Raw genomic sequence first — 57,671 nt, 5'->3', positions numbered from 1 at the left:
GTTCACCAGCAACGCCAGTTAAAAAGCTCCCTAATGCTGAAATAATCGCCCCACCAACAAAAAGAACTAAAATTAACGTCACCAATGAACTACTTAAATGAATATGACTGAAATTTTTTCCTGTAAAAGAGTTAATTAAATTTCCTGCATACTTCGGGGTCAGTAAATTAAAGACAACACCAATGATTGAAAAAAACAAACCAGACGCCATCCATTTAAACTGTGGGCGCGAAAGTTTGATTAAATGCCACAACCCAGAAACTTTTGCTTTGGGTTGTCCTTGAATATTTTGGTATGTCTTTACATGCCCGTTGCGATCAAATTCTGCCATTATACTGTATTTCTCCTAATACATAAATTTTAGCAATGATAACAATAGTTAATGGTTATGAAAACCAATTATTATCGTGTCGATTAAAGCCGTGTTTTGCCATATGTTCACGTTGCTGTTGCATGGCTTTAGTAAAGCGCTCATTTTGTTTGAGGTGCGCTTGTTGCATATGATTAAACATCATGCGTTCGTGTCCTTTGAAATTATCACTAATACTTTTAATAAAAGTCTCCGAAGCAACATGTTCATTTAAACGCTTCAAATATTCACCAAATGCCTGCCGCTCATCCTCACTAAAGATACCAAAAATATCAGCCTGAAAATCTTGACGAGTATTGTCTAAATGTTCAAGGTGTTGTCTGCCATCATCCGTAATTTTGACACGAACAACTCTAGCATCTTCTGAATCTTGGACACGTTCAACATATTTTGCAGTCTCAAGCTTTTTAATTAGCTGTGTCACAGATGCCGGCCGAATATCTAATATATCAGCAATGGTCCCTGCTGTCAGGTGATTCGTTGTTTCTGCTAAAATTCTTAATAATCGACGGCTATTATCTGGTTTTTGGTTTTGTCCGCCATACAGTGTGCGCGCTGCTACCCAAATCGCTGGTTGATGTACCAACCGCGTTAACTCATCAAAAATTTCTGTGTTATCCATTACTTACTCCTTAAATATTTATTTAGTTTAAATTTAAATTAACAAAATATATATTAGTCTTTTTAGTTTGTTTTGTCAACTATAAACTAAATAAATAATTTGAGCTTTGACAAACAAAAAAAAACAGCTCTCGCTGTTTTAAGGTTTATTTTGAACATACTTCCAGTAGGCATCGATAATTGCTGCTGCAATTTTACCATTAGTACCATCCAAATAATTATTCATACCGGGAATGGCCATCGCCATTGCCACAGGTTGACCTGGGACATAGGCAACAATCGATTCTGTAAATGTCTGATGGCCATTAGTTGTTGTTTCAGCAGTACCCGTTTTCGCATAAACATGTGGTGTTAATTTATGCAGTTGCGTACCGCCTGTATTATAGGCATCTGAACCATTAGCAACACGATTCATACCTTCATGGATAACTTGCCACTCATCAGAACTCAACTGAACTTGTCCCTGAACATTAGGAGAAGCTTTCCATACCGTCTTCATTTTAGTGCTATTAGGAATACTCTGCAAAACAGAATCAACCAAATGTGGCTGTATGAGGTAACCACCATTGGCAATTGTTGAAACATAACGCGCTAGTTGCAGTGTTGTGTATGTATCATATTGTCCAAACGACTCATATAAATACTTACCAATGTTTTCACCTGTGGTTGGTCCTCTATAACCAGCTGTTTCACCGCTAATGTCAATACCTGATTTAATGCCTAATCCATACTGCGCTAACCCATTTCGCAGTGTCTGAAAAGCATCGGAATTAAGGGCTAGAGGTGAACCAGCACTATATGTTTGTCCACCTATTTTCATACCTAATTGTACGAAATAGGTGTTAGATGATCGTTCCAAAGCGGTCTGTGCATCAACGGCTATTGGTGTTCCAGCCTTGTTCCAATATGACGTAATTGTTGGTGTACCTTGGATTTTGATAGCTTGATCGTACATCGTCGTGTTGGACGTTGATAAAACACCACGTTGGAAAGCTGTTGTCAAGACCGCTGGCTTCACAACCGATCCCATAACAATCGCGTGGTTAATGTTACCAGTTGGATCGGCCGTTTTCTTATTAGTACCATACTCTTGATCAACACCGGCCATAGCGTATATACCACCAGTATATGGATTCATAACAGTGGCATAAGCACCTTGAACATCACCTCCGGGTAAATTATCCTCAAGAATTTTTTGAACCGCTTTTTGGAATTCTGAATTAATAGTCAGCTTTAAGCTGTCTCCCGCCTGTCCATCATACTTGATGCTTGACGATTTCACAGTGCCATCTGTACCAGTCGTCACAACCGTTTGTGAGGCTGAACCCTTCAGCATTGATTCATAGGTCATTTCAAGACTAGAGTTTCCAACTGGCTCATTTTGAGAATAACCTTGGGCTAGCAGCGTATGCAAGCGATCATCAGGCAAACCCGTTGACTCATTAGTAACATTACCAATTAATGCCTTAAAATCATCACCTTGAGGATATTGTCGTGACCAACTAGTCCCAATTTTAATACCAGGGAATTGGCTGAGTCGTTCACCAATTTCAGCTAATTCTGTTTCTGACACATCATCTTCTTTAATAAAGGTCGTTGACAGCGCATACGCACCACTCATGCGCTGAAAAATCATCGCATCATTTTCATTAACAGAATCAATGAGATGATTTTTTTCAACATAATTAACAGATAAATCAGTTAACTGTGTTGCTGTATAAGTTTCACCCTTTTTCTTAGATTTGTTAATCTTTTTCTGGACAGCTGCTGCCTGTTTGGCATCTGCTAAATAAAAGTCAGCTTTGGATCGATCACTTAACCGAGATGTATCAACAGTCAGATATTTACCTAATTTTTCAGCCGTTTCACGCATAGTTGCAGAACTGATATTGGTTCCACGAGTGAAAGTAATAGCTGTTTGCGCTTTATTTCCGGCAATGACACGACCAGTTGAATCATAAAAGAGCCCACGTGGTACGTTGCCTTTTTCAACTGTTTCATCACTTCGATTAACTTCTGCTTTATAATCAGATCCCTGCTGAATCGTTAAAAAAGCTAACTGCACGGTAAGTGCAATCATCAGTAACAAGGAAATCCCTAACAATATATTTAATCGTGTTGGCAAATTAGCCCGCGCGTCGTTTTTATTATCACGATCCTCTAAATATGGGTTGCGTTTCATGTTTTTACCGCCAAGTTTGAATAATTACTCTATCTAGCTTACCACATTTACACATTCACTCGCTAAAATTTCCCGAGCTAATTAGCCGCGTCCAATCAAAGTCTTCAATAAACGATAGATTTTATACTTAATAGGATTGACAGGCATGGTGAAGTTGCCAACTAATTGACGGGCATACCCATTAAATGAAGTTTTGAAGCCCAATACACCATCACTACCATCAAATTTACCAGCAATGCCATAGAAATTGTAACGCTTAATCCCATGCTCAACTGCACGGTTAATCATAAGATCTTGTATTTGATATGGACCATAGTAGTCCATATATTCCTCATAAGTACCTGAATAAAGATAATTCATTTCTTGAGGTTGTTCAATGAACAAAGCACCAGCGACAACCACAACATTTTTACCCGCCATTTTCTTTTGGTCAGTTGCTTTGTCAATTCTCTTAATATGCTGTTGTTTTTGATCATCAAATTCAGCATATTGACGCTTGAATTTGTCATTATTCGGATACTTTTCTATTTTCTGATTGATTTTTGCTAATTTTTGATCTAGTTCAGAAATTTTATGTGTCTCTTCACTAATGTAATCATCAAAATTTAACTCAGCAAATAAAAAGGTTGCATCATCTTGATACTCATCATACACTGTTTGGTAAAAATTCAAATTTTTATCTTTATAATGTAATCTATTTGCTGTTTTTTGTGTCAATTCTTTAAAATCAGGTAGATCTTCACGTGATAATTGTCGTATTTTAATGCCAAATTGCGCATTTTTTTTCAGATAATACTGTGCATTTTTTGTAAACGATGCACGCACACTTTTCACGTCAGTTAATTCAGAAATGTCTTTTAAATATTCCCATTCAGGTGAGCCAGCCGTTGTAAATCCATCCACAAAGGGCACATGTGTGAAACCTAAACTTGTCATTTCCGAAATAAAACTATTGTTTTCATCACCAAGTGTTTCCCCATGATCATTTGCAAGCTTGAGTGTCACATTAGGACGAACTTCAACATAAAGCCCACCATTTTGGCGTGAAAATTTAGCAAATTCTGTCATAAAGAAATGAAATAGACTTTGGTTTTCAAAATCGAGTAATGGCCCACGGTCTATTGAGAAGATATAACCCAGTTTGACAGTTTCACGCATCACCAGTGCAGCCGCAACAACCTGTTCGTTTTCTTTAACACCTAGCAACCATATTGTGTACCCTCTTTTTTTCAAAAGATGGGCTTGTTCGATAGATTGCAAAAACGAGCCTGCTTCACTCTGCTTCTCAAAATTTGCGTAATCTGATTCAGATAATTCTGTAAATTGATATGACATTATTTTACCTCTGCCTTCTACTATACATGAGAACACAAAAAAAGTGGATAACGATTATCCACTTTTAAGCATTCATTAATGTGCGTCAATAACAATCCAACCGTTATAATAACCAACACCAGCTTCAGTGAAGTTAGGGTTGACGATAAATTCAGTATGACCACCATTCACCATGCCAGTTTCGTAGTACCAAGCATTAATAACTGTTGCACCAGCGGCAAAACCATTAGCAACAACTTCAGGTGTGTTTGAAGCTTCATGAGTACCAAACCAGTTTGAAGAAGTGGCGATTGCTTGTGCACGTGCATTAGCTTGTGCAGTTAAAGCAGCTGAGACACGAATTGGCTTCAAACCAAGCAAGGCGCGCTTAGCGTTCCATGCATTGATTGTTGCATCAGATGTCGTAACTGTTGACGTGTTACTTGTTGTATTTGAACTAGTGTTTGTAGTAGAAGCACTGTTTGATGAAGATTGATTAGTTGTTGATGATGTTGATGTGCTAGTTGAAGTTGATGTTGTTGATAACTTCAATGTTTGACCAACATAAATCAAGTTAACATTTGAAATACCATTAGCAGAAGCCAATGTAGCAACTGTTGTACCATTAGCTGCAGCAATAGAGTTCAAAGTGTCACCAGACTTAACTGTGTATGTACCACTAGTTGTTGATGTTGAAGACGTTGTTGTACTTGATGATGTCGTTGTTGATGATGTTGACGTACCATTAGTTTGTAATGTTTGACCAACAAAGATCAAGTTAACATTTGAAATGTTGTTAGCGCTTGCCAAGGCAGCAACTGTTGTACCATTGGCTGCCGCAATCTTATTAAGTGTATCACCAGCTTTAACAGTGATTGTGTTAGCAGAAACTTGTGCAGCACCTGCAACAGCAAATGCACCAGCAGCTGCTACAACTGACTTTGTAATAGTAGATTTTTTCATATTCTTGAACTCCTGAAAGAGATTTTCATAATTAGTATTTGTTATTTGTTTGGTCTTCTCGACAAGTATTAGTGTATCAAATGGCTATGTCGTGTATATTGGAGATATTTTTCACTTTGTTGTCAATAATTCTGTTTAATCACATTTATTTCATAATGAGTACTTTGATGTCGATTTTGTGTCAAAACGGTTGCATTTATGTGTCACATAATTGAACCAGCAATGCTGGGATACCAACTTTTAGATAATGTTTGGATGCGAACTTGATGTGTTCGTCGATGCACTGCAATGAAATGATTACCCCCGACATATATACCTATTTCATAAGGCTTATTTTGAGTACCCCAGAAAAGTATGTCACCCGGTGTCGCTTGTAATACGCCCAATAAGTGGTCCATTTGATCAATGAGCTTTTCAGGGTCTGTAGACCAACGACTGCCATCATTTACTGGTACTTTAGCATGAATAAGTTGTTGTGAAACAAAACGACCGCTATCGCGGTCGTTATATGTTTGGCCAACTTTGTTTAAGGCAAGTTGTAAATAATTGTTTTGCATATTAATGTGCGTTGATAACAATCCATCCATTATAGTATCCAACACCCGCTTCAGTGAAACTAGGATTGATAATGAAAGCTGTGTGACCACCATTAACCATCCCTGTTTCATAGTACCATGCGTTAATAACTGAAGCGCCAGCACCAAAACCATTAGCAACCACTTCAGGCGTGCCTGAAGAAACATGTGTACCAAACCAGTTTGATGACGTTGCAATCGCTTGTGCACGGCCTTGTGCTTGGGCTGTCAATGCAGATGAAATACGAATTGGGTTCAATCCCATCTTGGCGCGCATAGCGTTCCATGCGTTGATTGTTGCGTCTGCAGTCGCTGAGCCTGTACTTGTTGATGTTGATGTACTTGTCTGAGTAGTTTGTGCAGTAGTTGTCTGTGTCGTAGTTGTTGCCGTTGAGCCACCGTTAGCTTTGTACGCATTGTATTCAGCCATTGTCATGTAGCCATCTTTATTAGTATCAGCAGCGGCAATATAAGTAATTGCTTCTGAAGATGCAGATGAACTTGTTGCAGCTGACGTCGTTGTCGTAGCTGCAGATGAAGTGGTTGAGCCACCGTTAGCAACATAAGTATTATACTCACTCAAGCTCATGAAGCCATCGTTGTTAGTATCAGCAGCGGCAATATACTTCAAATTGCTTGTATCAACTGCTGCCGATGAAGCAGTTGACGCTGCAGAAGATGCGGCAACTGTTGCAACTGTTGCTGCAGATGAAGCAGCCGATGTCGCTGTTTTAAGTGACAGCTCTTGACCAGTTAAGATCAAGTTTTGGTTTGAAACACCATTTAACGAAGTCAAAGTTGAAACACTCACGCCTGTCTTTTCGGCGATTTTTGATAGCGTGTCACCACTTTGAACAGTATATGAACTACCATCAGAAGACAAACCAGAAACTGATTGCGTTGATGTGCTAACTTCTAGTGAAGTACCTGTTAAGATGAGGTTTTCATTACTGATGTTGTTGTTCTTAGCTAGTTCAGCAACTGTTGTGTTGTTTGCAGCAGCAATAGCTGACAACGTGTCACCAGACTTGACTTCTACTGTATTAGCAGATGCGGCCGCATGACCACCGACAACAGCGGCTGCTCCAGCTGCTGTTGCTAACAAGGTCTTCTTGATATTATTGCTCATATGTATTAACTCCTGGATAGATTCAATTCAAACATTAAATTTTTGATGTGTTATTAAGTATTTCTTAAGAACAATATCCAGTATACCTACTCGGTGTAACGCAAACATTGTATCGTTTTCTCAATCAGATAACAATGTTACAGTATTATGACAGCGCCCGTTTTAGGCTGATTTTATAAGGTTTTAAAGGGAAATTTTTTTTGATTTTTCAACAATTTTTGTCAAAAAAGACGACTAAATCATTTTTATAATGATTTAAATCGTCTTTTTTAAAATTTAAACTTCTTAAATTTCTTAATATTTTCTTTAAAATTCGAGTAATAAGCTGCCATATGTAAATCCTGCGCCAAAACCTGTTAGCAGGACACGCTTACCAGTTAAATCAACTGTTTGATTTAATTCATCAAACCCAATCGCAATGCCAGCTGAGGAGGTATTACCATTCCGGATGACGTTGGTTGAAAATTTAGCCATTGGTTCATTCAAAGCTTCTGCAATGTATTCAATTAGGCGTAGATTAGCTTGATGTGGAATGTAATAATCGATATCTTGAGGCAGTAGTTGTTTGTCACCTAGAAAATCTTTAATGTGTTGCGGAATTAGTGTTGTCACTTCATTAAATACTTCACGGCCTTCTTGTGCAAAAGCATCCGTTTTTGGATAGTTTTCCACAGAAAGTGAGGTCAGTGGTGCGATTCTACCGGAATGTACAACATTTTCATTACCAATAGTGTGCATTTCTTCCTTTGATAAGACACCATTTCCTTGGGTCGCAGTCATTACAACTGCCCCTGCACCATCACCAAAAAATACTGTACTCGTCCGATCCTTGAAATCCATCATCTTTGAGTTGACTTCAGCAGAAATAACTAAGGCATTTTTGTAGACGCCTGAGCGCAAAAATTTATCAGCCGTGCTCACACCAAAAACGAATCCAGAACAAGCAGTTGAAATATCATAAGCCCACGCATTCGTTGCTTTCAAATTGCGTTGTACCAAAGCCGCAGTTGATGGTGCCAGCCCATCAGGCGTGAACGTTGTCACAATAATCAGGTCGATTTCTTCGACTGTTAGATTAGTTTGCGCTAAAGCAAGCCGTGCAGCTTGAGTCGCTAAATCACTTGTATTTTCACCTTGCAATGACATGTGACGTGTTTTAATACCCGTATGTGCTTGAATCCACTCATCATTGGTATCCATGATTTTGGCTAAATCATCATTTGTCACAATATCACTTGGCACATAATGTGCACTGGCGAGTATTTTACTTCCAGACATGTCTTTTCACCTTCAATTCATCTCATATTATTGTAGCGGATTTTGAGAATTACGCAAATTGTTCGTTTTAATGCCAGAGCATCGTTAATATTCTCAACATCATTAATTAGCCAATTATCTGGATGGTAAGCGTTGATTCTATATAAGTTTGTTACCATATATACCACCTCATAATGGACGATTTTCAAAGTTTCGCCAAACCCCGTCATGATTTAGCTTGTAAATAATTTGGGCAATTGTTTCAGGTGACGTCACCCCTTGGTCTTCGATGAACCAGTAGCGTATCACGCCAAGCATAGCTGACACTTGATAATGGACCACAATTTTCAAATGTTTTTGTGTCACATCAAGCCCAGCACTGGCCAAATTGTCAATAATGGTGCTATATAGCCACTTCAATAATTGGTGTTCAAATGTCATATCACCATTTGATCCCAATAAGTTTGCCAAAAAACGTCGTTGTGTATATAAATAAGTCGTTAGTTTACAGACATTTTCAGAAGATATCACAATATTAGCCGTATCATCAAAGACTTTGATGTCTAATTCTACCTGTTTCAAATCTTGAAAAATTTGTCGTTCTTTTTGTTCAACTAAGTCCATTTTATCTTTAAAATGGCGGTAAAAAGTGCCACGATTAACACCTGCATATTCAGTAATATCACGAACTGTAATATCTTCTAGTTCTTTATTAACCATTAAATCAAGCAAGCTATTTAATAGCATTGTTTTGGTTTGCGTCGTTTTATGTTGATAAGCCATTTTAAAACACTTTCTCATGTTATGTTGCATTTGCGACATATCGCCTATTTTTGACGATTGATAATCACCTAATTCAAGATTACGCTAAGTATATCAAAAAAGAACACAACGTTCAATTTTAGGAGGTTTTACATGTTTAAAAAGTATAAATTCTGGCTATTAGCAGCTATTGGTGGCATCGCTTTATCGTTCATCATGGTTTTGTCACAAATACCAACAGTCCATACAACGGTCAAAAATTTACCACTAGCCATTGTTAATGGAGATCCAACCAATCCTATCAGCAAAAAAATAGTTGATCAACTCAAAAAGGTGACTAGTGTTGGTGATAAAAATCCCACTACCCTTAAATGGACAACCGTCAAGTCAACCGCAGCACTCAAACAAGATATGTCCAAACAAAAATTCTACGGCGCTATCATTATTAAACGTCATTTTGGAGAAAACATGGCGACACTAGCAACAGCAACACCCACTAAACCAAGTGTCACAACAGTCATCAATCAAGCCAAAAATCCAACTGTTAGTACTGCGGTTACGAACTTGTTCAGTCACATGACAACAACTATCAGTGGCACGATTTCAAAAAACATCATCACACAGTTTGCCTCGCACCAACAACCGATTCCGATTGTGGTTGCCAAAACAATTGCCCAACCACTAAATGTCACTAACCAAATTGTTCATCCAACTGAAAATAAAGTTAATGCAACAGCGATTTATTTTCAACCCCTTTGGCTCAGCAGTGTTATTATCAGCCTAATGCTTTTCTACGCTGCTAAAGATGGTCAACTTCGTGGTAAAAATAAATACCGTCTTGCTACCATGCAACTCATGACTGCTGCTAGTTTAGCGATTTTTATTGGTATTATGACGCCGTTGTATACAACATGGCTACTCAACTATCACTTCCAAAATTTTTGGACCATTGCGCTGTTTGCGACGATTGCTGAATTTTCATTTATTATGATAATTCTAGGAATATTGAGTTGGACGGGCTTTATTGGTTTACCACTTTTCGTTTTATTGATGTTCTTTGCCCTACCAATTCTACAATTAGCCCCAGAAATGCTATCTCACTTTTACCGCGACATCATTTATCCTTGGCTGCCAATGCGATTCTTAATTGATGGTATGCGCGGCATTATTTACTATCATGATGGTATTTGGCACACACCTACATTTAATTTGTTATGGGTGATGATGATTGGTATGTTCTTATTAATTGCTAAAGTGTTCTTATCGCAGACTCGAAATACCATCGCAAAATAAAAAAATCCATGATTATCTCGTATAATCATGGATTTTTTTTATTATTTCGCTGAGCGCAAAGACGTCAAACGTTCTTGCGTGGCGGCAAGCTTAGCTTGCCAATCAGCCAATTTTTCTCTTTCAGCAGCAACAACCGCTTCTGGGGCAGCATTAACGAATTTTTCGTTAGATAATTTGCCTTGAGCACGTTTCACTTCACCAGAGAATTTCTTAGTTTCTCCTTCAAGACGTGCTATCTCATCATCAATATCAATCAATTCAGCAAGTGGCACATATATTTCTGCGCCGGTAATCACTTGTGACATTGCCAAATCCGGTGCTTGTACATCAGCGGCAATCGTCAATGACTTAGGATGTGCAAAACGGTTAATATAATCCGCATTATCATTAAATATGCGGATCAAATTGTCATCGTTTGTCTTAATCAACAAGTCGATTGCTGTTGACATTGGTGCGTTGGCTTCTGAACGAATATTACGCACCGCAACAATCAAATCTTGCAACGACTTAAACGCTGTTTCTGCTGCGTCGTTAGTCAATTTGTCATGTACAACAGGATATCGTGTGATAGCAAAATCAGCATTCTTTCCCGCCTGATCTGGCATTTCTTGCCAAATCGCTTCTGTTACGAATGGCATAATTGGCTGCAACAAACGTAACGTCTGATCCAAAACATAAGCTAATGTTTGTTGAACAGGCGCTTTGTCACCATCGCCATTCAATGTTTCTTTGGTCATTTCGATGTACCAGTCGGCAAAATCATTCCAAATGAAGTTATATAGTGAACGACCAGCTTCGCCAAATTCAAATTTATCAAAATTACGTGTCACATCAGCAACTGTTGTGTTCAAGCGTGCCAAAATCCATTGATCGGCTAGTGTTAATTTATCCAAATCAGGCAATTGTGATGGCGTATCTTCTGCCAGATTCATGATAACGTACCGCGAAGCATTCCAAATCTTATTGATAAAGTTCCAAGCTGCATCCATCTTATCGTAAGTGAAACGCACATCTTGTCCCGGAGTTGAACCTGTTGCTAAGAACCAACGCAATGCGTCAGCACCGTACTTTTCAATAACGTCCATTGGGTCCACACCATTGCCCAATGACTTTGACATTTTGCGACCTTCACCATCACGAATAAGACCGTGAATTAAGACATTTTTAAATGGTCGCTGACCAGTGAATTCCTTACCCTGGAACATCATTCGTGCAACCCAGAAGAAGATAATATCATAACCAGTTACTAAGGTATTGGTTGGGTAATAGCGGGCAAAATCACCATCCATTTTTTCCGGCCAACCCATTGTTGAAAATGGCCAAAGTGCACTTGAAAACCAAGTATCAAGCACATCAGGATCACGTTCCCAACCATCCCCTTCAGGCGCCTCTGTCCCAACATAAATTTCTTCGTCAGCCGTGCCTTTGTTCTTATACCACGCAGGAATTTGATGTCCCCACCACAATTGACGTGAAATAACCCAATCACGAATATTTTCCATCCAATGCGTGAATGTGTCTTCAAAACGTGCTGGCACAAATTCAACTTTCTCGTCTTCATTTTGCTGCATGTCCAAAATTTGCTTTGCCAATGGTGCCATTTTGACAAACCACTGCGTAGACAAGCGTGATTCTACTGGCACGCCGGTCCGCTCTGAATGACCAACTGAGTGAACAATTGGGTCAACTTTGAGCATGTAATCACCCGCTTCAAGGTCTGCCACGATTGCTTTGCGCGCTTCAAATCGTTCCATGCCGTTATATTTGCCAGCATGCTCATTCAAATGACCATCTTCAGTCATTGTGTTAATGCGTTCCAAATCATGGCGATTACCGACTTGGAAGTCATTAGGATCATGAGCTGGTGTGATTTTTACCATACCAGTCCCAAAATCTTTTTCAACATATTCATCAGCGATAATTGGAATTTCACGACCAACGAGTGGTACCATGACTGTTTTCCCAATTAAATCTTTGTAACGTTCATCACTCGGATGTACGGCAACAGCAACATCACCAAACATTGTTTCTGGACGAGTCGTTGCAATTTCAATGTAATTCTTACCATTAAAAGTCGTACCATCGGTGAATGGATACTTAACATGATAGAAAGCACCCTCATCATCTTGATAAATTACTTCAATATCAGACAACGCAGTACGCGCTTGTGGATCCCAGTTAATGATGTATTCACCACGATAGATCAATCCCTTGTTGTACAAATCAATAAAGACTTTGTTAACTGCTTTGTTCAAACCTTCATCTAATGTGAAACGTTCACGATCAAAGTCCAATGAAAGCCCCATTTTACCCCATTGCTGTTTGATAGTGGCGGCGTATTCATTTTTCCAATCCCAAACTTGTGTTACGAACTTCTCACGACCCAAATCATAGCGTGAAATACCTTCACCGCGCAAACGCTGCTCAACCTTCGCTTGTGTTGCAATGCCGGCATGATCCATGCCAGGCAACCATAAAGTATCAAATCCTTGCATGCGCTTTTGACGAATAATCATATCTTGCAACGTCGTATCCCAAGCATGCCCTAAATGCAATTTACCTGTGACATTGGGTGGTGGAATGACGATTGAATAAGGTTCTGGCTCATTCCCCTGAATTTCTTGATTCGATTCTGGTGCAAAAAGCTTTTTGCTTTGCCAGTTATCATACCGACCAGCTTCAACAGCAGTGGGATTATATTTTGTTGACATATCAATATCGCGCATTGTTATTTCTCCTTTATATATTCAGTAAATTAGCTACTTTGTCAACTCATTTTAAAGCGTTACCACAAAAAAACGTCAACATCCTAATATAGGACGCTGACGCGTGGTACCACCTAAATTGTCGTTACGAAACGACCACTTAATTTATTTTAATGTGATGAGTTAATCCTTAGCAACCTTGGGCATTAACGTGGTTGATTTACACCATACATCAACTCTCTAAACACGCGCTTGCTTATTCCTCTAAGATATTTTTAATATTACCTTAAAATAATGCTATCGTCAAGTCACATTAATAGTGGCGCTACAAATTATTTGCGAGATCGTCTCTCAAAGAAAATGACGGTTGCAATACCTACAACAATCACCAACAGCCATGGCCACAAAATAATTTTTTTCGTTTTTGTTGGTGATGCTTTTTTAGTAGTTTTCTTACTAACAGACACATGAGGCACTACTTTGACTGGTAGTTTTTTTGATGATGAAGACGCTTGCGAGGAGGTACTCGAAGCAGATTGTGACGATGATGTTGATGAGCTGCCCGTTGATTCAGATGTCGCATTAGTTGAACTCGCTGATGACGACGACGCAGGCTCTTTATTCTCGCCAATTTTAGGAAGACTGTTCGTATCAAAAACCACACCATAACCATAATAATGGTTGTAGCGAATTGCTTGAATGTTGACGGTCATGTGACCACCCAAGCGCGTATCCAAATTGGTCGCTGTGAACTGGTACTGATAATAATCGGTATTGCCTTGCGTTGTCCTTGAAATTGCCGGCGTTTGACCATTAAAATCAGTCACAGATACAGGGAAAAGGCCCAAATCATGTGTCGTTTTGATCGTCATAATGACCACATAATGATCCCCATCAATCGCTACCGTTGCAGGCTTTTGAAAGTATTGATCAGCCACCGATGTTTCTGTTGTGCCATCCTTGACGACCCTGAAAGGCACTGAATAAGTGTCTGCAGATACTGTTTGGGTAACAATCATGAATCCTAATAGCAAACTAACGCAAGTTAACATAAACCATTGAAATCGTCGCATTAACGCAAAACCTTCTTAAACCAAATACCCAGAGCCAAGACACCTGAAACTAACGCTGCCAAAAGTGGTGCAGTTGTCGTCACGTTAGTAGCTGTGTTAGGCAATTTTGATGTACTTGATAATTGTGCTGTCAAGGGCACGTCGTGACCTAGCGTTTGTGCTGGAACATCACCTTTACTTTCATCAGTCTTCGTAACCGACTCATTGTTTTCAGCTTGTAGCACAAGATCAACCGGCTGCGTTTCACTAAATGGCACCCCCCCAATTGTTGTGGCAACACTAATCACAGTGTGTAGTGTCTTACCCAAATCCGATGCTGGTAAGACTACAACAAAACTTTGTCCACTCTTAGTGGCAGCAACACCATCGATAACCCAACTTTTTACCATATCAATTGTTGCCATATCCTTGAATTGCAACGTGACCGTTGCTTGACCATCTTTAGTGACAACTGTGGCAGTTGGTGATACCATTGATGTCATCATTGAATCATTAGTTGTGCCAGTTTTATAGAGTTTAACTGCATACTGCTTGGTGACAGATTGATCACGCTTTTTAGAATCCACTTCTTGTTCTGCTTTTGCTTTGGCAGCAGCTTCTGCTAAAGCCTTAGCAGAAGCTGCCTGTTTAGCTTTTTCCGCCGCTGCTGCCTTGACCGCGTCAGCTTTTGCTTTGGCATCCGCCTCAGCCTTAGCTTTTTCTTCGGCAGCAACTTCTTCTGGGTCACGTGCCACAAACTTCAAATCAGTCACATTAATGTCAACCGGTTGGGTTTCAGTAAATGGCACTGGGCCAATCATTGTTTCCACGTGTATGGTTGAATCGAGTGTTTTATTTAAATCTGAAACAGGTAAGACCACATTAAAATTGTTGTCCTTTTTAACCGCAGAAACACCATCAATGATCCAACTTTTTACCATATCACTAGTACTTAAGTCCTTAAATTGCAACGTAATGATGGCTTGTCCATTTTTAATCACAACATTTGCGGTTGGCAACACCATTGACGACATCATCGAATCATTGGTTGTGCCCGTTTTGTACAATTTAGCAGTTGCCGTATAACTGCCATTCTGCAAGTTGGAAGCTGCTGTAGTCGCAACAGTCGCTGAACCAGTTGTGCTTGCAGCGTTCACAACATCACTGTGCAATAACATTGCCCCTGAAACCGCTAAAGTGCCCGCCAGCACCAATACTTTATTTTTCTCCATGATATCCTCCGATAAAAATATGATACTTATCACATGATAAGTATTTTAGTGCGTAAAAAAAGCGCAGCATTTGCCACGCAAGTTTAAATTACAGACATTATTATATTCTAATTTTTAATAAACATCAAACAATTAGCTTAATAGTAACTGGTTACAAAAACATAGTTTCAATTATTGTCTTATTTTTAAGATATCACCAATTTTGTTATTTTTTTCACTATATCAAATTATACCCTTAATTAAATAGATTATATTTTACCAATAGTTCATATTTTTCCATGCTACTAGTTTTAATAGCCACCTAAAATGCTATACTAATTGTAATATTATCCATCAACTTCAAAGGAAGTCAATTTGATGCCTGTCATTTTAAAAAGAATTATTACTGATAAAACATTTTTAATCACCTTAATCCTTGCAATCTTCTCAATGGTGTTTGGTGTTGTCAAACTATCAGACATTGATGCTAATACCATTACCTCACTAGCAGCATTAATCCTACTCATTACAATTTATCAAGCGCTCAATATACTCAAATTCGTAGCAAATTACATTGTTGCAAAATGTAGCACGATCCGTTCTGTCATTTTAGTGCTTTTACTTTGCTCTTTTTTTGGGTCAATGTTTTTTACAAACGACGTTGCAATTTTGACCCTTGTGCCAATTGTTTTTAATATTGCTCAAAAAATCAATTTACCAAAAATATTAACAATCAGTTTATTAACCATATATGCCAATCTTGGCAGCGCATTAACACCTTTTGGGAACCCACAAAACATTTATTTGGTGTCTCATTACCATCTCGGAATTGGTCAATTTATGATGATGTCGTTACCTTTTGGTTTGGTGGCGTTATTATCCATGTTTGTTGTTTTATTAGTCATAAAAAATCAACCCATTGATGATGTTACTTTACCATCTGTTGAAATTAACCAACATAAAACTTGGCTATTGTTAGGCGCCACGTTAATCGTTCTTTTAGGGATTTTGTCAGTCATACCTGTTTATATGGCACTAATCGTTAGTGTTTTAGCGGCTGTCTGTTTGCAAAAGTCAGTTTTCAAACATGCTGATTACGGGATTATTTTAACTTTCGTTAATTTTTTCATTATTGTCGGCGCAATCAGTCGTATCAAATATGTGCAGACTTTATTATATCAACATACCACATCAAGCTTAGAAACGTTTTTCTCCGGTATGATAACTAGCCAATTCATCAGTAATGTGCCCGCTGCTATTCTAATCTCAAAATTCACCCAACATAGTTATGGCTTATATTTAGGTGTCACTGTCGGTGGATTAGGTACGCTCATTGCCTCACTGGCTAACCTTCTAGCTCTGCGCCAATATGCTGCTTTGTCACATCATCACAGTACGTTTGGATTCTTCAAAACTTTCTCGTTTTTAAACATTGGATTGCTATTGTTTTTCATGATTGTGGGCTATATTTTGTTATCAGTTTAAGCAGTAAAAATCGTTGCTTCAATTAGTCGTAATGCACTGTCATTATGGTTTAATGTAGCCGTAGCCCTCATTTTGCTTGATTGCCAATTCCACCACACCAGAAGGAACAATCACGATATTATCTTGTAATTCGGTAGATGAAATATTTCTTTGATCAAGTGAATTTTTGCATACCGAAATAACAACAGAAGAACTAATCAACTTGTTCAACTGCAAGTCAGATTGTTTAACAACTTGCTGAACTGCGCCACCATTAACCAAAAGTTCAATCGTACCCACAATGTCATTATTTTCGTACCATTCAACTAAATGCTTCAAATTTGAAAGGACCGTTTGCCACTTTTCTGATTCATCAATATGTACAATAACATTCATAGTCTTTTCCCTCACTTGTATAGGCTTAAATATGTCCTTATTATAGTACAAAAACTAACCACCAAAGCAGTGATCTTATGGTTTCTTAATATTTTTAAACAATGGTTTCATGATGAGAGGGGCCACAATTGTCGTAATCATGACTGTCACAATCATTTCACTTGAGAGATTTTGACTGACAATACCAGAGCTAATGCCAATCTGTATAATGACTAATGCCATTTCTCCTCGTGATACCATTCCTGCACCAATGGCAGTGGCCACAGAAGACGATAACCCTGATAGTTTTGCACCCAAAAAAGAGCCAATCAATTTGGTCAAAATAGCTAAAATGCTAAAAATAATTATCGCTACAATCTTGTCAGATGTGCTGGGCAAAGTTAGCGTAAGGCCAATTGACCCGAAGAAAATAGGATAGAAAAACCATTTTCCTGCCATTGAAGTGCCTTTTCCCAAATAGTCAGCTAGTGTATATTTTTTAATAAATAGCCCTGCGGTAAAAGCCACTAGTGGCACCAAGCCGCCCAATCCCAGTTGACCACCCAAGACAACAGAGAATACTGTCATTGCAATTAAAGCAATCACATCATCAAGAATCGCTGCTGACAAAATAATAGCGCCTAGGGACGTGGCTAATTTTCTTTGCTCAGCTAAAACAGCTAATGTGATTGAAATTGATGTTGCTGCAAAAACAACACCAGCAAACAAAGCAACCCGTAAATCATACCCTAACAAAACAAATGCCAGCGGCATCACTAGCACAGGTACCACAACACCAAATACGGCAATAGCAGAAGATGCTTTAATATGTTGCTTCATGACTTTCAAATCTGATGATAGGCCAGAATGAAACATTAGCATTGCAATGCCTATTTCTGCCAAGAGGTGGATGAGTGCCGTTGACTGCACCCAATTTAACAGACTGGTTCCCAAAATAACACCAGCCAATAGCTGCCCAACAACTTCCGAAAATCCTAATTTAACAGCTAATTTTCCTAATAAAATAGTAATAATAATCAGTACAATAATCAATAAAAATGACACGTGTTTCTCCTTTTTGCAATCAAAAAAACTTCAAAAATGGTTAGTTCCCCGACTAACCAATCTTGAAGTTTTCACCCAACCGATTGCGATTTATTTTCTCCATCATAACACGATCAATCCATATTTAGCAACCAACCTTGACTAGTACATTGTGATCTTTTTCCTGTTTAGCAGCCATGATATCACCACTAAGATAACGACAATTGCTAACGCCAAAGTTGCTATTTCAAATAGGAAAGTATACGATTGCTTTTCTATAATAATACCACCAATTAATGGGCCAATTGCACGACCCGCCGACGACCATGAGTTAACTAACCCTTGGTATCGTCCTTTAGTGCCTAATGGTGCCAAGTTATTAACTAAGGCCGGAATCGTTGGAATAGCAGTTGCTTCACCGATAGTTAACAAAATCATCGCGACAACAAAATAACCGTAATCATGAGCAAAAACAAGCGTCACAAATGATATTGTCACAAAAATCAACCCAAATATAATTTGTACAATATAGTTTTCGTAGTAGCGTGACAACCAAATAATAATCACCTGCATGACCATAATCAAGAAAGCATTTAGTGTCCACAATAACGAATATTGACTAAGCGGAATGCCTAAATCTGTCATGTATACTGAAAGATTGGAATCCCATTGCTGATACATTGTCCAGATGATCATCAGTGAAATAAAAAGCGTAAATAAAACAATCAAATTTGGCTTTGGCACGACAGCTTTGCCTTTATTTTTTTCGTCAGAATTTAATGTTTTCGTAGCGTTTGCACCAGACGAAGAATATTTTGTCCAAGCAATCAATAAAAAGATCAAATAGAGGAAAATAGCAATCATAAAGAGATAAGTTATACCAGCATCATAAACAAAACCGACCAAAGATGTTCCTATCACAACGCCCATGTTCTGAACAAAATAAAGTATTGTAAAGACACGCCGACTATCTTTGCTATCAACATTAGTTCCCATTGCATAAACCAATGTCGAGTTCCAGCCAGCACTTAATCCGTTCAAAAACAACAAAATACCAAAGGCCGGCCACCCATGAAAAAAAGCTAACAAAATAAAGCTCAATAGCGCGCCAAGAATACCATAACGTATAAGTTGTGCCGGATTAAAACGGTCAAACAATGCACCACCAACATAACTCCCAATCACACTGGCCAATGAATTGAAAAACAAAACAATCCCAATCATCGTTAATGATATCCCCAAATCGTTATGCAAATACACACTGGTTAATGGCCAAATAAAGCTCATACCGACACTACTCAAAAAAGCACCTGCTGCCAACCAAATTAACCCAATTTTTTTCATATCACCCTCCTACTTTTGACAACGATAAATAATAAAAAATGCCAATAAAAAACGGCTTAGACGCCGATTTTTGCGAAATACTTTGTGACTATCGTTTAATTTATGCATGATTGGCTCATTGTTGCTCTGCCAATCACCTTATCTCTCATTATTTCATATTGTTTGTCATAGCTGTGACCACTTTACTAATTTTTAAATACTCATTACGTTTGGTATGATATAAGAAGATATCAGATTAGAGAAATTGGCGGTGGAACAACTAAAATATTTGTTTTTGAAAGGATTTATTGTGACAGAAAAAATAATTGCCAAATATTTTGAGATGTGGGTTAAACGCGATTTTACACAACTACAACGCATTTTTTCGAGTAACATCACTTATCACGAATGCACTGGTGCTATGTATATTGGCATGATTGAATTAAAAGCATGGATCAAGGCATCATTACAAAAACAAACTGTTTTAATGTGGCAAATAAAAAACATTCAGCAAATAGATAACCAAACATTTTTCGTCGAGTGGTTTTTCAAAGCTCGAGAAACCCAGAACTACTGCTTTGATGGCGTATCAAAAATTCAATTTGATAATCATAAAATCATTGCCATTGATGAATACGCAGCAAAACACAATATCTATCGACCATATCAAAAAAATTAAGCCAATATTAAAAAAATAACCAGCACTCAATGTCAATTATTAATTATGCCAAAAATTACGTGCAATGAACCACGTTAAAAGCATTCGGGAGAGAAATTATGGATGAAAATGGTATCAATGTACCAGCAGAAGTTAAAGGTTGGAATTGGGGCGCCTTTATGTACAACATTTTTTGGGGTATTGGTAATAAAACATACTTACCACTGCTCTGCCTGATTCCAGTTTTCAACTTTGTGTGGATTTTTGTCTGCGGTTTTAAAGGCAATGAATGGGCATGGCAAAAAGGCGATTATAAGGATGTCGAGACATTCAAAGCTGTACAGGTAACTTGGAACCGTGCTGGAATCGTTCAATTTATCATTGCCATCGCAATCATGGTATTGTACTTTATGTTCTTCGCAGCTATTATTTCTTCGGTAGTAAATAGCAATAATTACTGAAAATCATGCACTCGTCGAGTGCGTACATACTTAACAAGACAAATAACACCCCTTTCAACATACGGCAATATCATCTGACCAGACTTAAAATAGCTTTGCAATCTTATTTTTATCTAACACTGATTGGCTGCAATCGATAAAGTACGGCATTTGCCAATCCTGTGTCTTTTTAGCAGTTTGATTTAAGTTAGATTCCCAACTAGGGTAAACTCTAAAAGCCATTTTACCAACGACATCATCGTGGCTTAAAATACTTTTTCTAACTAATATACTTTTGGAAAACACAAACTGACCGCTTTGCTCACCATCTGTAATATTGACAAGCAATCGCTCTGGACTATTTTCGACCGTAAATGGTTGATTTTTATTTTGACAATTTTTTTCCCAACATACAAAAAAGTAACCTTGCTTAGTAGGTGTTTTTTTTGCAAGCCGAGCACGAACAAGATGGTCACCAAGTTGTAGTGTCATCCCTTCGTACTCACTATTTTGCACTTCCAGTGTTACACCTGATACTGACATACCTAAAACATTCGTTTCGACGCGATTTATTATTTTAAGAGACTTCATAATACATTCTCTTCCCGTTGTGCATTAACTACTAATAAATTGATTTTTCTTTCCGTTACGTGTACTTTCATAACCCTCTCCTAATTCGTTATTTATTACCACCTGATTGTCTTTTATAAATAATAAAATAATTCAATAATGATGTAGTGATAACGATACTCGCTAAAATATTAAACCATAAAGCATTTATAATTCAAGACAATAGCATACTACTCAATAAACTAATGTTCATCACATATTCTGCTGTTTTTAGTGTCATGATTGCCCCCTCTGTTCAAAAACTATTCTTATTGTGATAATACATGATTAATGGTCGTTAATCAAAGAAAGAACCTTTAGAGAGTTAAACCTTTAAATTTTTAATTTTAACTAGCTTATTCAACCGTCTGACTTGCCTAAGATAGCTCAACCATAGCACGACGTAAACAACAAAATAAATAACAACGCATTCAATGACTGGAAACATAACAAAATGAAGTAGAAAACTGTTTGGTCCAAGCTCATTAAAATAAATACTCCACACTAGATTAACTGGCTGTCCTAATGGGTACAGTGACAGTATTGCTAAAATTGAAAAGACCGCAACATTCATGAAGTAACTACCGAAAACGTGATAGATTTTACGGTTTTCAAAATTCTGGAATAGTTCGTATGCAGAGAAAACAGCACTGCCAAATGCACAGTATATAAGGATACCTATCGTTGCATTGTAGATTGGGTTTTCAAGCTGCACCGAAAACGGTTGTAACAAGTTAAAGCTGCCTCGACCAAATAATAAATAAATCAGGGTACTTAGTGTCGTGCCAATACCGACACTAACCATTGTTACGATAAAATATTTTTTAATTTTGTTCATATCCCAAAATACTCCTTTATGTTTTGTAAATACCCTCTACTCGAATAAGTAACCTCGCCTGATCTTAAATAGATTTTCAACTTGCCACCAAATGTCAGTTCAAATGAAACTATCTTATCAGCATTAACTATTTCTGAATGAGAAATTCTCAAAAAATTATTTGGTAATTTCACAGTTAATTCTTTAAGTGTTTCAGATAACCAAAAAGCCTGTTTATCTTCCCGTATTGCACAAACTTTTTTATCAACTGAAAAGATTTTTAATATTTGTGTATTCATTAATTGATATTTTTGATTATCTTTTAGACCTATTAACTTAAAAGATATGTTCTGTATCTGATCAATAATTTTTGAGTACTCGGGTGTCATTTTCTTAACAGTCAGCATAATATTGTCTTCATCGATACTTTTATCAATCTTAATCTGTATGTCCATAGATGTCCTATACCATTTTCTTCCTTTTGCATGTTCTAATTATATGCTGACTCACGTTGCTATGTAAGCTTATTTTGATAACTAGGTGTATTTTTGTGATGAAATGCGCGCATTTCGAGACAATTTACAAAAAAATATTAAAAAAATTCTTGGTCATTGTACCGCTAGCACTTAAAGTGCCAGTTATCCCAGAATCTGCAATTAACCTCGTGAAACAGATTTCTCTATCAATTGACCAAATTGAGCATATTAGCCTAGAAAATAATTAATCCATAATGACTTTTCCCCAATGAATATCTCATAATACCTTTTATTGTATTTGCATGTCTGATATTATTAAGTCAATAAATCATGAACACGAAACGCAAAAACAGTATCATGAAGAACAAACAATTTTAAGGAGAAGGACACACATTATGATTTCTATCGTATCTCTGAATAATAAAAGAAGTTGGCGCGCCACGTTATTGGAAAAAATAATTCGCCCTATTCCCTTAGTCAAAGACGAAAGAAAGGAGCAAAATTTTGAAAAAGCACTGATTGATAGTGAAACACCTTATCAAATGCCCAAAGCAGCGCAAAAAAAATTCAACATTCACAAAGTTGCGCAAATAGATGAAACAACTTTTGAAATACAGCCACAAAATAACAAAATTTCTAAAACGATATATTACCTTCATGGTGGTGCCTACTGGTGGCAACCTTCTAATTTACACTTCAAAATGCTACAAAAATTAGCTGATGAGAATCAAGCAAGAGTCATCATGCCAGTTTATCCCAAGTCGCCACGCTACACTGCTGACGATGTGTTGCCATATATCTTAGATAACTACAAAAAAACGATTAACAAGTACCATATTATGTCATCCGCGCTCACTTTGATGGGCGATTCTGCCGGTGGTGGTCTTTGCTTGTCACTATTACAGTTATTAGAACATGAAACAATAGCGCAACCCCATCGTGTTATTTTATTTTCTCCTTGGCTAGATATCAGCAACTCAAATCCTGACATGAAATCAATTCAGCACACGGATCCTCTACTAAATATAGAAGCACTAGCTTACCAAGGGGAAATATATAGTGGCAGCTTTAAGACTGACTCGCCTCTTGTTAGCCCAATCAACACTAATTTCAGCAAATTCCCACCCATTGATATTTTTTCCGGTACGCATGATATTCTCTATGCCGATGTGAAAAAATTATCACGTCGCGATAATGATAATGTCAATTTCTATATTTTTCCAAAAATGAATCATGTATTTGTTACTTTTCCCATCCCAGAAGCTGAAAAGGCGCTGAATATTGTCAAGCAGTCAATCACACATTGATCAGTATTTGTCTGTGGGTAACTTTGCTTTCAGCCTTTTCGTTGAAAGCAAAACCACATGCTAAGCGTTTAATTTTTAATACTTAAGAGCCAAGCACTGTCGTTGCGTTGTTAATCATTTTAAAATAACGAGAATAATGAGACTATCAACCTAGCAACAGGACAAAATTAAAAAATTTCCACTATTTAACATTAGTGGCAATACCTACAACCAACGCAATAAACTATTGCCTAGAAAAATTAAAACATAGGAGCGTATTAAAATGCAATCATATGTTAGTAAAGATGAGCTAATTATGGCCATTAAGACTAACTATCAAAAATACATCAATGAATTTAGCGACATACCAAATGATTTGAAAGATAAACGCATTGAAGAAGTCGATCGCACACCAGCTGAAAATCTTTCATATCAACTTGGCTGGCTCACCTCGTTATTAAGTTGGGAACAAGATGAGAAAGCAGGTAAAAAAGTTGATGTCCCAGCAAAAGGCTACAAATGGAACAATCTAGGTGGATTATATACCTCGTTTTATGAAACTTACAGTAACTACTCGTTAACAGAATTGATTGAATTATTAAACTCACGTGTGGCAGAACTCTGCCACTTAGTTGAATCACTGCCGGACGATGTCCTATTTGAACCGAATAAACGTCAGTGGGCAACGACACCCGCACAATGGCCAGTATGGAAATGGGTTCACATCAATTCTGTCGCACCGTTTAAAACATTTAGAACCAAAATTCGCAAATGGAAAAAGTGCTCCCTATGAATTAGACACATCTTTCCTCAGTGACATGAAACGAAAAATAACGAGTTATTTTAACAGGAAAGCCAACTTTGTGTCTCGCTTCCCTGCATACATTGATTACCGGAGCGCAGATAATAAAATGACAAAAGCAACTCTTTTTAGAACAATTGCCACACTAGGATTTTTAGGCACATTTCTATATAAACTCTCAACAAATACTTCCTCAATATATTTGTCTGCAACTCAAGTTATACTCCTTGTTATATTGTGGATTGCCCTGGCAGTTGATAGATACAAGAACACGCACTCAAAATCATATTTAAAATGGGACTTATTTTTGGTTGGCGTGTCAGCATTACTATTAATCGCAATAATCGCGCTTTTTAGGTAATTAGTTCGGTACTTAACATCAAATAGTACGTGAAGAACCACATTAAAAGCATTCAATAAAACAGTTAGGAAAATAAACAATGTCAAAAGATAGTCAAGAAACTAATACACAAACAGTAGCTTATGGTTGGCAACTAATTACACCTGAAAACACAATCGTTACCGATAATGAACAAGGTAACGTAGTTATTGCAAACACTTCTGAACAATATACTGGTGCACCACCCATTATGTTAAAAGTTAGTGAAAATGTAGCTACCGTTGATTCAAATAGCTTTTTTGAACAAAGTGTCTCAATTACTCTAGATAAAAAGATTATTGTTAAACGCCGTCCTGATATTGAGTTAGATGACTAATCGATTGGGAGAAAGAATGCACATTAAAACACTGAATACCCAGGATTATCTAGCCTACAAAACAATTAGGCTCGAAGCTTTAATAACAGATCCCTTGTCCTTCGGTTCGACCCTTGAGGAAGAAACGAAAAGACCAAATGAATATTTTAAAAACAAAGTGACAATGACACCACAACATTTTGTCATGGGACTATATGATTCCGATAAATTAGTTAGTATTGCAGTGTTCACACGCGATAACTCTTTGAAAGAATCACACAAGGGAGAAATTACCTCTGTGTACTGCATGAATCACTACCGTAAGCAAGGACTAACAACCCAGTTACTAATTGAAGTATTAAAAAAGGCCTTTAGCCTGCCTGACCTGAATATTATTAAATTAACTGTTTTAAGCCAAAATACATCAGCCCAAAAATTGTACACCAAATTAGGTTTTCAAACATACGGTTGTGAACCCAAATCACTGTATGATGGCCAGCAATACTATGATGAAGATTTGATGTTTATAGATTCGTCTTCATTTCAATTGACTCAAACATCTAATAGCAAATGAACTGTATACATACTGACAACAAAAAGCACTCATAGAGTGCATAATAGCAGAGATTCAATTAGAAGCATTTCCATCATGAAAACAAACACATTTTGCTCCATATTAACAATTATTTTAGTCATTATATCTGGGTACTTCTTATTGCTTCATCCTGACTACGTTTTTGGGATTAAATTTGGATTCTATGGCATAAACAAAACATACTACGTATCTTGTTTAGCAACTTCATTAGTTGTAACCATTTTTAGCTTAGTCGGCTGGTTTACTAACAGATATAGAAAAATTGGGTAACTATTTTGCTTATAAGACAATTTATTATTTTGTAAAAGCGCTCATAAAACTTACGTGCAGAACCACGTTAAAAGCATTATTGGGGATGAAATATGAAAACACAAATTATAACTGGTTTTTGGACTGCTAAAAGTTTCGTTGAAAGATTAAACGGTACTTTAGCTGAATTGGAAACAGACGGTCACAAAATTATTGAAGTCCAGTATACTGATTCCTTTTTTAGCTACTCTGCTCTAATACTATACAAGTAAAAAAGCACTCACAGAGTGCGTACATAAAGATATAGGGGGATATTACATGAAAACAAAATTGAAAAGAACCGTTAAAAACGCTGGTTTGATGTTAAGTCACATGAAATTTAGTGAGTCTGGCTTGGCGGCTTGCTATGCTGATGAATGCTTCTATGTTCACATATAATTTAGGCTTATCAGAAACTAACGATGGGGCTATAAAATGTGCCGAATTTCTGTTTGAGCATGAAGCAAACAAAGAAATATTAGCACTCATACGAGAGTCTAAAAATCTATAACGTCATTGTCCGACACAACGGCAATCATAGGCAAGTGCGAAAACAGTTTTTATAGATGTTAATTTTTATTCAAAACAGGAGAATTAAAACATGTTTATTGGAAAAAATGTAAAACTATCACATTATCATGAAACAGATGGTGAAAACTTAGCAAACTGGCAATGGGATGAAAACTTCCTGTCCACATTAACTAGTGATATGATTCATCCTTACACAGCTAATGACTGGGAAAAAATATTTTTAGAAAACACTGACAGTTCTGAAAATGTGGCGTTCACAATCAGAAAAACAAATGATGATAATTTGGTTGGTTATGTGACGCTAACCGACATTAGCGTTCGTAATCACTCCTGCGAATTGGGGATTGGTTTTCCTAAAGCTCAAGACCGTTCCAAAGGCTATGGTACAGAAGCAATGAAACTGATTCTTGATTATGGTTTTAATAACCTTAATATGCATAAAATCAAGTTATCCGTCTATCCATTCAATACTGGTGCCGTAAAAGCATACACAAAGGTCGGTTTTGTCAAGGAAGGTACCACAAAAGATGAAATTTTTTATGATGGCAAATGGGTTGACATTGATTACTATGCCATCTTTCAAGATGACTGGTTTGCAAAGCAACGTTAATCACGCTCACAACAGAAAAAACATTATTAACTTGAAATATTCATCAACTAGTTATGTAATTTGTCACGATAATAAGTATTTTCAACGTTTCAATCACCTTCATCACAAATTGGTAACCTATCAAGAAATTAAGATAACTCAATGCGTTTTAGCGTAAAATCAAGGAGCAACTATGAAAGGACGACATAAACAAAAATACAACAAGAAACATCAAATTTTCACGATTGGCATATTTTTAATCATCACCTTTATATACGTTATTTATCACTTTAACACTAATGACTCAGTCAAAAAAGTAGTTAAAACACAATCTAAATCATTTTTAACATCACAGTCGACTGTCAAAGTTGGCGAAACGGCAGTATATAAAAATATTCACTTTAGAGTCAATAATTTTGACTTTAAAGATAGTAATGCTATTAGAGGTGATTCAATTACTAATAAATTAGGCATTGATAACCAACTTGTTGTGGTCAATATCACGATTACAAATCTTAGCAAACAAAAATTTGATTATGATGCTTATTTCTTTCAATTAGATGATAACGGTAAACTTACTGATACAACAGAAGCCTATCCAAACGTAGATCATGACATAGATAGTGGAACGTTAGGCGTAGGCGATTCAATTACGGGAAATTTAGTCGCCAAAGGCAATACAAATCACCATCTAAAAATAATTTATCAGCAAGATATTAATCCCACCAAGGGCAAAATCACTTTCAAATTGAACTAAGCAACATATATCAAAATGCACCTCCGACTCAAAAAGATGGTAAAGCATCCGAAAATACAACATAATTTTTTCGCTTACCAAAAAGTCAAGTACTAAATGCGCTCAGTACTTGACTTTTTATTGGTTTTTCTTTTGTGTCATTAACATTAAGCATAGTACTACCAAAGTGGTGCCCAGAGAAACAAAACCTGTAGTATCCATTGTTTGTCCGACCATAATCCATGATACAAATACAGATATATATAGCAAATAATCCCACCAAACCAGCTCAATTTCACTATACTTGTAGCTTCTGTACACCAAATAACAGCCAACTAGTACAATTAAAACAATAATAACCCAATAAATCACCTGCCACATCATCTTTCTCTCCTCTAAATCACTCAATAATAACAATCATTAATTTTTTCTTTGACAAAGCCATACAAACGCCTATCAACTTATTGATTTTTGGTCATTTTATCGACACTGCCATCAGTATTTCAAAAGAAAAGGCGCTACATCAAGGTTTTTGAAACCTTGTGCAACACCAAAAAATACACTAGTGGATCTGAGGGGAGTCGAACCCCTGTCCAAACCGTCCGATACATTGGCGCCTACGCTTATAGTGCTATCATTTGAATTTCATCAATTTGTACGCCATAACACACGGCTAATCAAATTAACTAATCTGATAAATTTAACATTGCCATTCCAGATGTAAACAACAATGCGATCTGACCTTTTATGGCCTAATCTCAGACGTCAGAAACCAAGATTAAGCTACGTATTGCTGGTTTTTAAGCAGCGATTGCGTAAGAGTTTTCGTTTTTTGCAGTTAAAATGTCTGCCCGTTTAACGCCCGGACGGCGAAACGCAGCCAATGCTCTAAACAGCCTGTCGAATTCCAAAAAACAGACCCAAAACATAATAAACAATTTATTATAAACTGTCATTATATTAATTGTAACACAGGTTAAATGTCAATCATGCTTAAAAAGCTCTAAAACGCGCACGTCGCTGCTTGACCAGTTCACTTGGTGTTAATTGGTTCAGCGCTTTAATTTCATCATCCAGTCTTTTTCTGATTAAATTAAAGACACGGGGATGATTGTGTGATTCCGGCACAATATACTCAATAATGTCTTTTTCAAACAAATCCTTTGCTGTTAGCCCCATAACGGCGGCAGCTTCATCACTGCGCTTACTATCTTTCCAAAGAATTGATGCAAATCCTTCTGGCGACAAAATAGAATACGTGGCATTTTGAAACATCCATACTTGGTTAGCAGTGGCAAGCGCTAGTGCACCTCCCGAACCACCTTCACCATAGACAATGGCTATCATTGGCACCGTCAGCTTCATTGATTCAAGTATAGACTTGGCAATCGCTTCGCCTTGTCCCTGTGCTTCAGCCTCTTTGCCCGGAAAGGCACCCGGTGTATTGATAAACGTGATAATTGGTCGATGGAACCGTTCCGCTTGCTGCATTAAACGTTGCGCCTTGCGATAGCCCCAAGGCTCTGGCGAACCATTGCGTTTACTCAACTTATCATGGATATCAGTTCCCTTGTCAATGACAATAATCGTCACTGGCTGACCATTTAAAGCCGCAATCCCCCCAATAACCGACATATCATCCCCGCTCAATCGATCACCATGTAATTCAACAAAATCAGTGAATATACCATCAATAATTTCACGTGCCATGAAGCGATCTTCTCGAGATTTTTTTACAACTTGGGCTGGCGTCAATTCACGCTTGAAAATTTTCAAACTATTCAAAATATCTGCTGACATATTATTCCTCTAGACTTGTATGCAACTTAACGATTTTAGCAATCATTGGTGCCAACGACTCACGTGGCACAATTTGATCCACAAAACCATTTTCTAATAATGTTTCAACACGCTGGAAATCTTTAGGTAATTTTTCATGAATTGTAGATTCAATCACGCGAGCGCCTGCAAAACCTACCAATGCATGAGGCTCAGCTAAAGTAATGTCACCTTGCATGGCAAAACTAGCCGTCACACCACCAGTTGTTGGATCTGTCAAAACCACCAGATACAATAAACCGGCCTCTTGGTGTTGCGCAACAGCAGCAGAGACTTTGGCCATCTGCATCAACGACTGAATTCCCTCTTGCATTCTTGCCCCACCTGAAGCCGTGAATAGTACCACTGGCAAACGATGAGATGTTGCATATTCAAAGAGACGCGTAATCTTTTCACCAGTCATCGAACCCAGTGAACCCATCATGAAATATGAATCCATGACACCTAATGCTACTTTTTGTTGTTGAATTGTTGCCAGACCAGTCAGCACAGATTCACCTAGCTCTGTTTGTGATTGTGCTCGCGCTAACTTCTCAGCGTAACCCGGAAATTCTGGATTAGTCATTTGAATATCGGCATCCATTTCTTCAAAACTATCAGTTAACAAACTGACACGTTCGCGCGCTTGCAAACGAAAACCATAGCCGCAATTTGCACATACTCGAAATTCCCCAAGTTGTTTATTATACATCTGGGCACCGCAATAAGGGCAAGCAAGGAAAAGGCCATCTGGAATACGATCATTCACAGACGCATCACGTTTGATTTTTTCCTTCGAACTTTTATTTTCATATAAATCCATTTTTCTCTCCATTATAACAATACCGCACACGTTAGACGCATACGGTAGTCATTTTATTGATTATCTGGCAATGTTTGTGTCCATCTCGGTAAAAATTCAGTTTCCAAATAACGTGTGTCAAATTCGCCACGTTGAACCTGTGGATCAGCTAACAGAGCTTTTTGAAAATTACGGCTCGTTGCTACACCACGTACAACAGTTTCATCAACCACACGTTGAATCTTTCTCATGGCTGTTTCACGATCATCGGCCTTAACAATTAATTTGCCAATCATAGAATCGTAAAATGGTTGAATTTTATCGCCATTAAATAAGGCTGAATCAATACGAACACCCGGTCCACCAGTTGGCAAAAAAACAAAATCAATCGTTCCAGCACTAGGTGCAAAGTGTTTTTCTGGCTGCTCAGCCGTCAAACGTACTTCGATAGAGTGGCCTTTAACGCTCACGTCATCTTGAACCACCGGTAAATCTAAGCCTGCAGCAACTTGAATTTGTAACTTAATTAAATCTAATCCCGTTACCATTTCAGAAACTGGATGTTCTACTTGAATACGTGTGTTCATTTCCATAAAGTAGAAATGACCATCGCGATCTTGCAAAAATTCAATGGTTCCAGTATTTTCATACGCCAATGCTTTTGCGGCTTTAGTAACAATTTCGCCAAGATGCGCACGCATTTCAGGCGTTACACCTGTAGCTGGTGATTCTTCAATCACCTTTTGATTATTGCGTTGCAATGAGCAATTTCGTTCTGGCAAATAAACAACATGACCATTCTCATCACGGAACACTTGCATTTCAATGTGGCGAACACGTGACATAACTTTTTCAATATACATGTGATCATCGCCAAACGAAGCACGCGCTTCGTTTTGAGCATCATCAAATTTATCTGATAACTCATCCTCACCGTAAACAAAACGCATGCCTTTACCGCCACCACCAGCGGCAGCTTTCAGCAACAAAGGATAGCCAATTTTATCAGCAACCGTTTTTGCTTCATGAAAATCACGGATAAATCCCTCTGAACCCGGAATTACTGGTACGCCGGCACGCCGCATTTCTTCACGTGCGTTAGCTTTGTTACCCATTAACTCAATTGTTTCTGGCCTAGGACCAATCCATTTAATACCAACTTCGCCAACCATTTCAGCAAACAATGTATTTTCAGCTAAAAAGCCATATCCTGGATGAATTGCCTCTGCCCCCGACAGCAGGGCTGCACTTAAAATATTTTTCATATTTAAGTACGAATCTTTAGGTTTCGGTCCCCCCACAGCAATCGCTTCGTCAGCGATTTGCACGTGTAAACTATCTTTATCGGCTGTCGAGTAAATAGCGACTGAAGCAATCCCCATTTCTTTGAGCGTTCGAATGATGCGAACCGCAATTTCACCACGATTAGCAACAAGCACTTTTTTAAACATGTTACTCTCCAATAATAAATGTTAGTTCAGCAGTAGTTGCTTTTTTGTCCCCAATCCAAGCAATCCCTTTACCTGTACCAATTGGACCACGCAAACGATCAAGTGTTACCTCTAAGCGCAATTGGTCCCCAGGACGCACCATTTGACGGTAACGAGCCTTTTTAATCCCACCAAAATAGGCTGTTTTCCCCTTGAATTCAGGCATTGACAACAATGCCACTGCACCGGTTTGTGCTAATGCTTCAACCGTCAGTGCGCCAGGAAATGTTGGGTTACCGGGAAAATGTCCTTGAAAAATTTCTTCATTCACACTAATATTTTTAATAGCCACTGCTTTTTCACCAGGGACTAATTCCTCAACTGTATCCAACATTAACATTGGATAACGATGCGGTAAAATTTCTTGAATTTGTTGTGTATTTAGAACTGTCATGACTGGCTCCTTATCATTTAATGGTCAAAAACATTTATAGTATATCTAATGCCAGTTAGTCCGGCTTCACAATGTATAGTGGTTTATTATAATCAACCACTTCTTCATTTTCTACCAAAATTTCACTGATTGTTCCTGACACTTCGCTGTGAATTTCGGTCATTAGCTTCATTGCCTCAATAACAGCCACTGTTTCGCCAACTGTTACCTTGTCACCAACTTGTTTAAACATTGGTGCTTCTGGCTTAGGCTGCAAATAAACCGTACCTACCATTGGCGCGACAATTTCAACACCTGCTGTTTCTGGTTGTGCCAATGCATGTGGCGCATCAACTGGAGCTGCTGGCGCTTGAGGTGCGTTTTGTGTTGTTGCAACTGGATTGATGATTGATGCAGCTTCATTTTTTGACAAATGCAAATTAAAATCACCATCAGTCACTTCAAATTCACGTAATGAACTGTTTTCTAAATCAGCAATTAGTTGTCGGATTTCTTCAATATCTAAACTCATTTTTAAGCCTCTTCGTGCCATTTTTTAAATACAATGACAGCATTGTGTCCGCCAAAACCATAGTTGGCACTCAGTACATATTCAGGTGCTTGATGTTTCGTATTAACATCAACTAAATTAACCACTTTTGTATCATCATCTTGTTCATCAACACCAACGTTAACAGGTAATTCACCACGTGTTAATGCCCCAACAGAAACCAATGCTTCAATTGCACCGGCTGCACCTAACAAATGTCCTGTCATTCCCTTAGTTGATGATACAGGCACCGTATTTTCACCAAATACTGTCGCAATCGCATGCGCTTCGCCAGAATCGTTGGCACCTGTAGCTGTACCATGTGCATTGATGTAAGAAATTTGATTGGCATCTAAATTGGCATCATTTAGCGCATCACGCATTGCTCGTGCAGCACCTTCACCATCAGGAGAAGGTGACGTCATGTGATAAGCGTCAGAAGAAGCGCCATAGCCAACCAGCTCAGCCAAAATATGGGCACCACGTGCTTGTGCATGCTCTAAACTTTCAATGACCAAAATACCAGAACCTTCACCTAGAACGAAGCCATGACGGTTCTTATCAAATGGTTTAGAAGCTTGTGTCGGATCTTCTTCTTTTGACAAAGCTGTCAAAGCTGCGAAACCGGCAATACCAATTTCGTTAACAGTTGCTTCAGAACCACCAGTCAACATCACATCAGCTTTACCTGATTGAATACGCCAGAAGGCTTCACCAATTGCATTAGTTGCGGAAGCACAAGCGGTCACAATTGTTGAGTTAATACCCTTAGCACCAAAACGTAGTGATACATTTCCAGAAACCATGTTGGGAATTGATTCTGGTACAAATAATGGACTAACACGTTGTGGCCCTTTATCATGCATTTTGATAACTTGCTCTTGAATCGTTGTCAAACCACCAATACCGTTTCCCAAAATCACACCAAAACGTGTTGGATCTGCCACAGTGGTTGGTACATCGGCATCAGCGTCCGTTTTCAAACCAGCATTTTCCAAAGCTTGGTCTGCAGCATCAATGGCATATTGCGCAAATAGGTCCATCTTACGGGCATCTCTTTTACCAACACGTAATGCTGGATCAAATCCATCGACTTGACCTGCTACGGTGATGCCAGTTTCTGAAGCATCAAATTTCGTGATTGGCTTAATACCAATTTTTTCATTGAAGATACCATCCAAAAAAGATTGTGTATCGTTACCTAATGGCGTTACTGCGCCAAGTCCTGTCACTACTACTCGTGTCATAATATTTTGAGCGCTCACGGTTAACTTGCCGCACACGCCTTTCCTTTCTGTATTTACTATAACGTGGTTTATATATATAAACCGCCATCAACTGTAATTGTTTGCCCAGTAATGTAGTCGTTTTCGGCTAAAAACAATGCCGTTTGTGCGATTTCATCAACTTGTCCAAACCGCGCCAACGGGATATTTTTAAGAATCTCAGCTTGAGTAGCCTCGGGCAAGGCAGCCGTCATATCCGACACAATCATACCAGGTGCAATGGCATTAACGCGAATATGACGTCTTGCGCCTTCTTTAGCCAAAGATTTTGTCAAGCCAATAATACCAGCTTTTGAGGCTGCATAATTAGTTTGCCCCATGTTACCCATTAAGCCAACCACTGAACTCAAATTGATAATCACACCATGTTTCTGGCGAATCATCTTTTTAAATACTGGCTGCGTGACATTAAAGGTACCATTAAGATTAACATTCACAACTTGCGCAAAATCTTCAGGTGTTAGGCCCATCGCCAACTGATCTTTCGTAATACCAGCATTGTTGACTAGAATATCAATTCCTTGAAAGTTTTCCTGTTTATAAAGGGCTTTTAAGCTTGCTTCAGTTGCCGTTGCATCGGCAATATCAAACTGTAAAACTTGAACATCATGTTGAAATTCCGCCAATGTTTCCGCTTGAATTTCTGAACGTGCATGTAAAATCAAATTAGCCCCTGCAGCATCAAAAGCTTTAGCAATAGCTAACCCAATTCCCCGTGAAGATCCTGTAACCAATACTGTTTTACCGGTAAAGTCTGACATGTTACACCTCTGCTTTCATCAATAATTCACTGATTTCATTAAAACTTGCCAAATCTGTAATCGCATAACGCTTGATTGTCTTTGGTGCAATTTTTTTAGCAAATTTAACCAATGTTTCTGACGGCCCAATTTCTATAAATGTATCAACACCATCAGCTACCATCTGCTCAATATCTTGAGCAAAGTAGGTAGGTGATGTGATTTGTTTTGTCAAAATATCATGTAACTGATTAACTTCAAATGGTTTTGCTGTGGTATTAGAATACACAGAATACTGCAATGAATTGAACGCTTCATCTGCTAATCGCGTTGCTAACTGTGAAGCGGCATCTTTCAAAAGTGGTGTGTGAAAGGCGCCTGTTACAGGTAATTCAACAGTTCGTTTAATTCCTGCATCTGTCAACTTGACAACCGCTTCATCAACATCATTGGCAATCCCACCGATTACTAATTGAGAGAATGTATTAAAGTTAGCTGGATAAACATGTTTGCCATCTGCTTGCATTGCCGTCAATACATCAACAACCAATTGCTGATCATCTCCCATCACTGCAACCATTTTGCCTGGATTTTTGTCACCCACGGCTTGCATATAAGCGCCACGATCTTTGATAATAGCAACAGCTTGTTCAAAACTAAATGCACCTGCCACAGTCAGCGCTGAATACTCACCCAAACTCAATCCTAAGCTGGCTACTGGTTGTGGCAGTCGCTCACCTAATGCGTTAGCGATTGCCACACTCATTGCCAATATAGCTGGTTGCGCAAACTGTGTTTGAAAGATCTTGGTTTCGTCTTGAACAACTGCTGCTAAATCATATCCCAATATTGCACTGGCCTGATCAATTGTCTCACGATATACCGGCAAAGCTTCATACAAATCAGAACCCATGCCCACTTGTTGGGCACCTTGACCACTGAATAATAAACCAATTTTCATGTTAAACCCCATATACCATATTTATAAGAAACAACCCAATTAAATTGGGTTATCGTCCTATTTTGTTGTATTCTCAACACCCATTAAGTCGGTCGCTTGTGCCCAAATGTCTTCTAAAATTTCAGCCACTGGTTTTTCGTCGTGAATTAAACCAGAGATTTGACCAGCCATAAAGGCTCCGCCGTCCTTGTCACCTTCTTGGACAGCGCGCTTCAGCGTACCAGATTCCAATTTTTCAATTGCTTCGGCATCTGGCTTTTCTTTTTGAAGCTCATTAACCTCGTTTTTAACAAAAGACTTCGCCATTTTATTTTTCAAAACACGCGCACGATTGCCAAGTAAATTACCTGTTACGATCGTATCGATATCTTTAGCTTTTAGAATCTTAGCTTTAAAATTGGGATGGACTTCTGACTCAGCTGCTGTTAAAAAGCGTGTCCCCATTTGAGCGCCAGCAGCGCCTAACATAAATGCAGCTGCAACACCACGTCCATCACCGATACCTCCAGCCGCAATCACTGGAATATCAACTGCATCAACTACTTGAGGTACTAGAGCCATTGTTGTCAACATACCAATATGTCCACCTGATTCCATTCCTTCAGCAACTACGGCATCAACACCCTTTTTTTCCATCATTTTAGCCAAAGAAACTGATGGTACAACTGGCATAACAATAATGCCTGCTGCATGTAACTCATCCAAAAATGGTGATGGATCGCCAGCACCAGTGGCAACCACAGCAACCTTTTCTTCTATAATAACATCAAATACTTCACGGATATGGCGGCTCAAGAGCATCACATTAACACCAAATGGCTTATCAGTTAATGCTTTCGCACGCTTAATTTCGCGTCGTACATCTTCTCCATGCCAATAACCAGTACCAATAATACCAAGACCACCGGCTTCTGAAACTGCTGCGGCTAAAACACCTGTTCCAGCCCACGTCATGCCTCCCTCAACAATAGGGTATTTCATGCCTAATTTTTCGAAAATTGGGTTTGTTGTTTTTACTGTCATGCTCTCATCCTTAAACTTATAGTATGTACGCGGTTTCCCGCATCAATTAGGCAGCCAACTGTTCCTTGATCTTGTCAACCAAGTCTTGAACTGTCTTGATGTCTTCTGCCACGGCAAGTTTGATATCAAAGTCATCTTCAACACGGTTCAAAACTTCAAACAAATCTAATGAATCAGCATCAATATCATTTGTTAAGTCAGTTGTTAATGATACTTCATCATCTTCCAAATCAAATTGGTCAACCAAAATTTCCTTTGTCTTGTCAAAAATTTCTGCGTCTGTCATGTTAATTATTCTCCTGTAAAATATGTGTATAGTCGTTAGATTTTTGCGGTGCAGCCGACTACACCGAATTAATTATAATTGCCAAACTTGTGCGCCAACCGTGAGACCGCCACCAAATCCAGCTAAAGCTATTGTCTGTCCAGCATGTACTTGGCCTGACTCAACTAGATCATTTAGTAAAATACCAATACTTGCCGCACTTGTATTCCCATTTAGTACCATATTAATTGGAAATTTCGACATCGGTTGTTTGAATCGTTTTGCAATTGAAGCTACAATACGAGAATTAGCTTGATGTAATAAATAATAATCAACATCATCTGGCGATATTTTAGCCTGCTCTAATGCTGATTGAAGTGCTTCAGGTACTTCGCGGGTTGCAAAATTATATACTTCACGACCATTCTGGTGAAAATAAGGGTCTAGTTCACTGATTTGTTTTGAAAATGGATTATCATTTGCAAATCTACCCGCAACTAGATTGTCACCTTTTTCGCCAAAAGTCCTTAGTTCTTCTGCCAACAAGCCAACATTTTCCTGCGTACGCTCAACCAAAACGCCAGCTGCACCATCACCGAACAATACCGCTGTCGTTCGATCATGCCAGTCAACTAGCTTTGAAAGTACCTCAGCACCAATGACTAAGCCACGACGATAGCGTGTCGTTAACAAACTAGAGGCAACGCTCATACCATAAACAAATCCCGAGCAAGCTGCACTCAAGTCAAATGCAAATGCATTTGTTGCACCAACATTAGACTGAACAATTGCTGCTGTACTAGGTGACAAACTATCAGGTGACATCGTACTAACAATAATAAAATCAAGTGTTTCCGGTGAAATACCTGTTTTGTCTAAAAGTTTTTTTGCCACACTGGTTGCTAAATCACTTGTATTTTCAGTTGTGACAACGTGCCGTTGGTGAATACCAGTACGCGTATAAATCCATTCATCGTTAGTATCCATCAATTTGCTTAACTCATCATTTGATACCACATTTTCGGGTGAATGGCTCGCAACTGCAACCATTTTAATTTGTTCCATGTTGCCCTCTCACTTACTCAATATTGCCATCAAATAACTTTTTAAATTATGAATAGCACGTTGTACAACAGAAGCTTCTTCCGTTGTCATACCAGCCATAAAATTATGAGCCATATCACGGTGGAAGCCTTGATGTGCACGGTAAACCACTCGCCCTTTATGCGTTAAACCTAGTTTAACAACACGCCGATCAGTTCGGGAACGACGTCGCTCAACATAACCTTTTTGTACTAACTTATCAATGGCTGTGGTCATTGCACTCGGAGTGAGATGAATCATGCGAGCCACCTGAGAAGCACTTTTTTCATCATACATTGAGATAGCATCAATGGTGTGCATATCTTTTAATGTAATATCTGAAAAATAACTACGTTTCAAAGAGGCTTCTTCAATCCACATAACATTGTTAAATACATCAACAAGGTCACTATTTATTTTTTCAAAATCAGTTGTAATTACTTCATTCATTTTTTTCATCTGGCGCCACCACAAACATCAACTCTGCTGATGTCGCAGTTTTACCGTCGACTTTGGCCTCGACCAATACGCTTCCCATGTTGGCGCGTAGTTTACCAAATGTGACATGCAATTTCAAAACATCACCTGGTTTAACCATGTGCTTAAACTTAGCGTTGTCAATACCTGTCATATAGGCTGTCTTGCCCTTGAATTGTGGTGAAGATAAAATCAAGATCGACGCCGCCTGTGCTAGTGATTCAATGATTAAGACGCCAGGCATCACAGGATTTCCAGGAAAATGTCCTTGAAAAAATTGCTCGTTAATTGTAACATTTTTAACAGCTACAATTGATTCATCCGGTACCATCTCCTCGACGTAATCCATATATAAAATAGGATAACGATTCGGGATTAAATTCATAATTTCAGTCGTTGTAAGAACTGGCATAGTGGTTCCTCTCTAAGAAATACTTCGATAATCAAAATATATGATAGTCAAATATTATCACAAAGTATTTCGATTGTCAAACTAATTAAGCGATTCAAAAATTGGCGCTGTTAATAAAAAACACCCGAGACAGGGGTGTTTAAAAAGTCAAGATAATTAGTCTATTTTGCCATTCAGTCATAAAATCGTCACTCTGCCATTCATGCACGCGAGTGGTATTATAGCCGACGGCCGCATTATAATAAATGTTATTGCCTACTTTTAGTGGCGCAGGGTGTAAATGTAAATGGCCTGTCACTGTGGCAATCGTATAGGATTGATCCAAAGCTTGTCCAAGACGACGACTGCCCAAAAAAGCATTCGCCATATCTAGTCTTGTATTACCATTTGGAAAACGTTTGATATAATCATCTCTTGGCACAAAGTGGCTCACTAATACGGTTTGCCGATTGCCCGCGGCTAATAGTTGATCATTAATCTGCTTCAGATTAATATCACAACGTTCTCTATCACTCATTGGTTGTTCAATTCGACGATCAAACCAAAAAGCTTTTTTAAATTGCTCAATTTGTGCTTGTGTATAATCCTGACCGACAAAACTATAATCATACCAGCCATTATTACCAATTAGTCTTACTTCATCAGTTAAGTCCATGTATTTATTATGGAAATATAGTGGGTCAATGTCACTTTCTAATTCATCATAACTGACGTTTTTGCCCATGTCATGATTGCCAGCAATAAATCGGATAGTCATTTTGTCTTGCACGAGCGCCTGCATCTCATGTGCAAAAGATAATGTCTCTGCAAAATCATTAAATGAATCACCAGCCATCACATATAATTGAACATTTTGATTCAACAAATAGAGCGCTTGAGCATGCATTGCGCGTTTAACATCAATATGATTTAAATCAAAGTGATTATCTGAAGAAAATGCAACTTTCACAAATAGAACTCCTGTTCGATATTTGAGTAAAGTATATCACATTTGAAACTAATATGCTGTTATCGCAACATTTGTTTAAGATTTGTTTGATTTTTATTACATTTTGTAACATTAACACATTAAAAAGTGATTACTGATTAATTGCAACAAAAAAACCGCCATAGCGGTCTTCTTAAAATAACATCTTACCCAAAAGTATGTGATGTCTTTAATTTTACAATGTTGCGAAGTGTAACAATGTACGGATCATGTTTGAAGTGAAGCCGTATTCGTTATCGTACCATGCTGCAACCTTAACTAATTGTTGACCTTCTCCGGCAACAACTTCAGTTTGTGTTGGATCAAAGACAGTACCATGTGTATCGTTGATGATGTCAGTAGATACCAATCCGTCACCGTTGTAACCAAATGAATCAGATTCGTACTTCTTCATAGCTGCGTTAACTTCTTCAACTGTAACGTCTTTCTTCAAAACGGCAGTCAATTCAGTGATTGAACCATCAGGAACAGGAACACGGATAGCTGAACCAGTCAACTTACCATCCAATGAAGGCACAACCAAACCGATAGCCTTTGCGGCACCAGATGAATGTGGCAATGAGTTTGAAGCAGCATCACGATTTGCTTGGCGCTTTGCAAAGTTAGCTGACTTTGGTCCATCTTGCAAGCTTTGTGAAGCTGTGTAAGCATGAACAGTCAACATCAAACCAGTCTTAACACCAAATTCTTTTTCCAATACGTTAGCGATTGGAGCCAATGATTGCGTTGTGCATGATCCTGCAGAAACAATCTTGTCGTCTGCAGTCAAGATGTCTTGGTTAACACCGTAAACAACTGTTGGAACTGCACCGGCTGGGGCTGAAACCAATACCTTCTTGGCACCTGCATCCAAGTGAGCTTGTGACTTTTCAGCTGAAGTATAGAAACCAGTAGCTTCCAATACATAATCAACACCATCGTTAGCAACCCACTTCAAGTCAGCAGCGTTACGTTCTGAGTAAACAGCATAGTGCTTACCGTTAACAATAATACCGCTCTCATCAGATGAAACATCAGCATGCAAAGTACCGTGAATTGAGTCATACTTCAACAAGTATGCCAACATGTCAGGGCTTGTCAAGTCGTTGATAGCAACAACTTCGATATCTGATGCTTTGTCTGACAACTCAAGGATGCGACGGAAAGCCAAGCGGCCAATACGTCCAAATCCGTTAATACCAATCTTAACAGTCATGTGTTTTAGATCCTCCAAAAATTTTTGACTTATGTCAACACCAATATTATAGCACAAAGTTCAACAATGAGCGAACGTGAACTTGTCTAAAAACTGATTTGATTAACCAGCAAAATCAAATATTTTTAATTATTATTACATATAAAAAAATTTAACTGAGTTTTTTCATTATTGGGACATATATTGAAACCAAAGAACCACTCCGTTTGTTAATATAACACAGCACGGCAACATTAGTTTATATGGTACATTTTATTCTCATTTTTCAACAAGAAAAACCAAAATAAATGATGCTTTTTAACCAAAAATCAATTGCACTACGTATCAATAACTGATAAAATATGATAAACGTTTTCATTTTTGAGTTCCATCTCATGAACTTGATCAGAGATATCACTTACATCATTTATTGTATCGGTCTCATAAAAACGTTGATCAAATAAACATTAAAAGGGCTTAACAACATGCACAACTCTAAATCGCAACATATCGCCATATTAGCGGTAATCATTGCTTTTAATATTGCACTATCTTATGTGATAAAAATTCCCGTCCCTGCTACTAATGGCTTTGTCAATCTTGTGGAAGCCGGTATTTTCATTGCCGCGCTTCTGGGTGGGGCCCGAAGCGGATTGATTGTTGGCGGTATGAGTGGTTTATTACTTGATTTACTTGCTGGCTATCCACAGTGGATGATTTTTTCATTAGTCATTCATGGTGCAGAAGGATTGTTGGTCGGCTATATTGGTTATCGTAAATCAATTTTGCCACAGGCAATTGCTTTGCTAATTGGCAGCCTTGTTATGGTGATTGGTTACGTTTTGGCGGGAGCAATTTTGTACAATTGGCCCGCTGGAGTCGCGTCAATAGTTGGTAATATCGCACAAGCAGTCATGGGATTAATTGTTGCATTAATCTTAATTCCAGTATTCAAACGTATGCCACAAATTGATTTGAAAGTATAAAAAAGAGACTCCATAGGAGTCTTTTTTTTACTCAATACCCGATCCTGGTTCAATTGAATCAGGTAAAATCGTAACCGTCACAATATCATTTTTTTCAGCTGACAAAATCATGCCTTCAGATAGTTCACCAGCCATCTTGCGCGGTTTCATATTGGCTACAATAGCCACAGTTTTACCAACCAAAACTGCGGGATCAGCATACCACTTTCGAATACCAGACAAAATTTGTCGTGGCTTACCGGAACCATCATCCAGTGTGAATTTCAACAATTTTTCAGACTTGGCAACAATTTCACCTGCAGTGATCTTAGCCGCCAAAATTTCTACTTTCGCAAAATCATCATACGTGATTAATTCTTTTTCCGGTGTCGTGTCTTTATTAGCGGCAGCAATCGCTGCTTCTTTTACTGCACGACCTTTCCCCTTAGTGTCCTTGGAAACTAAACCAGAAATAAATGCCACTTCTTCATCAACATTTTGACGTGGGAAGATTGGTTCACCCTTAGCAACAACGTGACCACCAGTTGGTAATTTTCCAAATGTCAACCCACCAATTGCGACACCTTTTTCAGCATAATCCAACCCTAATTGCTCAAATATTTTGCGAGGAGCCTGTGTCAAAACTGGTTGCAACAGTACGGCAACGACACGCAATGCACCAGCAAGATGTGCCATAACACTTGATAAAATTGGCTTAGCATTGTCATCTTTCGCCAACACCCAAGGTTGTGTCTCGTCAATATACTTATTGGCTCGACGAATAATTGTCCAAACACTTTCGAGTGCATCTGCTGTACGGAGTTCACGGAAACTTTTGTTATAGCTAACAATCGCGTCCTCCACAGTACGAACTAGATCTTCATCAAACGCGGTTTTGCCAGTATGAAGTTCAGGAATAACACCACCTTCATACTTATTAATCATGGCAACAGTTCGGTTAAGTAGGTTTCCTAAATCGTTTGCCAAATCATAGTTGACACGGGCAACAAAGTCTTCTGGGGTAAACACGCCATCATTTCCAAATGGCATAGCACGCAATAAGTAGTAACGAACTGCGTCCAAACCATAACGTTGTTCCAACACTTCTGGGTAAATAACATTACCCTTTGACTTCGACATTTTACCGTCTTTCATGACTAACCAGCCATGACCAATCACCGTTTTGGGCAATTCTAATCCAAGTGCGTGCAACATGATTGGCCAATAAATCGTGTGGAAGCGGACAATTTCTTTACCAACTAATTGGACATTAGCTGGCCAGAATTTATCAAACAACGCTGTGTCATCTGAATCATAGCCGAGCGCAGTAATATAATTGGCTAACGCGTCAATCCAAACATAAATCACATGCTTTTCATCCCCAGGGACAGGTACACCCCAGTCAAAGGATGTCCGCGTAACTGCCAAATCTTCTAATCCAGGCGCAATGAAGTTATTGATCATCTCGTTCATTCGCGCTTCAGGTTGAATAAAGTTAGGGTGCGTTTTGTAGTAATCTAGCAACCAGTCGGCGTATTGACTCATTTTGAAAAAGTAAGCTTCTTCTTTGACGAGCTCAACTTCATGTCCTGATGGTGCCTTACCACCAATTACTTTACCTTGTTCGTCGTGATAGACTTCAGCAAGTTGTGATTCGGTGAAATATTCTTCATCTGAAACAGAATACCATCCTTCATACTCACCTTTATAAATATCACCATTTTCAAGTAATTGCGTAAAAATCTTTTCAACGGCTTTTTCGTGGCGATCTTCTGTCGTCCGGATAAAGTCATCATATGAAATATCCATTAACTGCCACAAGTCTTTGATTTGCTTAGCCATGCCATCAAGATAGGCAATTTCTGACGTGCCAGCAGCTTTTGCTTTTTGTTGGATTTTCAAACCATGTTCATCAGTACCTGTTAAAAAGTACACATCGTCACCCAAAAGACGGTGATATCGCGCTGCAGCATCAGCCAATACTGTCGTATAAGTATTGCCAAGTTGCAACTTACCTGATGGATAATAGATAGGTGTTGTGATGTAAAAAGTTTTGTCTTTCTTCACAGAAAACTGTTGCTCTGCCTTGGAAAATTTGTCGTAAATGACAGCTGAATCTGTGTGATTGGCAGTGTTAAATAAAACATTGTTTGGTTCTGACATATGAGTCTTCCTCTTTCTTTAACGTAACCTAGCTCATTTCTGGAACGAGGTACGCTTTTTGCCATATGAGGCTTAGTATATAAGATTATTATAACCAAAATTAGGTATTTTTCATAGGAAATTTCATTTTTTTATCGACGCAAGGACACTTTCATTTTAAAAACAAAACCGGTAAACTGTAATTGATTAGGAGATAACTTGATGTCACAAATAGAATTAATCACTAAATACATGACAACTGTCCTAACAAAGGACAACACCGGACACGGGACTGACCACATTATGCGTGTGTTAGCACTGGCAGATAAGATTCTGCCTAATGAGCCTGATGCTGATGCCTTTATCGTTCATGCAGCTGTTTTACTTCATGATGTATATGACGATAAATTATATGACAGCGAAACAGATGTGATTGCTGCTAAAAATGCTATGATTTCATTTTTATTGTCAATTGGCGTTGATCCTGAAAAAATCGAAGCTATTACGGATATTATTGATAATATGTCTTGGTCACATTCGTTAGAAAATGCAACTCATTTAACGCTCAATGGTCAAATTGTTCAGGATGCAGACCGCCTTGACGCTATCGGTGCTATCGCTGTTGTACGTGCCATTACATACGGTGCTGTTAAAAATCGCGTCTTATACGATCCAAGTGTTCCACCCAGAATCGCAAAAGACAAAGCCACCTATCGCAGCAATGACAGTACAACAATTAACCACTTTTATGAAAAATTGTTGCTCATTAAAGACAAGCTAAATACTGACACAGCTCGTGCCATTGCAATACCAAGACAGCAATTCATGCTAGATTTTTTGAGCGAATTTAAGGCTGAATGGTCTCTTGAAAAATAAACTTGCAGAATAATTACTGACATGTTAAGCTTATATTGAATTTGGAGAAATAATGTTAAAAATGATGATTACAACTAAAAATTGTGTCCACCGGCGCTTGTTAGCACCGGTATTTTGACGTATTTTTATCCACATCAAACTATCACTTACTAACGTTATCAACTTCATTTGATAAGCGCCTTTTTCTATGGAGAAAAATCATGAAGAAGAAAATCATTGTCACAGTAATTGCACTAATCATTGTCATCACAGCGGTCCTAAGTATTACCACACGACGCTCATCTCAAAAATCAGAAACCATAACATCAGGCACTTTAACCATTGGTTTAGAAGGCACTTATGCACCTTTTTCATACCGTCAAAATGGCAAATTAACCGGATTTGAAGTTGAGTTATCGACAAAAATAGCCAAAAAACTAGGGCTAAAGCCTAAATATGTTCAAACAAAATGGGACTCCTTAATTGCTGGTCTTGGTGCAAAAAGATATGACGTCGTTTTTAATGATGTGGGTATCACAGCAGAACGCCAAAAAAACTATCGTTTTAGCTCACCCTATATTTATGCTAAAACTGTCTTAATTAAACCAACATCTGCCACAGACTTAAAGACATTGGCTGATATCAAAGGTAAAAAAATGGCGCAATCCACAACTTCTAATTTCGGAGCACTGGCTAAAAAATCCGGTGCAGAAATAGTGGCCGTTCCCGGGATAACGGAAGCTATGAACATGGTCACTACTGGTCGCGCGGACGGCACTTTAAATGACATGGGCGCTTACCAAGTATGGAAAAAAGCAAATCCGTCAGCTAAAACAACTGCCATTGATTTAAGCAAAGAAAGTCCTGCTTCTCCAGCCGGAGCGCTGATCAACAAAAATAACAAAGCCTTGCAAGAAAAAATTAATCAAGCATTAACTGACCTGCGCGCAGATGGTACTTTAAAGTCACTGTCAATCAAATATTTCAATACTGATTTAACTGTAAAGTGATTGATTATGTTGTCTAGGAGGATTTTATGACACAATTTATTCAAATTGCCATACAATATTTGCCAAGTTTATTGATGGCCGCGCTAACCTATACACTTCCTTTGACGGCAATTTCGTTCATTTTAGGATTAATCTTTGCAATTTTAACCGCGTTAATCCGAATTTCTAAACTTCCCTCTGAACCAATTGCGCGATTGATTATGATAATACTGAAAGCTGTTGCAGCATTTTACGTTTGGCTATTTCGTTCAACGCCCATGATTGTGCAATTGTTTATTGTGTTCTACGGATTACCCAATGCACACATCAACTTTTTTGCTAACGCGTGGGTATCTGCGATCACTGTTTTTTCACTAAACACTGGCGCCTATGCTTCAGAAAGTGTCCGTGCAGCCATTTTATCAGTACCTAAAGTACAAAAAGAAGCAGCCGAATCACTTGGCATGACCAATCGTCAAGTTTATTGGCGAGTCGTTTTGCCGCAGGCTGCGCGCATTTCGATTCCACCTCTAAGCAACTCACTAATTAGTTTGTTGAAAGATACGTCACTGGCCAGTGTCATTACCATTGTAGAAATGTTTTATCTCAGTCAGCAAATCGCCGCCGAAAACTACAAAATTTTATCCATGTATGTGTTAGTGGCAATGGTTTATGCCTTATTAACCACTATTTTAACTGTGGGACAACACTATCTTGAACGTTATACCTCGAGGTTTACAATATGATTGAAGTTAAACACATTATCAAACAATATCCAGACAAACGTGCATTAGATGATGTTTCAGCAACTTTTAATGCACATGAAACAGCGGTTATTCTGGGCCCCTCCGGTTCTGGTAAATCAACACTGCTACGTACCCTAAATTTGCTTGAAAGGCCAACAAGTGGCACACTAGCTTTGAATGATTTAACCATCAATTTTGAAGCACCTATTGCCAAAAAAGAAATTTTCAATTTCCGGCAGTCATTTGGCATGGTTTTTCAAGAAAAAGCTTTGTTTGCACACTTGACGGTCTTAAAAAATATCATAGAGGGTCCAGTCCAAGTCAAAAAAGAGCCTATCGCTGTTGCTACAAAAAAAGCACAAGCATTACTGGAACGATTTGGTATGGCAGAACTCGCTGAACGATACCCATCAGAGCTTTCCGTAGGTCAGCAGCAACGTGTTGCCATTATGCGAGCATTAGCCATGCAACCAGAATACTTATTACTCGATGAGCCAACTAGTGCACTAGATCCAGAATTAGAAGCACAAGTACTACATGTCTTAAAAGAGTTAGCTACACAACGGACCTCCATGATTGTCGTGACCCACAACTTGGGTTTTGCGCGTCAAGTGGCCGATCATATTATTTTCATTGAAAATGGTCAAATTGGTTATGATGGTAGTGCTGAGGGATTTTTTAGTGCCACAGATAATAGAATTCAACAATTCTTAAATGCAATGAACTTTTAATAGAAAAATCTCATTGCGTTTCGTATTAACCCACAACATGTTATGATATATGAGTTGAAAGAGAGAATATCATGGCTAGAAAACGCACTTATACTCGTAGAAAACAGCCTCAAAATAAACTTTTGTCGCTGTTAATCATTGTACTTGTTGCTGGATTTTATCTTTGGCAAAACCAACAGCAATCAAATACGCCAACCGAGAAAACATCACGTGCAACCGTTAATGCGCCAAATGATCAAGCGCTTTTAAATCTTAAATGGGATGGCACTTTAGACGGCGACATTGTTCACGTTAACAATAATAAAGCGACTTTTAGTGAAACTGAAATGGCGGACACTTTTCCCAGTCAAGCCTCAAAGTTACGACCAATTGACGGCTTGAGTTTGTCGCCCCTAGATAGTCTAGGTCGCTCACAACAGGCCAATTTTGTAGCTAGTCAAAGTGCTATCTCTAAGGTAACCAAAAGACCAAGTCGCATGCCATACGACGTTCGTCCATCAGGTTGGTTTATTGGTGATCGATTTGACGGCACAAAGTGGGTCGGAGGTTATCATAATAATCCCAATGTTAAACTTGGTAATAGCAAGCAGCCTTTGTGGAATAAGTCGCACATCGTTGGCTATCAATTTTTCGGTATGGCGACAATGGTCACAGAGAATATGACAACAGGTACACGAGTGGAAAATGCCTATCCGGGACAATTAGTTGCCGAAGATGACATTCGTGATGCGATTGAAAAAAATCCCAAGATCACTGTACGTGGACAAGTCACACCCCTATATATTGGCAACGAACTTATTCCACGTGGTGTTCATTATATGGCAAAATCAATTGGCGACGATGGTAAAAGCCTTAATATCAATTATTGGATTTTTAACGTACAACCTGGCGTTAAAATTGATTATGCCACTGGTAAAGTCACAATATTAGAATCAGCAAAGTAAGGCACAACTATGTTTCAATTATATGATATCAAAGCATTACAACACAAACTCTCGACCGCACAGAACCAAGCTAAACAATTGCAAAATGACTTAGAGCAGTCAAACCGTGATGCTTCATCACAACGCTCACTAAGAAATAATTTAAAGAATGTCACCTTAGTAATTGCTGAGCTAGAAAAACAAATTCGAACACAGAAAAAACACGAGACACATGCTAATAATCGTCATTTTGCCCGTAGCAACACGCACAAGCATGACTTATAACAAAAAATGTTAACCTCAGGATCAGAGGTTAACATTTTTTATATCACTTTACCATCGCGGACAACCATGGCACTAGAATGGCCTGGCCCACCGCGTTCTGGGTCAAATACCCGAATAGCAGCATTAATGGCATTAGGTGCTTCACCAAATCCTATCGCTATCAAGTCCGCTTTCCCAACGTAATGGCTGGCATCCCCAATAGCAAAAACACCAGGAACACTAGTAGCCAGCTCCTGATTAACATGGAATACTTGACCATCAAGTTCCGGCTGAATGTCCCAAGATTGCACTGTTTTATTAGCTGAAATGAAACCATAATTGATAATTAGGTCATCCACTACTAAATCGCTATGCAACAAGTCATTTTTAACATTTGCCAAACTAAGCCTCAGCTTGCCTGAAGACAATTTCTCAACTTTTGTCACTTTTTTTGGCGTTTCACGTTTCACTGTTGATTGTTCTAACGCTTTAACACTTTGCTCCATCGCTCTAAATTGATCCCGTCGATGAATCAAAGCAGTCGAAGCGGTTAATTGATTAAGCATTGTTGCCATATCAACTGCTGAATCCCCGCCACCAGCAATGGCAACGTCATGATTATCAAAATCATGTTTGTTTTTTACAAAATAGTGAACACCTTGTCCAACTAGCTCATCTACGCCATCTAACTGCATTTTACGTGGTTCAAATGCCCCTTTACCTGTGGTAACGATAATTGTTTTGGCGATCATCGTGGTGCCATCATCTGTAGCAATTGTGAATAACTCGTCTTGTTTCACAACGTTAACCACAGTCGTATTCGTTTTAATTGTAATAGGAAACATATCAAGTTGTGCTTGTAACGACGCGATTAAGTCTGAACCTTTGATACTTGGAAAACCCGCAACATCTAGAATATTTTTTTCAGGATAAAGTGCTGTTACCTGCCCGCCTAAAGTAGCTAAACTTTCGATCAAAATTGTTTTTGTATTTCGTAGCCCAGCATAAAATCCTGCAAACATACCAACTGGTCCACCACCTATTATGGCAATATCATATATTTCTGTTTCTGTCATTCATAAATCTCCAATTTTTGTTTACCCTGTACAAGAATATTATACCTACATTTGGCGAATTTATCCCTAAATTTGTTGTTGTCCGTTATAATAAACATATCTTTAAAAATTGGAGAAAATTTATGGCCCACAAAAAAATGATTCTTGATCTTGACACAGGTATTGATGACGCACTTGCGTTAGCTTATGCTGTCGCAGACCCAAATGTTGATCTCATTGGTATTATTTCAAGTTATGGTAACACTCTGGTCACAACGGCCGCCCAAAATTCTTTGAATTTACTCCATCTACTCGGTGCAGACAATGTCCCTGTTTTCATTGGTGAAAGTCATTCAAGCACTACTGACCATTTTGATGTGATGCCAATTTCACAAGCTATTCACGGCAAAAACGGCGTTGGTGATGTTTTGTTAGCAACATCACCTCAAAAAGTTTCCGCACAATCTGGGGTCGATTTCTTAATCGAAGCTGCACACCAATATCAAGATGAGTTAATTTTTATTCCTACCGGTCCCCTAACGAACTTGACGGCTGCAATTAAAAAAGATCCCGACGTTGCGCACTTAATTGGCAATACAACATTGATGGGCGGCGCCTTAACTGTCCCAGGCAATGTCACACCATTCACTGAAGCTAATATCCATCAAGATCCCGAGGCTGCTGACTTTGCTTTCACTCATCAGGACAATTTAACGATGGTTGGTCTTGATGTTACCCTCCGAACACTATTAACAAAAAAAGAAACTGCTGCATGGCGCTTGCTAGGAACAACCGCAGGTCAAAAATATGCTGATTTAATGGATTTTTATATTGACGCCTATGCTAAACTAAATATCGACAAAAAAGGTGCTGCACTTCATGATCCGCTAGCAGTAGCCGTTGGTATTGACCCAAGCTATGTCACCACAATTTCATTAGCCATGCGTGTCACTTATGATAAAGAAAGTGGCGATTATGGTCGCACTATCGGAGATAAAAGTAGATTGTTGGAACCAACAACTACTAAAGCCGCCGTGCTCGTCGACACACCACGTTTTGTAAACGATTTCCAAAATCTAATGCTAAATATTTTGAATACAACTCAGAAATAAATAGAGACATGTCATTAACGACATGTCTCTTTATTTATGAACGAATTTGACCATCGCCAAACACTTCATATTTGATTGTTGTCAAAGCCTCAAGACCCATTGGCCCACGTGCATGAAGCTTTTGAGTTGAAATGCCAATTTCTGCACCGAACCCAAATTCAAATCCGTCCGTAAACCGACTTGAGGCGTTTCGGTAAACGACTGCAGCATCAACGTCATTCATAAATTTGGCAACGTTTTCAGCATCTTCACTAATAATGGTTTCAGAATGGTGCGTTGTGTGCCGATTCACCCACTCAATTGCCTCATCAATCCCAGAAACAATACGGACACCCATAATTAGGTCATTATATTCTGTGTCCCAATCAAGTTCACTAGCTGGTATCAAATCACTTTCAATCGCTCTAGAGGCTTCATCACCTCGTAATTCAACATCTGCCGCTCTTAATCGACCAGTAATCTTTGGCAAAAATTCATCCGCTATATCCGCATGAATTAACAACTTCTCGGCAGCATTGCATACCGCTGGCTTCTGCGTTTTGGCATTATGAATAATATTAATGGCTTCATCTTGATCAGCACTAGCATCTACAAAAATGTGTGTGTTACCAGCACCAGTTTCTATCACAGGAACCGTGGCATTAGCCACAACAAAATCAATAAAATGACCAGAGCCTCGTGGAATCAAGACGTCCACATATTCTCTCATATGAAGTAACTGGTTGACTGAGTCATGTGACGTGTCAGTGATGAGTTGTATCATATCTGGATTGAGATCACGTTGCTTCAAAACGTCACGTAAAATAGCTGCGAGTGCCTTATTTGAGGCAATCGCTTCTTTCCCACCTCGTAAAATAACAGCATTACCAGACTTTAGCGTGAGCGCCGCTGAGTCAACAGTAACATTTGGTCGTGCTTCATAAACCATTGCCACAACACCCAAGGGTACTATCTTTTTTACAATTTTTAATTTGGCGTGATTTTCCCACGTTTCATACGGTCCTGCTAAAGGATCAGGCAATTGCGTGACTGCCAAAAGAGATTCGGCAATGCCTTGAACTGTCGCCTCATCAAGCGTTAGTCGTTTTACCATTGGTGCAGCAAGATTTGTTGCTAATGCTAAATCTTGCTGATTAGCCGCAATAATGACATCTGACTTTTCCGTAATAGCAGCTGCCATCATTTTTAAAATTTGATTGCGTGTCTCAAAAGATAAGTTGGCAGCGTCTAGCGCTGCTGCCTTTGCTTTTTGACCAATATTTTGTATTGTTTCCATCTTATTCTCCTTGAAACAAAGTGCCCACGGCCTCACCTTTGATAACATCTAAAATTAAAGCGGGATTGGCACCATTGATTAGCACCATTTTGCCACGATGTGCCATCACCAGTTCGGCTGCCAATAATTTGGTACTCATACCACCTGTTCCAAGGCCTGAAACGGAACCAGTGGCACTCATCCGAATGTCATCAGTAACTGCCGTAACATGACGAATAGGTGTGGCAGTAGCATCAATTGTTGGATTGGCAGTATACAGCGCATCAACATCACTTAAAATAATTAGACCATCGGCTCGCAATTCATGTGTTACAATTGCCGCCAACCGATCATTATCACCAAACGAATGTTGATGATCCAATTCATCTACTGCAATCACATCATTTTCGTTAATAATTGGAATAACATGTTCAGCTAACAATGCTTCAACAGCGTTGATAGCATTTTCAAGCATTACTTTATTATCAAAAACGTCATACGTCAACAAAACTTGTCCTATCATTTGTTGATAAAACGCAAAGCTTTGGTTGTAAAGTGACATTAAATATGTTTGACCGATAGCCGCCAATGCTTGCTGTTGTGGTATTTCTTTTGGTCGTGACTGAAGCTGCATTTGTTGCATCGCCACACCAATCGCACCTGAAGTAACTAATACCACTTCATGCCCGCTTTTTTGTAAACTTGTGAGTGTTTGCGCCAAACGATTGATCACTGAATATTTAATTTGCCCATCACCATCAACAATGGTGCTTGTGCCAACTTTGACAACGATTCTCTGCCAATTTTCCATGCTATTATTTCCTATTTTGTTTTATTATAACAGAAAGCTCCCAACTCGGCAGTTAGGAGCTACATAGTCGTTAGTACTTTTAAAATGATAGCACACCTGTTTCAGATAATTTGGCATCAATCATTTCAAATACTTCTGCTCGTGCTTTTGGATTCTCAACGAAATCAAAACGGTCGCCATCAATTTGAATTTTTGGTGATCGGTCATAGTTTTCAAACCAATCATCATATCGGCTATTAAGTGCTTGATAATATTCATACAAACTTGGATTCTCATCAATTTGTTCATAAGAACGTCCACGCTTTTTGATGCGTGCCAACATTGTATCAAAACTAACACGAACATGAATCAATAGGTCAGGATCTTTTGAAGCGCCTCCGGGAATTTCAGCCATCATATTATCAACCAAAGATTTATAAATGTCGACTTCTGTCTGTGTGGCACGATCTAAATCAGCAGTTAATTGGAACAACAAAGCATCTTCAAAAATTGAACGATCAAGGATATTTTTTGTGACAACTTGCGCTTTTTTAATTTGTGCCAAACGCTTATTCAGAAAATAAATTTGCAGCAAAAAGCCATACTTTTTGGGGTCTTCATAGAATAAAGGCAAAATTGGATTATCATCCACGCTTTCATAAAAAGCCTCTGAATCCAAATGCTGGGCCAACATCTTTGTTAAACTTGTTTTGCCGGCGCCAATGGTGCCTGATAATACAATCATGCCAATTCTCCTTTAAAATAATGTGATTATTTAACAAACCTGCTAAAAATATTTACTTATTAAGTATAGCAAAATTGTCATTTACTTGCAGACGAAATCAATTGGTTTTGACGTCAGCGATTAGCATTTTTTAAAGCAGCAACATACGCCTCTAAGGTTAAATGATGCTGGGTCATATATTTTGCGTTTGCCACACCAACATATCTAAAATGCCATGATTCATAATCAATACCTGTTTGTTTAATTGACTTTGCATCACTTAGAAAACGTAATACAAATCCGTAATCTGGTGCATGTTGTATCAACCATTTCTGAGAGGCGTACTGATCCATCTCGGCCTGCAGTGCAGGATAAGCCGCCAATGCATCATCCCCCGCCAAATCAACAGCTAACCCCGTGTGATGTTCTGAAGCTCCTGGCGTTTGGATGACAAGTGCTGTCTTATTTTTGGCCTCAGTTGTGCTCAAACCGTTGGCTTCATATTGTGCAACTGAATTGTCAAAAATTTGTTTTTGATAGGCAATGGAACGATATCCTGAAACTAAAGTTGTGGCATATCCTGCTTTTTGAGCAGCTTGACGGAAATTAGCCAAAGGCTGTTCAATTCTAGTATCAATTTGCTTGTCATCAACCGTGACTTTATTAAAATTTAATTCTGCTGACAATGGCTGTTTTTTGTTCACCAAGACTAAGTCCCAATCAGTCGATTTGACGCCCTTTGGAAAAGTATTTTTTGACGGAGCTGTTGATGTCGACTTTTTAACATCTGGCGACGCTGATTTCTCCTGATTATCAAAATGCCGTACTGTTAAAATGCCAACAATGATAACTAGAATTAAAATAACAAATATATATGGCATTTTGACATGCCCGACAGTTTTTTTCACTACTTTTACCCCAATATATTTTAATAACTGATATTAACAAGACCATCTTTAGTATCCCGCAGTACTTATAAGATTGCAATAAAAAAACAACACGTCAAGTCATAGTTGATAGATTTATCATTTCAGAAAATCTACGCGCAGTGTCTTTAAATGTTGTCTCATCTAGTTAACTATTTTTTTCTTTCAATTCTTGGTTCATCTTGTCAACATATGCATCCGACAAAGGATAACGACTGATGACAATCATGGCAACAACGGCCAAAATGCTTGGTAACCAAATCATTGACAATGTAATACCAAATTGTGCACTAGCAGTTTGTGTCAAAGCACCAGACTTAAAGTGCATAATCTGCAAAAGATAACCAGGAATAATACCACCAAGTGCCAAACCAATTTTGAAGAAAAGACCCATGATAGCATTGATTATGCCAGCAACACGCTTGCCTGAGATATACTCGCCATTTGAGACAACTTCAGGAACCAGTGCCCACATGAAACCAGTTGCAGATGTTAGACCCCATTGTTGTAGGAAACGACCAGTGAATCCCAACCAATCTGAGGAAGGATTCTTAGACCAAGCAAACAAAAGTAATTGTCCTATTATAAAGATAGATAAGAATGTGAAGAAAAATCCTTTTTTTCCAAGCGTTGAACGCAATTTTGGCCAAAGTACTACCAAGAAAATACCTGGGATTGAACCAATTAACCCAATTGATGCCATCAAAGCTGACTTACCGCCCTCAACACCAAAGTTATATTGCATGAAGTATGGCCAAACTGTATTTCCAAAGAACATCAAGGTGAAGCCAACTAAGAAGAAAATACCAAGGTTACGCAAAGCTGCATTACGCTTTAACTCAGCAAACAAATCAGAATACTTGACCTGATCTGTTGATTCCTCTGAGGCTAGAACGCGTTCTCTGGTGTTACGATAAGCTATAAATAGTGCAACAGCGCCAATAAGCATATATATACCGTAAACTTTAAACCATGCGCCAGCTGCTGAAGGAGCAGCATAGTTTCCTAGTTTCAACTTTAAACCAAACAGACCAGTATCTGTCATTTTTGCATTAGGTGAAGCTAATTGAACAAACAAAGGAAATAGTGTATAAACCAGTAAGTTACCCACATTAGCCAGCATCATACGAACTGAAGTTAACTTTGACACTTCCATTTCATCACGAGTTAATGATGCATTTAATGAACCATAAGGGATATTAACAAATGAGTACACCAACGCTGTTGCCATATATGAAACAGTTGCATAAGCAACAGTTGCGGCAGAACCAGATCCTAGCACTTTTGCAACAGGTAAAAACAACAGCGCTGCTAAAATAACAAGTGGAATACCAAAATTCAAAAGAAATGGTCGATATTTACCATTCTTTGTAATTTTAGCTTTATCAACAACAGTTCCAACCCATGGATCCCAAACAACATTAATCCAACGAACAACTAAAAATATCGTTGCACCAACACCAGCTGATATGCCGTTAATGTTTGTTAAGTAAAATAGCAAAAAGCCACCAACTGTTCCAAACACCAAGTTTTGAGCAAAATCACCGAAACCATAACTCACACGATCCCAAGTTGTTAGTTTGGCGAATTCATCTCTTTTTTCAAGATTTGCATCCATAATTATATCTCCCAGATAATATTTTATAATTGTGAATAAACGCACTTATAAGTGAAAACGTTATCACATCTTTACTCAGATATCATAACATGGTTAGTTTGTTTGTGCAACCAACTTAAAAAACAAAATGTTATCTTTTCTCTTTGTGAGAAATAAAGTGAGACATATCAAGATATTTCACAAATTACACTATTAACAACATATTAATCTATGCAACAAAAAACCACCCAGAAATTGTCTGAGTGGTTTTCCAAAATGGTCAGCCAGGGGCTCGAACCCTGGACCCACGGATTAAGAGTCCGTTGCTCTACCAACTGAGCTAGCTGACCATATCATCTGTTTTTGCAACACAAATCATAATACCACAAATTCGATCAATAGGCAACATATCAACTAACCTATTCAATTCATAAACTAAAATCACAAAACTGACATTAAGGTCAGCCTAGGCGATATATTTCTAACAAAAAAGCGAACCTCCCTCTTAATTATCAGATCCATTTTTGTCTAACGGACTATCTTGATTAACTTTTCTTTCAAAAGTAGTCACAGCTCTTAGCAACAGTTTATAAAACTTATAGGCAACAAATAGCCAGATAATAATTGTCAAGTCAATATGATACGTCATCGTCATTTGTGTCCTTTCATCATTTGAAGTGAATTATAATCGATATTTAGTTACCAACACAAATCAGTATTTGATTTATTCTAAAAACATTCGCAAAAAATTCGGAACTTTTTCACATTTACGCCTGTATTTTTCTCAAAACAATGAACAAGACAAATTTACAACTCATAAAAACACGAAACCCGATGAACTAACACGTTCATCGGGAAATATTTTTGAGAGAATATTTGAGAGAGAAGAGAATATATTCGGGAGAGAATATGAATTATTTAGAGTCGCGGGGAGAACGCGACTTTGGCTCCTTTTTGCCATGGGTTTCGTGCTTCTGATGTGATGGTCATCAG

At 38.4% G+C, this 57,671-nt stretch carries 61 protein-coding genes, 1 tRNA gene and 1 other RNA gene (1 of these 63 running past the window's edge); 19 read left to right on the top strand and 44 right to left on the bottom strand.

The features are described 5' to 3' along the window. The 9 genes from IEU65_RS09085 to IEU65_RS09045 all read right to left on the bottom strand — a co-directional run. Nucleotides 1-331, bottom strand: partial view of an ABC transporter ATP-binding protein gene (locus IEU65_RS09085; protein WP_010287319.1) — the 5' end (the start) only. The gene continues 1,466 nt to the left of window position 1, outside the view; only the first 331 of its 1,797 coding nucleotides appear in the window; the start codon lies at nt 329-331; its stop codon lies off the left edge, out of view. A gap of 55 nt (nt 332-386) precedes the next feature. Continuing rightward, nucleotides 387-992 carry a MarR family winged helix-turn-helix transcriptional regulator gene (locus tag IEU65_RS09080; RefSeq protein WP_010287317.1) on the bottom strand — a complete coding sequence of 202 codons (606 nt, stop codon included), beginning with the start codon at nt 990-992 and terminating at the stop codon, nt 387-389. A gap of 138 nt (nt 993-1,130) precedes the next feature. Continuing rightward, a complete protein-coding gene (locus IEU65_RS09075) occupies nt 1,131-3,173 on the bottom strand; it encodes a penicillin-binding transpeptidase domain-containing protein (RefSeq protein ID WP_010287314.1) in 2,043 nt (680 codons plus the stop codon). 81 nt (nt 3,174-3,254) lie between these two features. Beyond that, nucleotides 3,255-4,508 (bottom strand): aminoacyltransferase, encoded by a 1,254-nt coding sequence (locus IEU65_RS09070; protein WP_010287312.1) that lies wholly within the window; start codon nt 4,506-4,508, stop codon nt 3,255-3,257. Between the two features lie 75 nt (nt 4,509-4,583). After that, nucleotides 4,584-5,450: a LysM peptidoglycan-binding domain-containing protein gene (locus IEU65_RS09065; protein ID WP_010287310.1), complete on the bottom strand. Its 867-nt coding sequence runs from the start codon at nt 5,448-5,450 to the stop codon at nt 4,584-4,586. Between the two features lie 203 nt (nt 5,451-5,653). Next, entirely contained in the window at nt 5,654-6,037 is a 384-nt protein-coding gene (locus IEU65_RS09060) for an NlpC/P60 family protein (RefSeq protein ID WP_010287307.1), read from the bottom strand. After that, complete coding sequence (locus tag IEU65_RS09055; protein WP_010287306.1) at nt 6,009-7,154, bottom strand: CAP domain-containing protein; 1,146 nt, start codon at nt 7,152-7,154, stop codon at nt 6,009-6,011. The genes IEU65_RS09060 and IEU65_RS09055 overlap by 29 nt, the downstream gene beginning before the upstream one ends. A 306-nt stretch (nt 7,155-7,460) precedes the next feature. Then, nucleotides 7,461-8,432 (bottom strand): beta-ketoacyl-ACP synthase III, encoded by a 972-nt coding sequence (locus IEU65_RS09050; RefSeq protein WP_010287304.1) that lies wholly within the window; start codon nt 8,430-8,432, stop codon nt 7,461-7,463. Nucleotides 8,433-8,600: 168 nt separating this feature from the next. After that, complete coding sequence (locus IEU65_RS09045) at nt 8,601-9,194, bottom strand: TetR/AcrR family transcriptional regulator (protein ID WP_010287303.1); 594 nt, start codon at nt 9,192-9,194, stop codon at nt 8,601-8,603. 132 nt (nt 9,195-9,326) lie between these two features. Here IEU65_RS09045 and IEU65_RS09040 point away from each other — a divergent pair, with 132 nt between their 5' ends. After that, on the top strand, nt 9,327-10,466 hold the full coding sequence (locus IEU65_RS09040; protein ID WP_010287302.1) for a YhgE/Pip domain-containing protein: 1,140 nt from the start codon (nt 9,327-9,329) through the stop codon (nt 10,464-10,466). Nucleotides 10,467-10,507: 41 nt separating this feature from the next. Here the strand turns inward: IEU65_RS09040 and IEU65_RS09035 are convergent, their stop codons facing one another. The 3 genes from IEU65_RS09035 to IEU65_RS09025 all read right to left on the bottom strand — a co-directional run bounded on the left by IEU65_RS09035 (nt 10,508) and on the right by IEU65_RS09025 (nt 15,455). After that, nucleotides 10,508-13,192, bottom strand: a complete 2,685-nt coding sequence (locus tag IEU65_RS09035) for a valine--tRNA ligase (protein WP_010279601.1) — start codon at nt 13,190-13,192, stop codon at nt 10,508-10,510. 311 nt (nt 13,193-13,503) lie between these two features. Further along, nucleotides 13,504-14,244: an NEAT domain-containing protein gene (locus tag IEU65_RS09030; protein WP_010279598.1), complete on the bottom strand. Its 741-nt coding sequence runs from the start codon at nt 14,242-14,244 to the stop codon at nt 13,504-13,506. Beyond that, nucleotides 14,244-15,455 carry an NEAT domain-containing protein gene (locus tag IEU65_RS09025; protein ID WP_010279596.1) on the bottom strand — a complete coding sequence of 404 codons (1,212 nt, stop codon included), beginning with the start codon at nt 15,453-15,455 and terminating at the stop codon, nt 14,244-14,246. Before IEU65_RS09025 ends, IEU65_RS09030 begins: the two co-directional genes overlap by 1 nt. Before the next feature lie 357 nt (nt 15,456-15,812). On the opposite strand from IEU65_RS09025, the gene IEU65_RS09020 reads away from it, so the two are divergent. Further along, a complete protein-coding gene (locus IEU65_RS09020; protein WP_010279592.1) occupies nt 15,813-16,919 on the top strand; it encodes an SLC13 family permease in 1,107 nt (368 codons plus the stop codon). Between the two features lie 42 nt (nt 16,920-16,961). Here IEU65_RS09020 and IEU65_RS09015 read toward each other — a convergent pair whose 3' ends face one another. The 3 genes from IEU65_RS09015 to IEU65_RS09005 form a co-directional block, all read right to left on the bottom strand. Next, nucleotides 16,962-17,294, bottom strand: coding sequence for a DsrE family protein (locus IEU65_RS09015; protein ID WP_010279589.1), 333 nt, complete (start codon nt 17,292-17,294; stop codon nt 16,962-16,964). A 75-nt stretch (nt 17,295-17,369) separates the two neighbouring features. After that, nucleotides 17,370-18,338: a cation:proton antiporter gene (locus tag IEU65_RS09010; RefSeq protein ID WP_010279585.1), complete on the bottom strand. Its 969-nt coding sequence runs from the start codon at nt 18,336-18,338 to the stop codon at nt 17,370-17,372. Nucleotides 18,339-18,479: 141 nt separating this feature from the next. Continuing rightward, entirely contained in the window at nt 18,480-19,661 is a 1,182-nt protein-coding gene (locus IEU65_RS09005; RefSeq protein ID WP_010279582.1) for an MDR family MFS transporter, read from the bottom strand. A 250-nt stretch (nt 19,662-19,911) separates the two neighbouring features. On the opposite strand from IEU65_RS09005, the gene IEU65_RS09000 reads away from it, so the two are divergent. Both IEU65_RS09000 and IEU65_RS08995 read left to right on the top strand, forming a co-directional pair. Further along, nucleotides 19,912-20,319 carry a nuclear transport factor 2 family protein gene (locus IEU65_RS09000; protein ID WP_228934768.1) on the top strand — a complete coding sequence of 136 codons (408 nt, stop codon included), beginning with the start codon at nt 19,912-19,914 and terminating at the stop codon, nt 20,317-20,319. Nucleotides 20,320-20,417: 98 nt separating this feature from the next. After that, nucleotides 20,418-20,759: a hypothetical protein gene (locus tag IEU65_RS08995; protein ID WP_010279576.1), complete on the top strand. Its 342-nt coding sequence runs from the start codon at nt 20,418-20,420 to the stop codon at nt 20,757-20,759. Between the two features lie 84 nt (nt 20,760-20,843). Here IEU65_RS08995 and IEU65_RS08990 read toward each other — a convergent pair whose 3' ends face one another. The 3 genes from IEU65_RS08990 to IEU65_RS08980 all read right to left on the bottom strand — a co-directional run bounded on the left by IEU65_RS08990 (nt 20,844) and on the right by IEU65_RS08980 (nt 22,619). Beyond that, the gene (locus IEU65_RS08990) at nt 20,844-21,329 is read right to left on the bottom strand and encodes a MepB family protein (protein ID WP_010279570.1); all 486 of its coding nucleotides are present in this window, start codon (nt 21,327-21,329) and stop codon (nt 20,844-20,846) included. Between the two features lie 343 nt (nt 21,330-21,672). Continuing rightward, the gene (locus IEU65_RS08985; RefSeq protein WP_010279566.1) at nt 21,673-22,185 is read right to left on the bottom strand and encodes a hypothetical protein; all 513 of its coding nucleotides are present in this window, start codon (nt 22,183-22,185) and stop codon (nt 21,673-21,675) included. After that, complete coding sequence (locus IEU65_RS08980; protein WP_010279562.1) at nt 22,182-22,619, bottom strand: LytTR family DNA-binding domain-containing protein; 438 nt, start codon at nt 22,617-22,619, stop codon at nt 22,182-22,184. Before IEU65_RS08980 ends, IEU65_RS08985 begins: the two co-directional genes overlap by 4 nt. A 416-nt stretch (nt 22,620-23,035) precedes the next feature. On the opposite strand from IEU65_RS08980, the gene IEU65_RS08975 reads away from it, so the two are divergent. From IEU65_RS08975 to IEU65_RS08945, 7 genes are all read left to right on the top strand, one after another. Next, nucleotides 23,036-23,947 carry an alpha/beta hydrolase fold domain-containing protein gene (locus IEU65_RS08975; RefSeq protein WP_010279555.1) on the top strand — a complete coding sequence of 304 codons (912 nt, stop codon included), beginning with the start codon at nt 23,036-23,038 and terminating at the stop codon, nt 23,945-23,947. 262 nt (nt 23,948-24,209) lie between these two features. Beyond that, nucleotides 24,210-24,719 (top strand): ClbS/DfsB family four-helix bundle protein, encoded by a 510-nt coding sequence (locus tag IEU65_RS08970; RefSeq protein WP_010279551.1) that lies wholly within the window; start codon nt 24,210-24,212, stop codon nt 24,717-24,719. A gap of 449 nt (nt 24,720-25,168) precedes the next feature. After that, nucleotides 25,169-25,444 carry a hypothetical protein gene (locus IEU65_RS08965; RefSeq protein ID WP_010279544.1) on the top strand — a complete coding sequence of 92 codons (276 nt, stop codon included), beginning with the start codon at nt 25,169-25,171 and terminating at the stop codon, nt 25,442-25,444. A gap of 16 nt (nt 25,445-25,460) precedes the next feature. Next, the gene (locus IEU65_RS08960) at nt 25,461-25,997 is read left to right on the top strand and encodes a GNAT family N-acetyltransferase (protein ID WP_010279541.1); all 537 of its coding nucleotides are present in this window, start codon (nt 25,461-25,463) and stop codon (nt 25,995-25,997) included. Between the two features lie 383 nt (nt 25,998-26,380). Continuing rightward, entirely contained in the window at nt 26,381-26,539 is a 159-nt protein-coding gene (locus IEU65_RS08955; protein ID WP_010279538.1) for a hypothetical protein, read from the top strand. Nucleotides 26,540-26,907: 368 nt separating this feature from the next. Continuing rightward, nucleotides 26,908-27,447, top strand: coding sequence for a GNAT family N-acetyltransferase (locus IEU65_RS08950; RefSeq protein WP_010279531.1), 540 nt, complete (start codon nt 26,908-26,910; stop codon nt 27,445-27,447). Between the two features lie 172 nt (nt 27,448-27,619). After that, the gene (locus IEU65_RS08945) at nt 27,620-28,183 is read left to right on the top strand and encodes a DUF4352 domain-containing protein (protein ID WP_010279528.1); all 564 of its coding nucleotides are present in this window, start codon (nt 27,620-27,622) and stop codon (nt 28,181-28,183) included. A gap of 117 nt (nt 28,184-28,300) precedes the next feature. Here IEU65_RS08945 and IEU65_RS08940 read toward each other — a convergent pair whose 3' ends face one another. The 17 genes from IEU65_RS08940 to gap all read right to left on the bottom strand — a co-directional run bounded on the left by IEU65_RS08940 (nt 28,301) and on the right by gap (nt 41,625). Beyond that, on the bottom strand, nt 28,301-28,546 hold the full coding sequence (locus IEU65_RS08940; protein ID WP_010279524.1) for a hypothetical protein: 246 nt from the start codon (nt 28,544-28,546) through the stop codon (nt 28,301-28,303). Nucleotides 28,547-28,725: 179 nt separating this feature from the next. After that, nucleotides 28,726-29,084, bottom strand: a transfer-messenger RNA (tmRNA) gene (gene ssrA / locus IEU65_RS08935). A 71-nt stretch (nt 29,085-29,155) separates the two neighbouring features. After that, the gene (accA, locus tag IEU65_RS08930) at nt 29,156-29,962 is read right to left on the bottom strand and encodes a carboxyltransferase subunit alpha (protein ID WP_010279518.1); all 807 of its coding nucleotides are present in this window, start codon (nt 29,960-29,962) and stop codon (nt 29,156-29,158) included. A 1-nt stretch (nt 29,963) separates the two neighbouring features. After that, nucleotides 29,964-30,803, bottom strand: coding sequence for an acetyl-CoA carboxylase, carboxyltransferase subunit beta (accD, locus tag IEU65_RS08925; protein ID WP_010279514.1), 840 nt, complete (start codon nt 30,801-30,803; stop codon nt 29,964-29,966). Nucleotides 30,804-30,856: 53 nt separating this feature from the next. After that, nucleotides 30,857-32,233 (bottom strand): acetyl-CoA carboxylase biotin carboxylase subunit, encoded by a 1,377-nt coding sequence (locus tag IEU65_RS08920; RefSeq protein ID WP_010279511.1) that lies wholly within the window; start codon nt 32,231-32,233, stop codon nt 30,857-30,859. 1 nt (nt 32,234) lies between these two features. Then, nucleotides 32,235-32,666: a 3-hydroxyacyl-ACP dehydratase FabZ gene (gene fabZ, locus IEU65_RS08915; protein WP_004913636.1), complete on the bottom strand. Its 432-nt coding sequence runs from the start codon at nt 32,664-32,666 to the stop codon at nt 32,235-32,237. A gap of 55 nt (nt 32,667-32,721) precedes the next feature. Further along, a complete protein-coding gene (gene accB, locus IEU65_RS08910; RefSeq protein WP_010279504.1) occupies nt 32,722-33,177 on the bottom strand; it encodes an acetyl-CoA carboxylase biotin carboxyl carrier protein in 456 nt (151 codons plus the stop codon). 2 nt (nt 33,178-33,179) lie between these two features. Continuing rightward, a complete protein-coding gene (gene fabF, locus IEU65_RS08905) occupies nt 33,180-34,442 on the bottom strand; it encodes a beta-ketoacyl-ACP synthase II (protein WP_031941029.1) in 1,263 nt (420 codons plus the stop codon). A 68-nt stretch (nt 34,443-34,510) separates the two neighbouring features. Then, the gene (gene fabG / locus IEU65_RS08900) at nt 34,511-35,242 is read right to left on the bottom strand and encodes a 3-oxoacyl-ACP reductase FabG (protein ID WP_010279498.1); all 732 of its coding nucleotides are present in this window, start codon (nt 35,240-35,242) and stop codon (nt 34,511-34,513) included. A gap of 1 nt (nt 35,243) precedes the next feature. Then, the gene (locus IEU65_RS08895; protein ID WP_010279496.1) at nt 35,244-36,182 is read right to left on the bottom strand and encodes an ACP S-malonyltransferase; all 939 of its coding nucleotides are present in this window, start codon (nt 36,180-36,182) and stop codon (nt 35,244-35,246) included. 57 nt (nt 36,183-36,239) lie between these two features. Then, nucleotides 36,240-37,205: a nitronate monooxygenase gene (locus tag IEU65_RS08890; protein WP_010279492.1), complete on the bottom strand. Its 966-nt coding sequence runs from the start codon at nt 37,203-37,205 to the stop codon at nt 36,240-36,242. A 46-nt stretch (nt 37,206-37,251) separates the two neighbouring features. Then, nucleotides 37,252-37,491 carry an acyl carrier protein gene (locus IEU65_RS08885; RefSeq protein WP_004913621.1) on the bottom strand — a complete coding sequence of 80 codons (240 nt, stop codon included), beginning with the start codon at nt 37,489-37,491 and terminating at the stop codon, nt 37,252-37,254. Nucleotides 37,492-37,563: 72 nt separating this feature from the next. Continuing rightward, nucleotides 37,564-38,535, bottom strand: coding sequence for a beta-ketoacyl-ACP synthase III (locus tag IEU65_RS08880; RefSeq protein WP_010279478.1), 972 nt, complete (start codon nt 38,533-38,535; stop codon nt 37,564-37,566). Nucleotides 38,536-38,544: 9 nt separating this feature from the next. Then, nucleotides 38,545-39,003, bottom strand: a complete 459-nt coding sequence (locus tag IEU65_RS08875) for a MarR family winged helix-turn-helix transcriptional regulator (protein WP_031941027.1) — start codon at nt 39,001-39,003, stop codon at nt 38,545-38,547. Further along, complete coding sequence (fabZ, locus tag IEU65_RS08870) at nt 38,996-39,442, bottom strand: 3-hydroxyacyl-ACP dehydratase FabZ (protein ID WP_010279473.1); 447 nt, start codon at nt 39,440-39,442, stop codon at nt 38,996-38,998. Before fabZ (IEU65_RS08870) ends, IEU65_RS08875 begins: the two co-directional genes overlap by 8 nt. A gap of 139 nt (nt 39,443-39,581) precedes the next feature. Next, complete coding sequence (locus IEU65_RS08865; RefSeq protein WP_010279470.1) at nt 39,582-40,391, bottom strand: metallophosphoesterase; 810 nt, start codon at nt 40,389-40,391, stop codon at nt 39,582-39,584. A 214-nt stretch (nt 40,392-40,605) separates the two neighbouring features. Next, a complete protein-coding gene (gene gap / locus IEU65_RS08860) occupies nt 40,606-41,625 on the bottom strand; it encodes a type I glyceraldehyde-3-phosphate dehydrogenase (RefSeq protein WP_010279467.1) in 1,020 nt (339 codons plus the stop codon). A gap of 464 nt (nt 41,626-42,089) precedes the next feature. On the opposite strand from gap, the gene IEU65_RS08855 reads away from it, so the two are divergent. Further along, nucleotides 42,090-42,590, top strand: a complete 501-nt coding sequence (locus IEU65_RS08855) for an ECF transporter S component (RefSeq protein WP_010279465.1) — start codon at nt 42,090-42,092, stop codon at nt 42,588-42,590. A 27-nt stretch (nt 42,591-42,617) separates the two neighbouring features. Here the strand turns inward: IEU65_RS08855 and metG are convergent, their stop codons facing one another. After that, on the bottom strand, nt 42,618-44,732 hold the full coding sequence (gene metG / locus IEU65_RS08850) for a methionine--tRNA ligase (protein ID WP_010279462.1): 2,115 nt from the start codon (nt 44,730-44,732) through the stop codon (nt 42,618-42,620). A 201-nt stretch (nt 44,733-44,933) separates the two neighbouring features. Between metG and IEU65_RS08845 the strand changes: the two genes are divergently transcribed. The 6 genes from IEU65_RS08845 (at nt 44,934) to IEU65_RS08820 (ending at nt 49,240) form a co-directional block, all read left to right on the top strand. Then, nucleotides 44,934-45,587, top strand: a complete 654-nt coding sequence (locus IEU65_RS08845; RefSeq protein WP_010279458.1) for an HD domain-containing protein — start codon at nt 44,934-44,936, stop codon at nt 45,585-45,587. Between the two features lie 200 nt (nt 45,588-45,787). Further along, nucleotides 45,788-46,576 (top strand): transporter substrate-binding domain-containing protein, encoded by a 789-nt coding sequence (locus IEU65_RS08840; protein ID WP_010279456.1) that lies wholly within the window; start codon nt 45,788-45,790, stop codon nt 46,574-46,576. 26 nt (nt 46,577-46,602) lie between these two features. Continuing rightward, nucleotides 46,603-47,301 (top strand): amino acid ABC transporter permease, encoded by a 699-nt coding sequence (locus IEU65_RS08835; RefSeq protein ID WP_010279453.1) that lies wholly within the window; start codon nt 46,603-46,605, stop codon nt 47,299-47,301. After that, entirely contained in the window at nt 47,298-48,032 is a 735-nt protein-coding gene (locus tag IEU65_RS08830) for an amino acid ABC transporter ATP-binding protein (protein WP_010279450.1), read from the top strand. The genes IEU65_RS08835 and IEU65_RS08830 overlap by 4 nt, the downstream gene beginning before the upstream one ends. A gap of 71 nt (nt 48,033-48,103) precedes the next feature. Beyond that, the gene (locus IEU65_RS08825; RefSeq protein WP_010279448.1) at nt 48,104-48,976 is read left to right on the top strand and encodes a DNA/RNA non-specific endonuclease; all 873 of its coding nucleotides are present in this window, start codon (nt 48,104-48,106) and stop codon (nt 48,974-48,976) included. Nucleotides 48,977-48,985: 9 nt separating this feature from the next. Further along, nucleotides 48,986-49,240, top strand: coding sequence for a hypothetical protein (locus IEU65_RS08820; protein ID WP_010279445.1), 255 nt, complete (start codon nt 48,986-48,988; stop codon nt 49,238-49,240). 38 nt (nt 49,241-49,278) lie between these two features. Here IEU65_RS08820 and IEU65_RS08815 read toward each other — a convergent pair whose 3' ends face one another. Next, nucleotides 49,279-50,295 (bottom strand): NAD(P)/FAD-dependent oxidoreductase, encoded by a 1,017-nt coding sequence (locus IEU65_RS08815; RefSeq protein ID WP_010280611.1) that lies wholly within the window; start codon nt 50,293-50,295, stop codon nt 49,279-49,281. 122 nt (nt 50,296-50,417) lie between these two features. Here IEU65_RS08815 and IEU65_RS08810 point away from each other — a divergent pair, with 122 nt between their 5' ends. Further along, the gene (locus tag IEU65_RS08810; RefSeq protein WP_010280610.1) at nt 50,418-51,386 is read left to right on the top strand and encodes a nucleoside hydrolase; all 969 of its coding nucleotides are present in this window, start codon (nt 50,418-50,420) and stop codon (nt 51,384-51,386) included. A gap of 34 nt (nt 51,387-51,420) precedes the next feature. Here IEU65_RS08810 and IEU65_RS08805 read toward each other — a convergent pair whose 3' ends face one another. The 7 genes from IEU65_RS08805 to IEU65_RS08775 form a co-directional block, all read right to left on the bottom strand. After that, nucleotides 51,421-52,662 (bottom strand): glutamate-5-semialdehyde dehydrogenase, encoded by a 1,242-nt coding sequence (locus IEU65_RS08805; protein WP_010280609.1) that lies wholly within the window; start codon nt 52,660-52,662, stop codon nt 51,421-51,423. A 1-nt stretch (nt 52,663) separates the two neighbouring features. Beyond that, entirely contained in the window at nt 52,664-53,452 is a 789-nt protein-coding gene (gene proB / locus IEU65_RS08800; RefSeq protein ID WP_010280608.1) for a glutamate 5-kinase, read from the bottom strand. Between the two features lie 79 nt (nt 53,453-53,531). Beyond that, entirely contained in the window at nt 53,532-54,176 is a 645-nt protein-coding gene (locus tag IEU65_RS08795) for a deoxynucleoside kinase (RefSeq protein ID WP_010280607.1), read from the bottom strand. A gap of 113 nt (nt 54,177-54,289) precedes the next feature. Then, nucleotides 54,290-55,063 (bottom strand): M15 family metallopeptidase, encoded by a 774-nt coding sequence (locus tag IEU65_RS08790; protein ID WP_010280606.1) that lies wholly within the window; start codon nt 55,061-55,063, stop codon nt 54,290-54,292. A 166-nt stretch (nt 55,064-55,229) separates the two neighbouring features. Then, on the bottom strand, nt 55,230-56,699 hold the full coding sequence (locus IEU65_RS08785) for an MFS transporter (protein ID WP_010280605.1): 1,470 nt from the start codon (nt 56,697-56,699) through the stop codon (nt 55,230-55,232). A 256-nt stretch (nt 56,700-56,955) separates the two neighbouring features. Continuing rightward, a tRNA-Lys gene (locus IEU65_RS08780) sits at nt 56,956-57,028 on the bottom strand. A gap of 155 nt (nt 57,029-57,183) precedes the next feature. Continuing rightward, nucleotides 57,184-57,327, bottom strand: a complete 144-nt coding sequence (locus IEU65_RS08775) for a hypothetical protein (RefSeq protein WP_010280604.1) — start codon at nt 57,325-57,327, stop codon at nt 57,184-57,186. Nucleotides 57,328-57,671 lie beyond the last annotated feature (344 nt).

Source organism: Leuconostoc pseudomesenteroides KCTC 3652, assembly GCF_014634745.1.
GTDB lineage: Bacteria > Bacillota > Bacilli > Lactobacillales > Lactobacillaceae > Leuconostoc > Leuconostoc pseudomesenteroides.
Note: the sequence above shows the minus strand (reverse complement) of the source record. Positions and strands in the feature narration are given on the sequence as shown.

What these genes read in the sequence shown, in the direction of transcription:
- IEU65_RS09080 (WP_010287317.1), bottom strand. Translation starts at nt 992, where the DNA reads ATGGATAACACAGAAATTTTTGATGAGTTAACGCGGTTGGTACATCAA.
- IEU65_RS09075 (WP_010287314.1), bottom strand. Translation starts at nt 3,173, where the DNA reads ATGAAACGCAACCCATATTTAGAGGATCGTGATAATAAAAACGACGCG.
- IEU65_RS09070 (WP_010287312.1), bottom strand. Translation starts at nt 4,508, where the DNA reads ATGTCATATCAATTTACAGAATTATCTGAATCAGATTACGCAAATTTT.
- IEU65_RS09065 (WP_010287310.1), bottom strand. Translation starts at nt 5,450, where the DNA reads ATGAAAAAATCTACTATTACAAAGTCAGTTGTAGCAGCTGCTGGTGCA.
- IEU65_RS09060 (WP_010287307.1), bottom strand. Translation starts at nt 6,037, where the DNA reads ATGGATGGATTGTTATCAACGCACATTAATATGCAAAACAATTATTTA.
- IEU65_RS09055 (WP_010287306.1), bottom strand. Translation starts at nt 7,154, where the DNA reads ATGAGCAATAATATCAAGAAGACCTTGTTAGCAACAGCAGCTGGAGCA.
- IEU65_RS09050 (WP_010287304.1), bottom strand. Translation starts at nt 8,432, where the DNA reads ATGTCTGGAAGTAAAATACTCGCCAGTGCACATTATGTGCCAAGTGAT.
- IEU65_RS09045 (WP_010287303.1), bottom strand. Translation starts at nt 9,194, where the DNA reads ATGGCTTATCAACATAAAACGACGCAAACCAAAACAATGCTATTAAAT.
- IEU65_RS09040 (WP_010287302.1), top strand. Translation starts at nt 9,327, where the DNA reads ATGTTTAAAAAGTATAAATTCTGGCTATTAGCAGCTATTGGTGGCATC.
- IEU65_RS09035 (WP_010279601.1), bottom strand. Translation starts at nt 13,192, where the DNA reads ATGCGCGATATTGATATGTCAACAAAATATAATCCCACTGCTGTTGAA.
- IEU65_RS09030 (WP_010279598.1), bottom strand. Translation starts at nt 14,244, where the DNA reads ATGCGACGATTTCAATGGTTTATGTTAACTTGCGTTAGTTTGCTATTA.
- IEU65_RS09025 (WP_010279596.1), bottom strand. Translation starts at nt 15,455, where the DNA reads ATGGAGAAAAATAAAGTATTGGTGCTGGCGGGCACTTTAGCGGTTTCA.
- IEU65_RS09020 (WP_010279592.1), top strand. Translation starts at nt 15,813, where the DNA reads ATGCCTGTCATTTTAAAAAGAATTATTACTGATAAAACATTTTTAATC.
- IEU65_RS09015 (WP_010279589.1), bottom strand. Translation starts at nt 17,294, where the DNA reads ATGAATGTTATTGTACATATTGATGAATCAGAAAAGTGGCAAACGGTC.
- IEU65_RS09005 (WP_010279582.1), bottom strand. Translation starts at nt 19,661, where the DNA reads ATGAAAAAAATTGGGTTAATTTGGTTGGCAGCAGGTGCTTTTTTGAGT.
- IEU65_RS08995 (WP_010279576.1), top strand. Translation starts at nt 20,418, where the DNA reads ATGGATGAAAATGGTATCAATGTACCAGCAGAAGTTAAAGGTTGGAAT.
- IEU65_RS08990 (WP_010279570.1), bottom strand. Translation starts at nt 21,329, where the DNA reads ATGAAGTCTCTTAAAATAATAAATCGCGTCGAAACGAATGTTTTAGGT.
- IEU65_RS08985 (WP_010279566.1), bottom strand. Translation starts at nt 22,185, where the DNA reads ATGAACAAAATTAAAAAATATTTTATCGTAACAATGGTTAGTGTCGGT.
- IEU65_RS08980 (WP_010279562.1), bottom strand. Translation starts at nt 22,619, where the DNA reads ATGGACATACAGATTAAGATTGATAAAAGTATCGATGAAGACAATATT.
- IEU65_RS08975 (WP_010279555.1), top strand. Translation starts at nt 23,036, where the DNA reads ATGATTTCTATCGTATCTCTGAATAATAAAAGAAGTTGGCGCGCCACG.
- IEU65_RS08970 (WP_010279551.1), top strand. Translation starts at nt 24,210, where the DNA reads ATGCAATCATATGTTAGTAAAGATGAGCTAATTATGGCCATTAAGACT.
- IEU65_RS08965 (WP_010279544.1), top strand. Translation starts at nt 25,169, where the DNA reads ATGTCAAAAGATAGTCAAGAAACTAATACACAAACAGTAGCTTATGGT.
- IEU65_RS08960 (WP_010279541.1), top strand. Translation starts at nt 25,461, where the DNA reads ATGCACATTAAAACACTGAATACCCAGGATTATCTAGCCTACAAAACA.
- IEU65_RS08955 (WP_010279538.1), top strand. Translation starts at nt 26,381, where the DNA reads ATGAAAACACAAATTATAACTGGTTTTTGGACTGCTAAAAGTTTCGTT.
- IEU65_RS08950 (WP_010279531.1), top strand. Translation starts at nt 26,908, where the DNA reads ATGTTTATTGGAAAAAATGTAAAACTATCACATTATCATGAAACAGAT.
- IEU65_RS08945 (WP_010279528.1), top strand. Translation starts at nt 27,620, where the DNA reads ATGAAAGGACGACATAAACAAAAATACAACAAGAAACATCAAATTTTC.
- IEU65_RS08940 (WP_010279524.1), bottom strand. Translation starts at nt 28,546, where the DNA reads ATGATGTGGCAGGTGATTTATTGGGTTATTATTGTTTTAATTGTACTA.
- accA (WP_010279518.1), bottom strand. Translation starts at nt 29,962, where the DNA reads ATGTCAGCAGATATTTTGAATAGTTTGAAAATTTTCAAGCGTGAATTG.
- accD (WP_010279514.1), bottom strand. Translation starts at nt 30,803, where the DNA reads ATGGATTTATATGAAAATAAAAGTTCGAAGGAAAAAATCAAACGTGAT.
- IEU65_RS08920 (WP_010279511.1), bottom strand. Translation starts at nt 32,233, where the DNA reads ATGTTTAAAAAAGTGCTTGTTGCTAATCGTGGTGAAATTGCGGTTCGC.
- fabZ (WP_004913636.1), bottom strand. Translation starts at nt 32,666, where the DNA reads ATGACAGTTCTAAATACACAACAAATTCAAGAAATTTTACCGCATCGT.
- accB (WP_010279504.1), bottom strand. Translation starts at nt 33,177, where the DNA reads ATGAGTTTAGATATTGAAGAAATCCGACAACTAATTGCTGATTTAGAA.
- fabF (WP_031941029.1), bottom strand. Translation starts at nt 34,442, where the DNA reads ATGACACGAGTAGTAGTGACAGGACTTGGCGCAGTAACGCCATTAGGT.
- fabG (WP_010279498.1), bottom strand. Translation starts at nt 35,242, where the DNA reads ATGTCAGACTTTACCGGTAAAACAGTATTGGTTACAGGATCTTCACGG.
- IEU65_RS08895 (WP_010279496.1), bottom strand. Translation starts at nt 36,182, where the DNA reads ATGAAAATTGGTTTATTATTCAGTGGTCAAGGTGCCCAACAAGTGGGC.
- IEU65_RS08890 (WP_010279492.1), bottom strand. Translation starts at nt 37,205, where the DNA reads ATGACAGTAAAAACAACAAACCCAATTTTCGAAAAATTAGGCATGAAA.
- IEU65_RS08885 (WP_004913621.1), bottom strand. Translation starts at nt 37,491, where the DNA reads ATGACAGACGCAGAAATTTTTGACAAGACAAAGGAAATTTTGGTTGAC.
- IEU65_RS08880 (WP_010279478.1), bottom strand. Translation starts at nt 38,535, where the DNA reads ATGGAACAAATTAAAATGGTTGCAGTTGCGAGCCATTCACCCGAAAAT.
- IEU65_RS08875 (WP_031941027.1), bottom strand. Translation starts at nt 39,003, where the DNA reads ATGAATGAAGTAATTACAACTGATTTTGAAAAAATAAATAGTGACCTT.
- fabZ (WP_010279473.1), bottom strand. Translation starts at nt 39,442, where the DNA reads ATGCCAGTTCTTACAACGACTGAAATTATGAATTTAATCCCGAATCGT.
- gap (WP_010279467.1), bottom strand. Translation starts at nt 41,625, where the DNA reads ATGACTGTTAAGATTGGTATTAACGGATTTGGACGTATTGGCCGCTTG.
- IEU65_RS08855 (WP_010279465.1), top strand. Translation starts at nt 42,090, where the DNA reads ATGCACAACTCTAAATCGCAACATATCGCCATATTAGCGGTAATCATT.
- metG (WP_010279462.1), bottom strand. Translation starts at nt 44,732, where the DNA reads ATGTCAGAACCAAACAATGTTTTATTTAACACTGCCAATCACACAGAT.
- IEU65_RS08845 (WP_010279458.1), top strand. Translation starts at nt 44,934, where the DNA reads ATGTCACAAATAGAATTAATCACTAAATACATGACAACTGTCCTAACA.
- IEU65_RS08840 (WP_010279456.1), top strand. Translation starts at nt 45,788, where the DNA reads ATGAAGAAGAAAATCATTGTCACAGTAATTGCACTAATCATTGTCATC.
- IEU65_RS08835 (WP_010279453.1), top strand. Translation starts at nt 46,603, where the DNA reads ATGACACAATTTATTCAAATTGCCATACAATATTTGCCAAGTTTATTG.
- IEU65_RS08830 (WP_010279450.1), top strand. Translation starts at nt 47,298, where the DNA reads ATGATTGAAGTTAAACACATTATCAAACAATATCCAGACAAACGTGCA.
- IEU65_RS08825 (WP_010279448.1), top strand. Translation starts at nt 48,104, where the DNA reads ATGGCTAGAAAACGCACTTATACTCGTAGAAAACAGCCTCAAAATAAA.
- IEU65_RS08820 (WP_010279445.1), top strand. Translation starts at nt 48,986, where the DNA reads ATGTTTCAATTATATGATATCAAAGCATTACAACACAAACTCTCGACC.
- IEU65_RS08815 (WP_010280611.1), bottom strand. Translation starts at nt 50,295, where the DNA reads ATGACAGAAACAGAAATATATGATATTGCCATAATAGGTGGTGGACCA.
- IEU65_RS08810 (WP_010280610.1), top strand. Translation starts at nt 50,418, where the DNA reads ATGGCCCACAAAAAAATGATTCTTGATCTTGACACAGGTATTGATGAC.
- IEU65_RS08805 (WP_010280609.1), bottom strand. Translation starts at nt 52,662, where the DNA reads ATGGAAACAATACAAAATATTGGTCAAAAAGCAAAGGCAGCAGCGCTA.
- proB (WP_010280608.1), bottom strand. Translation starts at nt 53,452, where the DNA reads ATGGAAAATTGGCAGAGAATCGTTGTCAAAGTTGGCACAAGCACCATT.
- IEU65_RS08795 (WP_010280607.1), bottom strand. Translation starts at nt 54,176, where the DNA reads ATGATTGTATTATCAGGCACCATTGGCGCCGGCAAAACAAGTTTAACA.
- IEU65_RS08785 (WP_010280605.1), bottom strand. Translation starts at nt 56,699, where the DNA reads ATGGATGCAAATCTTGAAAAAAGAGATGAATTCGCCAAACTAACAACT.
- IEU65_RS08775 (WP_010280604.1), bottom strand. Translation starts at nt 57,327, where the DNA reads ATGACGTATCATATTGACTTGACAATTATTATCTGGCTATTTGTTGCC.